General features: G+C 33.4%; 57 protein-coding genes (1 of these 57 cut by a window edge). 35 read left to right on the plus strand and 22 right to left on the minus strand.

Going from position 1 to position 57671, the window contains the following annotated elements; translation table 11 throughout:
* Positions 1-794 (plus strand): T9SS type B sorting domain-containing protein (locus ACFS5M_RS05235; protein ID WP_379898100.1); only part of this gene is annotated, 794 nt, incomplete at its 5' end.
* Positions 795-801: 7 nt separating this feature from the next.
* Here ACFS5M_RS05235 and ACFS5M_RS05240 read toward each other — a convergent pair.
* Both ACFS5M_RS05240 and gcvP read right to left on the minus strand, forming a co-directional pair.
* Positions 802-1860, minus strand: a complete 1059-nt coding sequence (locus ACFS5M_RS05240) for a 3-oxoacyl-ACP synthase III family protein (protein WP_183486499.1) — start codon at positions 1858-1860, stop codon at positions 802-804.
* 182 nt (positions 1861-2042) lie between these two features.
* Complete coding sequence (gene gcvP / locus ACFS5M_RS05245) at positions 2043-4892, minus strand: aminomethyl-transferring glycine dehydrogenase (RefSeq protein ID WP_183486501.1); 2850 nt, start codon at positions 4890-4892, stop codon at positions 2043-2045.
* Between the two features lie 119 nt (positions 4893-5011).
* Here gcvP and ACFS5M_RS05250 point away from each other — a divergent pair, with 119 nt between their 5' ends.
* Entirely contained in the window at positions 5012-5851 is an 840-nt protein-coding gene (locus ACFS5M_RS05250; RefSeq protein ID WP_183486503.1) for a hypothetical protein, read from the plus strand.
* Here the strand turns inward: ACFS5M_RS05250 and ACFS5M_RS05255 are convergent.
* The 6 genes from ACFS5M_RS05255 to ACFS5M_RS05280 all read right to left on the minus strand — a co-directional run bounded on the left by ACFS5M_RS05255 (position 5819) and on the right by ACFS5M_RS05280 (position 11616).
* Positions 5819-6085, minus strand: coding sequence for a hypothetical protein (locus ACFS5M_RS05255; RefSeq protein WP_379898103.1), 267 nt, complete (start codon positions 6083-6085; stop codon positions 5819-5821). The two genes, ACFS5M_RS05250 and ACFS5M_RS05255, sit on opposite strands and share 33 nt — an antisense overlap.
* Positions 6086-6640: a sigma-70 family RNA polymerase sigma factor gene (locus ACFS5M_RS05260; protein WP_183486505.1), complete on the minus strand. Its 555-nt coding sequence runs from the start codon at positions 6638-6640 to the stop codon at positions 6086-6088.
* 48 nt (positions 6641-6688) lie between these two features.
* On the minus strand, positions 6689-7591 hold the full coding sequence (locus ACFS5M_RS05265; RefSeq protein ID WP_183486507.1) for a TIGR01777 family oxidoreductase: 903 nt from the start codon (positions 7589-7591) through the stop codon (positions 6689-6691).
* Between the two features lie 4 nt (positions 7592-7595).
* Positions 7596-9632, minus strand: a complete 2037-nt coding sequence (locus ACFS5M_RS05270) for a M3 family metallopeptidase (protein ID WP_183486509.1) — start codon at positions 9630-9632, stop codon at positions 7596-7598.
* Between the two features lie 348 nt (positions 9633-9980).
* Entirely contained in the window at positions 9981-10460 is a 480-nt protein-coding gene (purE, locus tag ACFS5M_RS05275) for a 5-(carboxyamino)imidazole ribonucleotide mutase (protein ID WP_183486511.1), read from the minus strand.
* Position 10461: 1 nt separating this feature from the next.
* A complete protein-coding gene (locus ACFS5M_RS05280) occupies positions 10462-11616 on the minus strand; it encodes a 5-(carboxyamino)imidazole ribonucleotide synthase (protein WP_183486513.1) in 1155 nt (384 codons plus the stop codon).
* Positions 11617-11754: 138 nt separating this feature from the next.
* On the opposite strand from ACFS5M_RS05280, the gene ACFS5M_RS05285 reads away from it, so the two are divergent.
* From ACFS5M_RS05285 to ACFS5M_RS05300, 4 genes are all read left to right on the plus strand, one after another.
* Complete coding sequence (locus ACFS5M_RS05285; RefSeq protein WP_183486515.1) at positions 11755-12864, plus strand: adenylate kinase; 1110 nt, start codon at positions 11755-11757, stop codon at positions 12862-12864.
* Between the two features lie 106 nt (positions 12865-12970).
* Positions 12971-13969, plus strand: coding sequence for a GTPase ObgE (obgE, locus tag ACFS5M_RS05290; RefSeq protein ID WP_183486517.1), 999 nt, complete (start codon positions 12971-12973; stop codon positions 13967-13969).
* A gap of 14 nt (positions 13970-13983) precedes the next feature.
* Positions 13984-14688, plus strand: coding sequence for an ion transporter (locus tag ACFS5M_RS05295; protein WP_183486519.1), 705 nt, complete (start codon positions 13984-13986; stop codon positions 14686-14688).
* Between the two features lie 30 nt (positions 14689-14718).
* Positions 14719-15246: a DUF4136 domain-containing protein gene (locus tag ACFS5M_RS05300; RefSeq protein WP_183486521.1), complete on the plus strand. Its 528-nt coding sequence runs from the start codon at positions 14719-14721 to the stop codon at positions 15244-15246.
* 1 nt (position 15247) lies between these two features.
* Here the strand turns inward: ACFS5M_RS05300 and ACFS5M_RS05305 are convergent, their stop codons facing one another.
* From ACFS5M_RS05305 to ACFS5M_RS05320, 4 genes are all read right to left on the minus strand, one after another.
* The gene (locus ACFS5M_RS05305) at positions 15248-16639 is read right to left on the minus strand and encodes a T9SS type A sorting domain-containing protein (protein WP_183486523.1); all 1392 of its coding nucleotides are present in this window, start codon (positions 16637-16639) and stop codon (positions 15248-15250) included.
* Positions 16640-16641: 2 nt separating this feature from the next.
* Complete coding sequence (locus tag ACFS5M_RS05310; protein ID WP_183486525.1) at positions 16642-17133, minus strand: hypothetical protein; 492 nt, start codon at positions 17131-17133, stop codon at positions 16642-16644.
* Between the two features lie 108 nt (positions 17134-17241).
* A complete protein-coding gene (locus ACFS5M_RS05315) occupies positions 17242-17616 on the minus strand; it encodes a DoxX family membrane protein (protein WP_183486527.1) in 375 nt (124 codons plus the stop codon).
* A gap of 98 nt (positions 17617-17714) precedes the next feature.
* Positions 17715-23819 (minus strand): alpha-2-macroglobulin family protein, encoded by a 6105-nt coding sequence (locus tag ACFS5M_RS05320; protein ID WP_183486529.1) that lies wholly within the window; start codon positions 23817-23819, stop codon positions 17715-17717.
* A gap of 141 nt (positions 23820-23960) precedes the next feature.
* Between ACFS5M_RS05320 and ACFS5M_RS05325 the strand changes: the two genes are divergently transcribed.
* Positions 23961-24914 (plus strand): tetratricopeptide repeat protein, encoded by a 954-nt coding sequence (locus tag ACFS5M_RS05325; protein ID WP_183486546.1) that lies wholly within the window; start codon positions 23961-23963, stop codon positions 24912-24914.
* A gap of 269 nt (positions 24915-25183) precedes the next feature.
* Positions 25184-26539, plus strand: a complete 1356-nt coding sequence (locus tag ACFS5M_RS05330) for a UDP-N-acetylmuramate--L-alanine ligase (protein ID WP_183486548.1) — start codon at positions 25184-25186, stop codon at positions 26537-26539.
* On the opposite strand, the gene ACFS5M_RS05335 is transcribed toward ACFS5M_RS05330, so the two are convergent.
* Positions 26536-28902: a fibronectin type III domain-containing protein gene (locus ACFS5M_RS05335; RefSeq protein ID WP_183486550.1), complete on the minus strand. Its 2367-nt coding sequence runs from the start codon at positions 28900-28902 to the stop codon at positions 26536-26538. The genes ACFS5M_RS05330 and ACFS5M_RS05335 overlap by 4 nt on opposite strands.
* A gap of 152 nt (positions 28903-29054) precedes the next feature.
* On the opposite strand from ACFS5M_RS05335, the gene ACFS5M_RS05340 reads away from it, so the two are divergent.
* Positions 29055-29696 (plus strand): hypothetical protein, encoded by a 642-nt coding sequence (locus tag ACFS5M_RS05340; protein ID WP_183486552.1) that lies wholly within the window; start codon positions 29055-29057, stop codon positions 29694-29696.
* Here the strand turns inward: ACFS5M_RS05340 and ACFS5M_RS05345 are convergent.
* Positions 29693-30289, minus strand: coding sequence for an FMN-binding negative transcriptional regulator (locus ACFS5M_RS05345; protein WP_183486554.1), 597 nt, complete (start codon positions 30287-30289; stop codon positions 29693-29695). The two genes, ACFS5M_RS05340 and ACFS5M_RS05345, sit on opposite strands and share 4 nt — an antisense overlap.
* A 57-nt stretch (positions 30290-30346) precedes the next feature.
* Here ACFS5M_RS05345 and radC point away from each other — a divergent pair, with 57 nt between their 5' ends.
* The 4 genes from radC to ACFS5M_RS05365 are packed head-to-tail and all read left to right on the plus strand — an operon-like array spanning position 30347 to position 33901.
* The gene (radC, locus tag ACFS5M_RS05350) at positions 30347-31045 is read left to right on the plus strand and encodes a RadC family protein (RefSeq protein WP_183486556.1); all 699 of its coding nucleotides are present in this window, start codon (positions 30347-30349) and stop codon (positions 31043-31045) included.
* On the plus strand, positions 31046-32347 hold the full coding sequence (locus tag ACFS5M_RS05355; protein ID WP_183486558.1) for a polysaccharide deacetylase family protein: 1302 nt from the start codon (positions 31046-31048) through the stop codon (positions 32345-32347). It abuts the gene before it with no gap.
* The gene (locus tag ACFS5M_RS05360; protein WP_183486560.1) at positions 32337-33026 is read left to right on the plus strand and encodes a YjjG family noncanonical pyrimidine nucleotidase; all 690 of its coding nucleotides are present in this window, start codon (positions 32337-32339) and stop codon (positions 33024-33026) included. Before ACFS5M_RS05355 ends, ACFS5M_RS05360 begins: the two co-directional genes overlap by 11 nt.
* A 35-nt stretch (positions 33027-33061) precedes the next feature.
* Positions 33062-33901 carry a hypothetical protein gene (locus tag ACFS5M_RS05365; protein ID WP_183486562.1) on the plus strand — a complete coding sequence of 280 codons (840 nt, stop codon included), beginning with the start codon at positions 33062-33064 and terminating at the stop codon, positions 33899-33901.
* On the opposite strand, the gene ACFS5M_RS05370 is transcribed toward ACFS5M_RS05365, so the two are convergent.
* Entirely contained in the window at positions 33898-35175 is a 1278-nt protein-coding gene (locus ACFS5M_RS05370; RefSeq protein WP_183486564.1) for a replication-associated recombination protein A, read from the minus strand. The genes ACFS5M_RS05365 and ACFS5M_RS05370 overlap by 4 nt on opposite strands.
* Positions 35176-35374: 199 nt before the next feature.
* On the opposite strand from ACFS5M_RS05370, the gene ACFS5M_RS05375 reads away from it, so the two are divergent.
* Entirely contained in the window at positions 35375-36097 is a 723-nt protein-coding gene (locus ACFS5M_RS05375; protein WP_183486566.1) for a rhomboid family intramembrane serine protease, read from the plus strand.
* Here ACFS5M_RS05375 and rlmB read toward each other — a convergent pair.
* From rlmB to ACFS5M_RS05410, 7 genes are all read right to left on the minus strand, one after another.
* A complete protein-coding gene (rlmB, locus tag ACFS5M_RS05380; RefSeq protein WP_183487290.1) occupies positions 36094-36828 on the minus strand; it encodes a 23S rRNA (guanosine(2251)-2'-O)-methyltransferase RlmB in 735 nt (244 codons plus the stop codon). The two genes, ACFS5M_RS05375 and rlmB, sit on opposite strands and share 4 nt — an antisense overlap.
* 61 nt (positions 36829-36889) lie before the next feature.
* Positions 36890-38509 carry an aryl-sulfate sulfotransferase gene (locus ACFS5M_RS05385; protein WP_183486568.1) on the minus strand — a complete coding sequence of 540 codons (1620 nt, stop codon included), beginning with the start codon at positions 38507-38509 and terminating at the stop codon, positions 36890-36892.
* 57 nt (positions 38510-38566) lie between these two features.
* Positions 38567-39394: a hypothetical protein gene (locus tag ACFS5M_RS05390; RefSeq protein ID WP_183486570.1), complete on the minus strand. Its 828-nt coding sequence runs from the start codon at positions 39392-39394 to the stop codon at positions 38567-38569.
* Positions 39395-39420: 26 nt separating this feature from the next.
* Entirely contained in the window at positions 39421-40221 is an 801-nt protein-coding gene (locus ACFS5M_RS05395; RefSeq protein WP_183486572.1) for a hypothetical protein, read from the minus strand.
* A gap of 26 nt (positions 40222-40247) precedes the next feature.
* Entirely contained in the window at positions 40248-41786 is a 1539-nt protein-coding gene (locus ACFS5M_RS05400) for a SusD/RagB family nutrient-binding outer membrane lipoprotein (protein WP_183486574.1), read from the minus strand.
* A gap of 12 nt (positions 41787-41798) precedes the next feature.
* Positions 41799-44933 (minus strand): SusC/RagA family TonB-linked outer membrane protein, encoded by a 3135-nt coding sequence (locus tag ACFS5M_RS05405; protein WP_183486576.1) that lies wholly within the window; start codon positions 44931-44933, stop codon positions 41799-41801.
* Between the two features lie 120 nt (positions 44934-45053).
* On the minus strand, positions 45054-46748 hold the full coding sequence (locus ACFS5M_RS05410; RefSeq protein ID WP_183486578.1) for a hypothetical protein: 1695 nt from the start codon (positions 46746-46748) through the stop codon (positions 45054-45056).
* Between the two features lie 178 nt (positions 46749-46926).
* On the opposite strand from ACFS5M_RS05410, the gene rpsL reads away from it, so the two are divergent.
* From rpsL to rplR, 21 genes are all read left to right on the plus strand, one after another.
* Positions 46927-47301 carry a 30S ribosomal protein S12 gene (gene rpsL, locus ACFS5M_RS05415; RefSeq protein WP_042499114.1) on the plus strand — a complete coding sequence of 125 codons (375 nt, stop codon included), beginning with the start codon at positions 46927-46929 and terminating at the stop codon, positions 47299-47301.
* A 22-nt stretch (positions 47302-47323) separates the two neighbouring features.
* A complete protein-coding gene (rpsG, locus tag ACFS5M_RS05420) occupies positions 47324-47800 on the plus strand; it encodes a 30S ribosomal protein S7 (RefSeq protein ID WP_183486580.1) in 477 nt (158 codons plus the stop codon).
* Between the two features lie 6 nt (positions 47801-47806).
* Complete coding sequence (gene fusA / locus ACFS5M_RS05425) at positions 47807-49933, plus strand: elongation factor G (RefSeq protein WP_183486582.1); 2127 nt, start codon at positions 47807-47809, stop codon at positions 49931-49933.
* 11 nt (positions 49934-49944) lie between these two features.
* Positions 49945-50250 carry a 30S ribosomal protein S10 gene (rpsJ, locus tag ACFS5M_RS05430; RefSeq protein WP_010181931.1) on the plus strand — a complete coding sequence of 102 codons (306 nt, stop codon included), beginning with the start codon at positions 49945-49947 and terminating at the stop codon, positions 50248-50250.
* Between the two features lie 122 nt (positions 50251-50372).
* Positions 50373-50990 carry a 50S ribosomal protein L3 gene (rplC, locus tag ACFS5M_RS05435; protein ID WP_183486584.1) on the plus strand — a complete coding sequence of 206 codons (618 nt, stop codon included), beginning with the start codon at positions 50373-50375 and terminating at the stop codon, positions 50988-50990.
* The gene (rplD, locus tag ACFS5M_RS05440; protein WP_183486586.1) at positions 50990-51619 is read left to right on the plus strand and encodes a 50S ribosomal protein L4; all 630 of its coding nucleotides are present in this window, start codon (positions 50990-50992) and stop codon (positions 51617-51619) included. Before rplC ends, rplD begins: the two co-directional genes overlap by 1 nt.
* A gap of 8 nt (positions 51620-51627) precedes the next feature.
* The gene (gene rplW, locus ACFS5M_RS05445; protein ID WP_183486588.1) at positions 51628-51918 is read left to right on the plus strand and encodes a 50S ribosomal protein L23; all 291 of its coding nucleotides are present in this window, start codon (positions 51628-51630) and stop codon (positions 51916-51918) included.
* A 10-nt stretch (positions 51919-51928) separates the two neighbouring features.
* Positions 51929-52753 (plus strand): 50S ribosomal protein L2, encoded by an 825-nt coding sequence (gene rplB, locus ACFS5M_RS05450; protein ID WP_183486590.1) that lies wholly within the window; start codon positions 51929-51931, stop codon positions 52751-52753.
* Positions 52754-52756: 3 nt separating this feature from the next.
* Positions 52757-53035 (plus strand): 30S ribosomal protein S19, encoded by a 279-nt coding sequence (gene rpsS / locus ACFS5M_RS05455; RefSeq protein WP_183486592.1) that lies wholly within the window; start codon positions 52757-52759, stop codon positions 53033-53035.
* 6 nt (positions 53036-53041) lie between these two features.
* On the plus strand, positions 53042-53449 hold the full coding sequence (rplV, locus tag ACFS5M_RS05460) for a 50S ribosomal protein L22 (RefSeq protein WP_183486594.1): 408 nt from the start codon (positions 53042-53044) through the stop codon (positions 53447-53449).
* Positions 53450-53456: 7 nt separating this feature from the next.
* On the plus strand, positions 53457-54176 hold the full coding sequence (gene rpsC, locus ACFS5M_RS05465) for a 30S ribosomal protein S3 (RefSeq protein ID WP_183486596.1): 720 nt from the start codon (positions 53457-53459) through the stop codon (positions 54174-54176).
* Positions 54177-54196: 20 nt separating this feature from the next.
* Positions 54197-54616, plus strand: coding sequence for a 50S ribosomal protein L16 (rplP, locus tag ACFS5M_RS05470; protein ID WP_183486598.1), 420 nt, complete (start codon positions 54197-54199; stop codon positions 54614-54616).
* A 12-nt stretch (positions 54617-54628) separates the two neighbouring features.
* On the plus strand, positions 54629-54820 hold the full coding sequence (gene rpmC / locus ACFS5M_RS05475; protein ID WP_183487292.1) for a 50S ribosomal protein L29: 192 nt from the start codon (positions 54629-54631) through the stop codon (positions 54818-54820).
* A 13-nt stretch (positions 54821-54833) separates the two neighbouring features.
* Positions 54834-55091, plus strand: coding sequence for a 30S ribosomal protein S17 (rpsQ, locus tag ACFS5M_RS05480; protein WP_100996943.1), 258 nt, complete (start codon positions 54834-54836; stop codon positions 55089-55091).
* Between the two features lie 2 nt (positions 55092-55093).
* A complete protein-coding gene (gene rplN / locus ACFS5M_RS05485; RefSeq protein WP_183486600.1) occupies positions 55094-55462 on the plus strand; it encodes a 50S ribosomal protein L14 in 369 nt (122 codons plus the stop codon).
* Between the two features lie 14 nt (positions 55463-55476).
* Complete coding sequence (gene rplX / locus ACFS5M_RS05490; protein ID WP_183486602.1) at positions 55477-55788, plus strand: 50S ribosomal protein L24; 312 nt, start codon at positions 55477-55479, stop codon at positions 55786-55788.
* 2 nt (positions 55789-55790) lie between these two features.
* Positions 55791-56342, plus strand: a complete 552-nt coding sequence (rplE, locus tag ACFS5M_RS05495) for a 50S ribosomal protein L5 (protein WP_183486604.1) — start codon at positions 55791-55793, stop codon at positions 56340-56342.
* Positions 56343-56345: 3 nt separating this feature from the next.
* On the plus strand, positions 56346-56615 hold the full coding sequence (rpsN, locus tag ACFS5M_RS05500) for a 30S ribosomal protein S14 (protein ID WP_183486606.1): 270 nt from the start codon (positions 56346-56348) through the stop codon (positions 56613-56615).
* A 67-nt stretch (positions 56616-56682) separates the two neighbouring features.
* The gene (rpsH, locus tag ACFS5M_RS05505) at positions 56683-57081 is read left to right on the plus strand and encodes a 30S ribosomal protein S8 (RefSeq protein WP_183486608.1); all 399 of its coding nucleotides are present in this window, start codon (positions 56683-56685) and stop codon (positions 57079-57081) included.
* Between the two features lie 17 nt (positions 57082-57098).
* Entirely contained in the window at positions 57099-57641 is a 543-nt protein-coding gene (gene rplF, locus ACFS5M_RS05510; protein WP_183486610.1) for a 50S ribosomal protein L6, read from the plus strand.
* Positions 57642-57651: 10 nt separating this feature from the next.
* Positions 57652-57671, plus strand: the 5' end (the start) of a protein-coding gene (gene rplR, locus ACFS5M_RS05515) for a 50S ribosomal protein L18 (RefSeq protein ID WP_183486612.1). 337 nt of this gene lie beyond the right edge of the window; 20 of the gene's 357 nt are visible here — the first part of the coding sequence; its start codon is at positions 57652-57654; its stop codon lies beyond the right edge, outside the window.

Raw genomic sequence — 57671 nt, forward strand, 5'->3', positions numbered from 1 at the left:
CAAATCCTACAGATTGTTCTTTAGCTGATGGTAGTATTACCATTTCAGATTTGAATGCAAGTACAGACTACACCGTGACTTATAATTATTTAGGAACACCAGTAACAGTGATTCAAATGTCTGATGCCTCAGGTGATTTATTAATTGCAGGATTATCATCAGGCGTGTATGATACCATTGTTGTTACAGAAGATGCTACAGGCTGTACAGATAACTTAGGCGATTTAGAATTAGAAGCGCCAACTTTAGTAGCTTCAATAGTATCAACAAATCCTACAGATTGTTCTTTAGCTGATGGTAGTATTACCATTTCAGATTTGAATGCAAGTACAGACTACACCGTGACTTATAATTATTTAGGAACACCAGTAACAGTGATGCAAATGTCTGATGCCTCAGGTGATTTATTAATCGCAGGATTATCATCAGGCATGTATGATACTATTGTTGTTACAGAAGATGCTAAAGGATGTACAGATAACTTAGGTCAAGTTGAGTTATTATGCTTTGAAGAGCAATTAGGTTGTTTTAAAACGAAACTGTTCTTCACGCCTAATAATGATGGTTTTAATGATGTCTGGAGTTTAGAATTAGAGTCTAATGAATGTCAGTATATAGTTTATATTTTTGATAAATATGGGAAATTATTAAAGACATTACACAATCAAAGTAGTAAATGGGATGGAACATATAGAGGCTTGAATATGCCTTCAGATGATTATTGGTATAGGGTTGATTATAAATATTTTGGAGAAAATTTAACATTCGTTTCTCATTTTACATTGAAACGATAGACAAAGACTAATATTTATAAACAATAGCGTTGATATGCATGCCTGCACCAACACTTGCAAATATAATCACATCACCTTTTGTAAGACTTTGGTTTTCTAATTTATTGTTTTTTACCAAATCAAATAAAGTCGGTACAGTGGCTACCGAACTATTTCCTAGTTTTTGAATACTCATAGGCATGATGTCTTCGGGAATGTCTATATTATATAGTTTGTAAAAGCGCGCTAAAATAGCTTCGTCCATTTTTTCATTAGCTTGATGGATAAATATTTTTTTTACATCTTGAATGGCTACACCACTTTTATCTAAACAATTTTTCATTGCTTGAGGGACATTAGTTAAAGCAAATTCATAGATTTTTCTACCATCCATTTTAATGTATTTAGTATCTGGACAGAGCGTTTGGTTATTAGATTTTCCAAAATGGAGGTAGTATGCTTCATCATAGGTGTAGCTTGCGGTTTCATGCGCCAAAACACCATCATCGCCTTCAGTGGCCTCTATAATGGTAGCTCCAGCACCATCGCTATAAATCATAGAATCCCTGTCATGAATATCAACAACTCTTGATAAGGTTTCAGAACCTACAACTAGACACCTTTTTGCCATTCCAGCTTTAATAAAAGCTTGTGCCTGTATAACACCTTCAATCCAACCAGGACAACCAAAAAGGATGTCGTAAGCCACGCATTTAGGGTTTTTTATACGTAAACTATGCTTAACTCTTGAGGCTAAACAGGGCAAAATATCACTTTGAATGGTGTTATGTTTTACATCGCCAAAATTATGTGCAACAATAATATAATCTAATGTTTCAGGATCTATACCAGCATCTGCAATGGCTTTTTCAGCTGCAAAAAAACCAAGGTCTGAAGAGGTTAAATGCTCGCTTGCATAACGTCGTTCTCCAATTCCTGTAATGGCTTTGAACTTTTTAACAATAATTTCATTGGGATGATTTATTGAGGAGCCATCAGTATTTAAAAATTCATGCTGATGAAAATCTTCATTTTTTTCTACGACATCTGGTATATAGCTACCAGTTCCTGTGATTTTTATTGCCATGATTTTATTGTTAATACGTTAGGCTATTACGAAACTAATCAATATAATGAAAAATAAGGCATGTTTTACATTTATTAGTCGCATTTTTATCAAATTCCTAAAAATTAAGCACTTTATTTTACTAATAATAATATTAAAGCCTTCTATTAAGAAGGCTTTAATTATTTGTTTTCGAAAGAAAATTATGCGTCAATATACTCTTCAATAGGTGCACAAGTACAAATTAGGTTTCTATCACCATAAGCATCATCAACACGTCTTACACTAGGCCAGAATTTATTGTCTTGAACGTACTCTAAAGGATAAGCCGCTGTTTCCCTTGAATAAGGTAAATGCCATTCATTAGCAGTTACCATTGCTAAAGTATGTGGTGCGTTTTTAAGGACATTATTTGTATCTTCTTTAGTTGTGCTGTCAATCTCTTTCCTAATAGAAATCATAGCATCACAAAAACGATCAATTTCTTGCTTGCTCTCACTTTCTGTTGGTTCAATCATTAAGGTTCCTGCTACAGGGAATGAAACTGTTGGTGCATGGAAACCATAATCCATTAAACGTTTTGCAATATCTGTAACTTCTATACCATTGGCTTTAAATTCACGACAATCAACTATCATTTCATGTGCAGCACGACCTCTTTCACCAGAATATAAGGTATCAAAACTTCCTTGTAATCGATGTTTGATATAGTTTGCATTTAAAATAGCAATTTTCGTAGATTGAGTTAAGCCCTCTGCGCCTAGCATTTTAATATAGCCATAGGAAATTAAGCACGCTAAAGCTGAACCAAATGGTGCAGATGAAATAGCAGTAATCGCTTGTGCTCCTCCAGTCTTTACGATTGGGTTTCCAGGTAAGAAAGGGACTAATTGTTTAGCAACACAAATTGGTCCTACACCTGGTCCACCACCACCATGAGGAATAGCAAACGTTTTATGTAAATTAAGATGACAAACATCTGCACCAATGTTTCCTGGATTAGTAAGTCCTACTTGAGCATTCATATTAGCGCCATCCATATAAACCTGTCCACCATTATCATGAATAATCTTAGTGATTTCTTTAATTGATGCTTCATATACACCATGAGTAGAAGGGTAAGTAACCATTAAACAGGATAAATTATCTTTGTGTAGTAGTGCTTTTTCTCGTAAATCTTCTACGTCTATATTACCTTCTGCAGTAGATTTTGTGACCACGACTTTCATTCCTGCCATTACAGCACTAGCCGGATTTGTGCCATGTGCAGAACTTGGAATTAAGCAAACATTTCTATGATGGTCACCTCGAGATTCATGGTAAGCTTTTATTACCATTAGCCCAGCAAATTCACCTTGAGCTCCAGAGTTTGGTTGTAAAGATGTTGCAGCAAAACCAGTAATTTCAGTCAGTTGATCTTCTAGTTCTTTTAAAATAGTTGCATAGCCTCTAGCTTGTTTTAAAGGTGCAAAAGGGTGAATATTTCCCCATTTAAACCAGCTTAAAGGGAGCATTTCTGCAGCAGCATTTAATTTCATGGTACATGACCCTAAAGAAATCATCGAGTGATTTAAGGATAAGTCTTTACGTTCAAGTTTCTTAATGTATCGCATTAATTCGGTTTCCGAATGATGCGAATTAAAGATGTCAAGTGTCAAGAAATCTGTTGTTCTTTTTAGTGCTTTAGGAATATTATTTCCTTCAGTAAACGAGGATATTGAAAAAGTGTCTTTGTTGGCTACTTCAGCAAAAATAGAAATGATATAATTTATATCTCTAACCGAAGTTGTTTCGTTTAAAGCAATATAAACAGTTTCCTCATCTGGATAGAAAAAATTAACTTTCTTTTCTTTGGCTACTTTTTTTACTTTTTTCGCATCAGTTTTAATTTGAAGCGTGTCAAAGTACGATGTGTTTGCTTGCTGAAATCCTAATTTTTCTAATGCATTCGCTAATGTTGTAGCCGAATGGTGTACTTGATCTGCAATAAATTGTAATCCTTTCGGTCCATGGTAAACAGCATACATTCCTGCCATTACTGCTAATAAAACTTGTGCAGTACATATATTAGATGTTGCTCTATCCCGTTTAATATGTTGCTCACGAGTTTGTAAAGCCATACGTAATGCTCTGTTTCCATTAGTATCTTTGGTCACACCAATAATTCTACCAGGAATATCACGTTTGTAATCTTCTTTGGTTGCAAAATAAGCAGCATGTGGTCCGCCATAACCCATTGGAATCCCAAATCGTTGGGTTGTACCTACAACAACATCTGCACCAAATTTACCAGGAGCCTCTAGTTTTACTAAACTTAAAATATCTGCAGCGACAGCTACTTTAATTTGTGCTACTTTTGCTTTAGCGATAAACGATTTTATATCAGTAATTTGGCCGTTTTTTCCTGGATATTGAAGAATGGCTCCAAAGAATTCCGAAGAAAAATTAAAATCATCTTCGTTACCTATAACCAAATCAATTCCAATAGGATTAGCTCTTGTTTGTAATAAAGAAATAGTTTGTGGCAAGCAAAGTTCTGAAACAAAAAACTTATTTATACCAGCTTTTTTTTGGTCACGTTCGCGAACAGCAAAAAGCAAACTCATCGCTTCAGCAGCTGCAGTACTTTCATCTAAGAGCGAAGCATTTGCTAAGGCCATTCCAGTAAGGTCTGTAATCATAGTTTGGAAGTTTAAAAGGGCTTCTAAACGACCTTGAGCAATTTCAGCTTGATATGGTGTATAGGCTGTGTACCATCCAGGATTTTCTAAAATGTTGCGTTGAATTACTGGAGGTAAAATCGTAGGATGATAGCCTAAACCTATATATGTTTTATAAACTTTATTTTTTTTAGCAACTTCATTAAGATGTACTAAATATTCTTGTTCACTCATCGGTTCATCCAAATCCAGCCCTTTTTGTAGCCTTATATCATCTGGAACAGTTTCATATATAAGTTGGTCTAAACTATCTATACCAATGGTTTTAAGCATTTGGTTTTGGTCGTCTTCTCTAGGACCAATATGACGAAGTGCAAAAGCATTTGTGTTCATTCTTGAAAAGTTGAGTTTTTGTCACGCAAAAATAAGGAATTGTTCAAGTTATTTTAGGTCTATATCTCAAAGTTTTTAACCAAAAAGAAAGGTTATTAACAGTTTGCGTATTTTTGTATATGCGAATCTTAAAGCACATTTTAGATTTTTATACTAATGCTAGTATTCATGTGGCCTTAAGCGTCTATGCTTTAACATGGATTACCCTTTTAGAATTTGGTATTTCGTATGACGAATCTGTCTTGTATTTTAATTTTTTTGGAACTATAACTGGATATAATTTTGTGAAGTATTTTGGTTTGGCCAAGTTTCATCATAGAAGCTTAGCTAACTGGTTAAAAGTGATTCAATTATTTTCATTGATTTGCTTTGTGGCACTCTGCTATTATGCTTTTCAATTAGAAATTAAAACATGGCTCTATATTTTGGTTCTAGGCGCAATTACTTTTTTTTATGCGATTCCTTTTTTACCACGAAATGTGTTTGTAGATAAGCATCATAATTTACGTCAGATTAGTGGACTTAAAATTTACGTAATTGGTTTAGTGTGGAGTGGTGTTACTGTATTTCTTCCGATAATTGATAACGAAATACCATTAACCTTAGATGTTTTTATAACCGCTTTCCAACGGTTTGTATTGGTGTTGGTTTTAATGATTCCTTTTGAAATAAGAGATTTGAGATATGATAGTTTAAAATTATCAACAATACCACAACGAATTGGAGTTAAAAAAACGAAGATTATAGGAATATTATTAGTGATGCTTTTTTTCTTTTCGGAATTTTTTAAAGATCAAATTTATCAAGCTAACACTCTAATATTATTAGTATTTACGTTTATACTTTTACTTTTTATCGCCTTCTCAAGAGAAAATCAAGGCAAATATTATAGTGCTTTTTGGGTGGAAGGTTTACCTATTTTATGGTTAATCTTGGTGCTCTTTTATGGCTTCGGTTAAAGACTCGTTTAAAGCTTCTTTTTCTTTAGTACTCATACACTCTATTCTTGAATCTTTAACAATCTTTGTCAGTTTTTGATTGTTGTTAGTATATTTTCTGCAAGCTCTACAATAGAGTAGGTGTATCGTTAGTTTGATTTTCTCAATTAAAGACGCTTCTTTATATTGAGTTTTGTCACATACATGATTTGCTTTTTCACAAGCTTTTCTTATACTATTTTCTTTAGACATCATTTAAAACCAGTTTTTTTCCATACATGCTGCCATTGTTGTACGAGCTCTATGAATAATAACCCAAAGATTAGACGCAGTTATGTTTAGTTCATTACAAATTGTTTCAGTATCAAGACCTTCAATAGTTTTTTTTCTGAAAACAGCAGCCTGTTTTTCTGGAAGTTGGTCTAAGCAATCATAAATAGCATTGCCTAGTTCTTCATTCTCTATAGTGTCTTCAGCTGTTTTGTCAAAAGGATCTGCAACGCGTTCTTCTAACCAATCACCTTCAGTTTCAGAATCGCTATTATAACTCATTCTAACTTCAGCTTTACCTTTATTAGAATTGATTTTTCTATAATAGTCTATAATTTTTCGTTTTAAAATAGAAACCAACCAAGTGCGTTCACTGGCTTCACCTTTAAAATTTTTCATAGATTTTAAGCCAGCAAAAAAAGTGTCTTGTACCAAGTCTTTCGCCAAATCTCTATCATTGACTCGAGAAATGGTGTAATTGAATAAGTAATCTGAGTACAAATCAATCCATTTATTTGGATCTATAAAATGCTTAGGCATATTTATCTAGCTAGTTTTTTTTCAAAAGTAAGAAAATAGGATTAATAATTAATCAATCAAGTCTTTTAACGCCATATCAATAGTGTTAAAATTAAATGTAAATCCGCATTTTAATAGCTTTTTCGGAATGACATTTCGGCTCTTTAGGATAAGATCAGTTTCTGTTCGCATGAAAAATGCACCTATCTCTAATATAAATTTAGGGCTTGGAATTCCAATAGGCATATTCAGAGTCTTTCTAAAGGTTTTCATTAAAACTTTGTTAGTAACTGGGTTTGGCGCACAAAAATTAAATGGTCCTTTTGCCTTCTCATTCTGGATTAAAAAATCGATAGCTCTAGCAAAATCGTGTTTATGTATCCAGCTTACTTTTTGTTTACCATTGCCTGCGTTTCCTCCTAAACCAAATTGGGTTAATTTTTTTAGAGGAACAAATGCACCATCCTCTTCTCCTAGAACTAGTGAAGTGCGGATGACAAGTTTTCGAGTTTTAGGGTTTTCATATTTATAAAAGGCCGCTTCCCATAAAGTAGCCACTTCTTTTTCAAAATCGTCACCTATTTGATGGTTGTTTTCACTCATTTCAACATCATAAGAAGACTTATAAATTGATGTTGTAGAAGAATTCATCCAAACTTTCGGAGGGTTTTTACAGGCTTCTATGGCTTTACCTAAAACTTCTGTAGAGTTAACTCTGGACGAAATAATTAATTGTTTGTTTTTATCTGTGAATCTACAATTTATGTTTTTTCCTGTAAGATTAATTAAAGCGTCTAAGTTTTCTAATTCTTTACTCCATGAATCTTCAATATGTTTAGCATTCCAATAGATTTCATTTGCGCGTTTTGGACTTCTAGTAAGGATTTTTACTTGATAACCTTTACTGCTAAAGAAACGTTCTAAGACGCGTCCTATAAAACCCGAACCACCTGCAATTAGTATTGTTTTCATGAATTTATTTAATAAGTCCAGCTCTTTTTAATAAAGCTTCAGGTTTAGGTTCGTGACCTCTAAAACGTTTATAAAGTGTCATAGGATCTTCGATGCCACCTTTGCTTAATACATTATCCTTAAATTTATTGGCTACTGTTCTGTTGAAAATGCCTTCGGCTTTAAAATATTCAAAAGCATCTGCGTCTAGGACTTCAGCCCATTTATAGCTATAATAACCAGAAGAATAACCACCTTGAAAGATATGCGAAAAAGAAGTGCTCATGCAGTTTTCTGCAACGTCTGGATACAATTTTGTGCTATTAAAAGCTTCTGTTTCATGAGTTTTAACATCATCAATATTTGAAGGGTCTTGTCCATGCCACGACATGTCTAGTAAACCAAAGCTTAACTGACGTAAGGTTTGCATGCCTTCATGAAAAGTTGCAGATTCTTTTATTTTTTCAACCAAGGCCATTGGAATAATTTCACCAGTTTCATAATGTTTTGCAAAAAGCTCTAGAGCTTCTTTTTCGTAGCACCAATTCTCTAAAACTTGACTAGGTAATTCAACAAAATCCCAATACACGCTTGTACCAGAGAGGCTAGGGTAAGTTGTATTTGCTAGCATACCATGTAAAGCATGACCAAATTCATGAAAGAGTGTAGTGACTTCGTTAAATGTTAAAAGTGATGGTTTACTTTTTGTAGGTTTTGTAAAGTTGCAGACTATAGAAATGTGAGGTCTGTTATTTACACCATCTTTTATACTTTGTGGTTTATAACTGGTCATCCATGCACCATTGCGTTTACCTGGTCTTGGGAAAAAATCGGCATAGAATATTGAAACCAATTCACCAGATGCATCTACAACCTTATAAGTTAAAACATCTTCATGATATTTATCTATGGTATTGATTTCTTTAAATTGTAAACCGAATAATTTTTGAGCAACAGTAAATGCACCATGAATAACATTTTCTAACTTGAAATACGGCTTTAATTGTTCTTCATCTAGACTGAATAATTTTTGCTTTAATTTTTCAGAATAATAGGCAGAATCCCATTTTTGTAATTGATCAATACCATCTAATTTTTTAGCAAAGTTCTCAAGGTTTTTAAACTCGCGTAAAGCTGCAGGTTTGGCTTTTTCTAATAATTCATTTAAAAAGCGTTGAACTGTTTCAGGTGTTTTGGCCATACGCTCTTCTAAAACAAAATGAGCATGTGTTTTATAGCCTAGTAAATTTGCACGTTGATGACGAAGTTTTGCAAGTTTTAAAACAATATCTTGGTTGTCTAGATGATTACCTTTAAAAGCTTTTGCTCCAGACGCAATGGCTAATTTTTTACGCAATTCTCGGTTGTTAGCATAAGTCATAAATGGAATATAACTAGGGTAATCTAAGGTAACCATCCACCCTTTTTTTTGTTTAGATTCTGCGATTTGTTTTGCAGCTTCTTTTGCACCTTCTGGTAATCCTGACAAATCATTTTCATCAGTGATTAACATTTCAAAAGCATTTGTTTCAGCTAAAACATTTTCGCCAAATTTTAATTTTAATTGACTTAAGTTTTTATCAATGCTTCGAAGTTGTAACTTCTTCTCCTGTGATAAATTAGCTCCATTTCTTGAAAAACTTTTATATTTTTTATCAAGTAGAGTCTTTTGTTCTGTAGTTAATTCTAAATGCGATTGAGTATCATAAACTGCTTTTACGCGTTTAAATAAACCTTCATTAAGTGTGATGTCGTTACTAAATTCTGATAATAGTGGAGAAACTTCTTGGGCAATTTTTTGAATAGTTTCATTTGTTTCAGCAGAATTTAAATTAAAAAATAAACTTGATATTCTGTCTAGTTGTTCTCCAGAAAATTCTAAGGCTTCAATAGTATTTTTGAACGTTGGAGCCTCACTATTTTTTAGGATGTTATCAATTTCGGTCTTAGCAACTTTAATCGCATGTTTAAAAGCAGGTAGAAAATCGTTGTTTTTTATTTTAGAGAATGGAGCAGATTGAAATTCTGTTTTAAATGATTCTAAAAGTATATTCTTTGACATTTTTAAATTTTTGTTAAAATTCAATTTTATTATGCACGCATAATAACTATTACTTATATTTGCTTAAATTTTTTATTGAGTGTGGTTACTCATAATTAAATAGTTGGTTAGTATTTATTAAACCTCGATTGGCGTCGAGGTTTTTTCTTTCATAATAATTGAAATTTATGTGTTTCATCGATTTTGTTTACTCTTTATCAAAAAAAACAAATTCAACGCTTAATTTTAAATGAATAAACTAATTATAGTATAATTTTGAGTAATGGTTTTTTTATTTGAGATTTATCTCATATTAAGAAATTAATTGATAGCGTTTGTAACCTCAAGAGAAATCTTGAGGTTATTTTTTTATAAATTTTTTGAAGATTCGTTGACTTTAATTTTCAAACCTTCTTTATAAGCTAATATTTTATCTAAAACACAAGAATCAGATGTGCCAATAATTTGGGCTGCAAGAATTCCTGCGTTTTTTGCGCCATTTAATGCAACAGTAGCAACTGGGACACCTCCAGGCATTTGTAAAATAGATAAAACAGAATCCCAACCATCAATAGAATTACTGCTTTTAACTGGAACTCCAATAATTGGAAGAGGCGATAAAGATGCAATCATTCCTGGTAAATGTGCTGCACCTCCAGCACCAGCAATAATAACAGAAATTCCGTTTTTATGAGCATTTTTTCCATAATCGAACATCTTGTCTGGTGTGCGATGGGCCGAAACAATATCGACTTCCACTTCAATATCAAACCCTTTTAAAATATCAATAGCATCTTGCATTACTGGAAGATCGCTTTTGCTGCCCATGATTATTCCTACTTTACTCATGTTATTTACTTATTACTTTAATTGTGTTTTTAACTTTTTCAGCAATTATTCTTGCTTCATTTATATCTTCGTGTACAATAGTCACATGTCCCATTTTTCTAAATGGCCGCGTTTTTTTCTTACCATAAATATGAGGTGTAACGCCTTCCATATTCATAATTTCTTCAATGTGTTCATAAACAACATTTCCTTCGTGGCCTTCTTCACCTACCAAATTTACCATAATTCCACCAACTTTACTAGCTGTACTCCCAAAGGGTAAATTTAAAATAGCTCGTATATGCTGTTCAAATTGTGAGGTGTAATTGGCTTCAATAGTTTGATGGCCTGAGTTATGAGGTCTTGGAGCAACTTCATTGATAATTATATCATCGCTTTGCGTTAAAAATAATTCAACAGCTAATAGGCCAACATGTTTAAGTGCATCTGATGTTTTTAAAGCAATGTGTTCTGCTTTTTTTGCAATTTCTGAATCAATTCTTGCTGGGCAAATCACATATTCAACTTGGTTTGCTTCAGGGTGAAATTCCATTTCTACAACAGGAAAAGTCTTGATTTCACCTTTAATGTTTCTAGCAACAATTACAGATAACTCTTTCTTAAAAGGGATTAATTCTTCTGCAATACATTCACCTTTTGGTAAAAGCTCTAAATCATCTAGGCTTCTAACGACTTTAACTCCAGTTCCATCATAACCAAATTGAGTTGCCTTCCAAACAAACGGAAACTTTAGTCCACCATTTTCAATAGTGTCTTTTATTTCAGATTTATAGGCAAACCGCGAGAAAGGCGCTGTTGGTAAATTATGGTCTATATAAAATAGTTTTTGAGTCGCTTTATTTTGAATGATTCGTAAAGTATCGGAAGAAGGATATACTTTTACACCTTCCTTTTCTAATTTGTCCAGCGCATCAACATTAACATTTTCAATTTCAATGGTTAACACATCTACCTGTTTTCCAAATTGATAAACTGTTTCAAAATCCATTAAACTTCCAAGGTGAAACTCATGACTCCCAATTTTACAAGGAGCTTCGTTGTTAGCATCTAAAACACAAGTGTAAATATCAAACTTTCTAGTTTCGTTAAGTAACATTTTACCGAGCTGACCTCCACCAAGAATTCCAAGTTTAAAATCTGAAGAAAAATAATTCATTGTGTTGTGCAATTAATCTTGAATACAAAAGTACACTTAAATATCAAATTGTTTCTAAATTCATAAATCAAAAAATCGTAAAAGCTTAATCAAATCATTATCTTTGCTAAGTATTAATAAAAAACAAGGGTGTCCTAAATGATTAAGCTTCACGATTTATATTTTAAACCGTTTATATCTGCTGAAGAGATTGATGCTGCAGTTCAAAAAATGGCTGATCAAATCGCTTTAGATTTAGGAGATGAAGTTCCTGTATTTGTAGGAATTTTAAATGGCTCGTTTATGTTAGTAAGCGATTTTGTAAAAAAATACCCTAAGCCATGCGAAGTCACTTTTATAAAGTTAGCGTCTTATGAAGGTTTAAAATCTTCTGACGATATTCAACGACTTATTGGTTTAACTCAGGACTTAACTGGAAGAAGTGTAGTGATTTTAGAAGATATAATAGATTCTGGAAAAACACTTTCTGAAGTGCATAGAATTTTTAAAAATGAACAGGTCAAAACTCTAAAAATAGCCACTTTATTTTACAAACCTGAAGCCTATAAAAAAGATTATAAATTACATTACATTGGTATTGAAATACCTGATAAATTCATAGTTGGTTACGGACTAGATTATGATGGGTTAGGTCGTGATTTACCTGAAGTTTATCAAATAAAAACAACACAACACATGACAAATTTAGTCCTATTTGGACCTCCTGGAGCAGGAAAAGGAACACAAGCAAATTTTTTAAAAGAGCAATACAATTTAGTACATATTTCTACAGGTGATGTTTTTCGTTTTAATATTAAAAATGAAACCGCTTTAGGCATGTTGGCTAAATCTTATATGGATAAAGGCGAGTTGGTTCCAGATCAAGTGACTATTGATATGTTAGAAGCTGAAGTAGAAAAAAATGCTGATGCACAAGGGTTTATTTTTGATGGTTTTCCAAGAACAAATGCTCAAGCTGATGCTTTAGATCAATTAATGCAGCGTAAAGATTCGCAAATTAATGCCATGATTGCTCTTGAAGTAGATGATGAAGTACTTGTACAGCGTTTATTGGAACGCGGAAAAACAAGTGGTAGAGCAGATGATGCAGACGAAAGCATTATAAGAAATAGAATAAAAGAATACTATACTAAAACAGCAATTCTTAAAGATTACTATACTGCCCAAGACAAGTATTTTGGTGTCGATGGTATTGGTAGTATTGAAGAAATAACAGTTCGATTAAGTAAGGTTATAGACCAACTATAAACTTCCATAAATTTAAACCCTTTTTATGACTAACGATTTGAAATTTAAAGGTAAACAATTAGTAGTTCTTAAGTATTTTTCAAACGAAGTTTTAAACTAAATAATTATGACTGAAGGTAACTTTGTCGACTATGTGAAAATGCACGTTTCTTCAGGAAAAGGTGGTAAAGGTTCTGTACACTTACATCGTGAGAAATTTATTACCAAAGGTGGTCCAGATGGTGGCGATGGTGGTCGTGGAGGTCATGTTATTATTAAAGGGAACGCTAACTTATGGACACTTTTACACCTTAAGTTTAAACGCCATATTAAAGCAGGTCATGGTGGACATGGGAGTAAGAGTAGAAGTAGTGGTTCTGATGGAGAAGATGTTTATATAGAAGTGCCTCTAGGGACAGTTGTAAGAGATACAGAAACGAACGATGTTATTTTTGAAATCACTAAAGATGGTGAAGAAAGAATTATTGCTGAAGGAGGAAAAGGTGGTCGTGGAAACTGGCACTTTAAGTCTTCAACCAATCAAACACCACGTTATGCTCAACCTGGAATGCCACTTGAAGAAAGTGACATTACTCTAGAGCTTAAAGTTCTTGCTGATGTTGGTTTGGTTGGATTTCCAAATGCTGGAAAATCGACGCTATTATCTGTAGTCACTTCTGCAAAACCAAAGATAGCCGATTATGAATTCACAACACTTAAACCCAATTTGGGTATTGTTAAGCATCGTGAGTTCCAAACTTTTGTTATGGCAGATATTCCTGGAATTATTGAAGGTGCAGCAGAAGGAAAAGGACTTGGTTATTACTTTTTACGTCATATTGAACGAAATTCTATTTTACTATTTTTAATTCCTGCTGATGCAGATGATATTAAAAAACAATATGATATTCTATTAGATGAGTTAAGACGATATAATCCTGAAATGCTTGATAAAGACCGAATGATTGCGATATCTAAATGCGATATGCTTGATGATGAATTAAAGGCAGAACTCAAAGAGGAATTAGATAATCACTTGCCTATAGAATATATGTTTATCTCGTCTGTAGCGCAACAAGGTTTAACAGAATTAAAAGACAAACTCTGGAATATGTTAAATGATTAAATTTTAGCACAATTATGAAGGCTTACATTAAAAGTATAGTTGAAATAAATGATAACAAGCTTAGCAAATACTTTGCTTTTTTTATTCAAGCTTTAATTTTACTTTCTATAATTACGTTTTCAATTGAAACGATACCTCATCTCAAACCACAAACTAAAACCATTTTAAGATCTATTGAACTGTTTTGTGTGATTGTATTTACTGCTGAATATCTTTTGCGCATTTATGTGACTGATAACAAGCTAAAATTCATTTTTAGTTTTTTTGGAATCATTGATTTTTTAGCCATACTGCCCTTTTATTTATCTTTTGGAGTCGATTTACGTTCCTTAAGAGCCTTACGTTTTTTACGTTTGTTTCGTATTCTCAAATTGGTACGTTATAACAACGCAATGAATCATTTTACACGAGCGATTAAATCGGCAAAAGAAGAAATCTTCCTCTTTATTTTTATAACACTAATACTTATATACTTTGCCGCTGTTGGGATTTACTATTTTGAAAATCAAGCACAACCAGAACACTTCTCTTCTATTTTTGATAGTCTCTGGTGGGCAATTATTACATTAACCACTGTAGGTTATGGCGATGTTTATCCTATTACTGTTGGTGGAAAAATATTTACTTTTATTATTTTAATGATCGGTTTAGGTATTGTTGCTATACCTACAGGAATCATTTCTTCAGCTTTAACAAAATCTATAGATAAAAAGGAATAATTTTTGATTAACTTTAATCAAAATGTGACTATGAAAGCTTTAAAAGTGTGTGTGATAGCATTACTCTTGGTGGCATGTGCGCCAATACATGTAACTCAAGATTATGAAAAGGGAACAGACTTTTCTAAATATAAGACGTATAATTATTACCAAGATATAGATACTGGCTTAAGTGCATTTGATACGAAGCGGCTGTTTTCTCTCTTAGATGAACAATTGCAGTTACAAGGTTTGGTACGTTCAGATACACCAGATTTTTATATTAATATTCAAAGTGAAGAATATCAAAACGAACAACGTAATACTGTAGGAGTAGGTGTAGGAGGAAGTGGTAGGAGTGTTGGTGGTGGTGTTTCTGTAGGAATTCCTATTGGTCAGACTCAGATTACACGACAAATTATTTTTGAATTTGTAGACGAAAATGAGGTTGGACTATTTTGGGAAGCTGTAAGTGAGAGTCGCTATAATCCAAAAGCATCACCTGAAAAACGCGAAGAACGTCTAAGAGTGCTCATAGAAAAAGTATTTAAAAAGTATCCTCTAAAAACAAAAAAGTAAACTAGTTTTTAATCAGTTTTTTGCTTGTAATTAAAACATCATTAGCATAAAAGTTAGCAATGTATAAGCCTTGACTTAAGGCGCTAATATTTATTTGCGATCTTTCATTATTAGAAATATCTATTGTTTTTACCTGTTTTCCATCCATACTAATAATATCAACCACAACAGTTTGACCTAAAGTGTTTTCAGATTTAATAGTGATATAATGCTTTGAAGGATTTGGATACATGGTTATATTGAATTTATTTGCTTCAACATCTTGAATCCCTAAAGTATTATCTATACTCCAGGATACAGTAGAAAAATGGAGAGATTCATGACCATCAATATCTATTAAAGTTGTCGCATCATTCACAACGACGGTTAAATTATTTAAGCCAGCATTTAAATCACTTTCTTGAACTTGTACAGCGTCCATATTGGTTGCAAAAGGACTGCCATTAAGTGTCCATGAACTTTCTAAAGTATTCGGAATAGGAGCAACGACAGTTAATTGAAAATCTATAGGAAAAGTAGGATTGTTAATCGTTGCACTAGCAGGATTATAGGAATCAATAGGAGAGGTTAAGCTGTGAATTTTTTCAATAATACCTTCTTTGCAAACAGCGCAAAAATCAAACCCTAAATATCTCATTTTACAGGTCTCGTGAGGTCTAAACCAATTTGATTCTGGTTCTGAAGCACCATAAGGGAATATGCCAACAGCATTAATTCCAACCCAATTTTTCCATTTTACAGTCAACGGATTGTTATCTTGAGTCATATTAATAGCTTCTTCAGCAAGAAGATCGCCAGGATAATATTCGTCTTTTAAGTCTACAAAAGAATGCCCTAATTCATGAATAGCAATTTCACTAGCATCAGTTCCAGTAGAAGCTACAGGAAACTCACCTCCACTTCCACCATAATAAGGTGAGTTTACTAAGATAAGCGCTTGGTCATACATTGGAAAGTTGTTAGCTAAAACAGTACTAACTAATCCTGAGTTAGGTGTATAAAGCAATCTGTGAATATTAAAACTATCGTAAGCAGTGCCAAAATAATTATCTACTGAAAGTACAGGAACAACAGGATCTGGAGGTCCAGGTTCATCAGGTGCAGTGCCAGGATGTGAAGCGCCACTTTCATTTGAAATAACTTTTATAATATATACGTTAAAATAATTTTCGTAGGACGCAAAAGGTTCTTGGCTAAACAGGTCATCCATAAACAAAGTTGCATCAGTTTCAAATTGAGTGAGTTCACCTACAGTATAACCATCCGCTAGAATAACAAGGTTAATACGCTTTTCATCAAGGCCAGAAGTTTTTATAGCTTCTACATCAAAAACTTGAGTATAAGTTAATTGAACACTAAAAAATAAAACGATTAAAAGTAAAAGTTGCTTCATGATTAATTAATTTTAGTGGTGATGTGTCTTTTTACGCCTAACGGAGTTAATTCATTAATAACTATATGTTTGGCTTTTGGTTTCAATTGTAATCTTATTGAGAATTGTGCTGAGTCTAAATCTAAAATTCGTTTTTCAAAGTTACCTAAATCGTTGACAAATTCCACTATTTTTAATAACGGATTTTGTATTGATATTTTTTCTAATTCATTAAAATCCTTATCTAGAATTAAGCATTCTAAATCTTCAATGCTTGTTTTTTCTTCGGTTTTCGACTTGTTTTTTAATTTGCCATCAGTAATTATTTGATTCATTAAAACGATAGTTTTTTCATCGCTAGCATTCTTACTAATACTATAATTTAAAAATAGAAGCTGAGGTTTTGAAATTACTTTAAGATCTTCTGAAGAAACTTGTTGTTTTGAAGCACAGGACATGACTACAAACAGAATGAAGAGTAGTGTAGTGATTTTTGTTAATTTAAAAATAGACATGGTTGTGCTTTAACTAAAAAAATGTCTTCAAAGTTAATGATTAAAGCCAGTGGAATGAAATTATATGAGAAAAAAAAAAGAGGCTTATTAAGCCTCTTTTTCTTGCTATTAACCTGCAAGTAAATCTTTATACTTGTCTTTATAACCATAAAGTGCGATACAGTTTAAGACTAATAATACTGCAGCACCTCCAATACCACCTGGATCTAATACCGCATGAAATAATACGGCATTTATTGAAATACTCATTAATATAAGTCCCATAAGAGCACCATATTTATTAAAAATTAAAGCTAAACCAGCTACAATTTCAACAATACCTACAAGAACCATTGTTTTTGCTGAGGCTAAAGCTCCAAAATAAGCGCCTGCCTCTGCTGATAATTCTGGCATTGGCATAAAATCTAAAAATTTGTTTAGTCCAAAGACTAGCACGAAGACTCCAAGTAAAATTCTTAGAACCATTAAAACTTTTGAATTCATAATGTTATTATTTGTTAGTTAGATTGTAAGTTATAAAATAGCATCATCACTATTTCTATGCATTCGTCGTATTATTAACGAGTTACTAACAAATGGTTTTATTCTACTGTAATTTTAACGCCTTCACTATGGCTACTAAATTCTGGAGCATACATACTTTGAATCGTGGTAATGCCATTACTCATGTGTCCAGAATTATTGATGCGTAAATCGTATTCAAAGACAAAAACGCCTTTTGGTAAATAATCAAAAAAGAAATTTGTTGATGCATCTTTAGTGCTTTCGTAATACCCTAAACCATCTTGCCATTTGTATTGAGATAATACGTTTACAGGTTCTAATCCAGCAGCTCTCATATCTTTCATGTGTACAAATTCCATTGGCCTATCAACGCTTAACTCTATACGAACTCTAACTAAATCACCAACATTTAACTTTGTGTCTAAAGTGATTTCTGAAATTTTTTCACCTACATCAGTATTGGTTTTAAGGAATAATTTTTTCTTCAATTTTAAAGGTGTTTCTGCTGAAGTAATTTTATCTAAATCTTCAAAATATTGCCAATACAAACTTCCCCAAGCAATGCCTTTTCCTTTTTTGGTAATTTTTACATCTGCCATTTCTGGTTTGATGTCGTCACCTTTCCAAGAGGTTTTATAATAGCCTGTTCCAGCTTCCACTTTAACCGTTTCTAACTGTTTTGGATTGATAGGTTGATGTCCAATAACCACATCAACCATATCTGTAACACTTAGCCAATCGCTACCTTGTAATAGCAAAGCATAAACAGCTTCAGTAGTTGCTTTGGTGGTTTTCCAACGATTGGTTTGCTTATTCTTTAATAACCAGATTTTAAGATTGTCAATAGTTTCAATATCATTTTCTATCTCAGCAAACGCTTCTATTAAAAGGGCTTGTGTTTCAATTGGAGCTTGATACCAATACCAAGAATTTGTGTTTTCTTTCCAATACATGCCTAGTTCTTCAGAAGTGATACTCGTTTCTTTCAATGATCTTAAAATGGCTTTTGCTGTCTTATTATCATCTAATCGCTCAGAAATTAAAGCCATCATACCTTTAGCGTATAAAGATCGTGATAACCAATATTTTGAAATTTGACTTAGGTAATAGCTGGTAATTTCTTGTACTTCGTTTGATTTTTCAATATCAGGATAAAAACTTCGCATATATAAATAATGCAATTGTGTATAACTTAAATGGTCTTTAGTTAAATCAACATTAGCATTATATTTTCTGATGTCTTTGTATTCCTGAACAAATTCGGCATCTAAATAGCGTATTGCTTTTTGAATCATTGATGACGTTTCGACTGCGCTCGACGAAACACCAAGTTGGTCTAGATGCCCAAAACCAGTAATGATGTGCTGCGTGATGTATCTACTAGGTCTCCCTCCTGCAAACCAAGGCCAAGCTCCATTTGACATTTGATTGTTTTCTAATTTGCGTTTAGCCGACTGTAATTCATTATTCATTTTGTTTAAATCGAATAACAGCGCAATTCGTTTTTTTTGCTCAGATTCACTTTGTGCATCACGTAACCAAGGGGTTTCTTGAATTAACAACGATTTCAATTCTTGGTTTTTTTCAAGATTGCTTAATAAAGCATCTGTATTTTTCCACTGATTAAAGACTTCTTGAATTCTAGGATTACTATTCGCAATATGACTTGCTAAGGCGTTAGCATAATATCTGCTAAAGGTTTGCTCATTACAATCATAAGGATATTCCATTAAATATGGCAATGCTTGAACAGCATACCACGCAGGATTGCTCGTCATTTCTAAAGCCAAATTATGATGTTTAAGTGTCGTTGAAGACACGTTTTTTAGCTTGTCTAAAGTGAACGTTTTTGTTTCATTTGAGCGTATCCACATGGGTAAGGTTTCAGTGACTAACATTCTGTTTGTTAATACAGGAAGGGCATTTTGCTCGCCATCACTATAGTCGCCAGATTGTGCAATAACTTTATATTGAACTGCTTGCACATCGTCTGGAATATAAAGCAACCAAGCCACTTGTGTGTTGCCTTTGGCATCTACAGTAAAAGATCTATTTCCATAAGCACCAGAATATTTAGGGCTTGGAATTTCAGCTTCTGTATATAGCTTTTTGTCTATACGTTCGCCTGTTACAGCATCAAAAAGTTGTAAAACAGCTTCGCCAGAAAGTGATTTTTCCGTAAGATTTACAATTTTTGAACTAATAACAATTTCATCACCTTCACGTAAAAAACGTGGTGCATTAGGAATGACCATCAATTCTTTTTGAGTCACTGTTTCTAAATTTGTGGTTGCATGATTCAGCGTTTTTGTATGCGCCAAGAGTTGTAATTTCCATTGGGTTAAAGCTTCTGGTGTTGTAAAACTGAAACTCACATGACCTTCTGCATCGGTTTGTAACTGTGGAAAGAAAAAAGCCGTTTCTTGTAGGTTTTTACGAATCGTTACGCCTGAAAAGTCTGATTCTTCTTTTTTAGTTATTTCAGAAGTGAAATGTCCACCGCTTTGTTCTGTTCTATGATTATATATTAAAGCTTTTTCACTTTTGAATCCATATGAAATTTCATTTGTTGCATCAGCTTCAGCTTCCTCAAGTGGCGCTGCTGCAACTTGCACTTCTTGAATGTTTTCACTGCGGACCATCATATTTGTATCTCTGTACATGTAATGACCTTGTCCAAAATAAAATCCAAACCAGTTGAGTTGGTCATAACTTTGATACGCATAATATGCCGTATTTTTATGCGGATTATACACTCTGAAGCCTTTAGTGCCATAACTACGTCCAGCATTCCTGCGATTATTAGAATAATAATGGGGTTGCTGAATAGGGTTAAAATTCCAACCAGGAGATGTAAATTGATCTAATGAGGCATCATACATACTTGCTAATAGTTCTGCACTAACTTTTTCGCCTTGAGGGCCTTTAATTTTAAAACGCCAGGTTTCATCTGTTCCTGGTTGAAGCTCGTCTCTAAACGTCAACGTTTCTATCTCCAATTCGGTTTTAGGATAAGGAACCGCAATATTTAAAGAGGAAGCTTGATAACTGTTAAATGCCGAAAGGCTATAATGCACCGAAAAGCCTCCAACATCGTTTTGAGTGACTGGAATACTGATGGTTTTTTTGTTGGCGTTTAGATGAACGATATCTTGTTTAATAATTTTGTGATCTTTTTCAATATCTACTGTGACGTATAAATCTTGTGCTGCAGAAGCTAAAGTTATTTCTACCAAATCCCCAACGTTATATTGGTCTTTATTTGTGGTGATGCTAAACAGTTGTTGGTCGGCTAAAGTCTCATCTTTGTCACTATATAAAGTGGTTTTAATTTCATCTTTAACGACTTGTCCATACTGGTCTTTACTTTCTAAAACAATACTATAAGCACCAGAGCTCCATTTTTTAATATTCCCTAATTCAAGCTCGTTAGATTTAGAGGTGTCAAATTTTTCATCAAAAACCAGTTTGCCTTTTTTCCAAGTAGCGCTATTGTCTTCATCTTTATAGGCATCATGTGGAAACTTGTTTTTAAATTCAGATTCAGGAATGTCTTGGTAATCTGGAGCAGCCCAAGGTCTTGCTCTTAAGACAGTATTTGGCGCAATTAATTTGAATATTTTTACTGTGCCACTTGCTGGAGCAAATTCACCATTAAGGTTTTTTGTATCAATAGTGATTTTATGCTCTTTATTGGTCTTATCTAGTTTATTATTAATAGATAGGTTGGCCAATAATGCATGATAGCCAACACTTATAGTGGTCCTTGAGCTACGTGTTTCGCCGTTTAAATCAGTAACATCTGCAGTCACTTCATAATAAAAAATAGGCAAGCTTTTTTGGTCTACACTTTCATCAGGTAGTGCATTGAATTTTATTTCGAAATTTCCTGAGGCATCTGTAATGGTTTCACCATGAGTGATTTCTTGAGGTTCACTAATAAATGCAGGTCGATACCAATAATACCATTCAGGATATTTTACTTTTCTGTGCACACGATATACTACTTTTGCATCAGTAATGTTTGATCCAGCATAAGCTAAGGCTTGTCCGTTAACAGTAATATTGTCATTAACTTTATATGTTTCAGTAATTGGAAGAAAGCTAGTTTCAAATTTCGGACGTTTATACTCTTCAACAGAAATATTAGCATTGCCATCTAAATGTACTTTTTTACTAGAAATATTTAAATTGAAACGACCTGTTAACCCAGAGTTTGGCAAAACAAATTCACCTTGAAAAGAACCAAAATCATTTGTCACAAACGCTAAAGTTTTTAACTCCTGATGATTGGCATCTCTGAGAGTAACAGTTAATTTTTCGTCAGGATATACTTCAGAATGACCATCTTTTGTTTTCATGGCAATTCCTTTAAAATAAACCGTTTGTCCTGGTCTATAAATGCTTCGATCTGTAAACAAAAACCCTTTGTAAGTCGTTTTGTTTTTATCGTTATTATTGGTATTGCGTTGGTATATATAATAATCACCAAAATAGGCTTTTTCCCCATTATGAGTAACTTCAATTTTGACATTGGTATAACGAATAATCGTTTTGGTAATACTGACTTCTCCTTTATGATTAGAGGTTAAATTTTCGGTGATTAACTTCCCGTTATTATTCTTTTGATAGGTGACTTTTACATGTGCTTCAGGAATGGGTTTTCCATGATGTCTATTAATGACTTGAAAAACCGACTTGTTATCTACTGTGCTTTCAATAACAGCCATATTGGTTGCTTGTAGCGTTGTAAACGCAAACGTACTAGAGTTGTTATTTGGTGTCGCGTAAATAAGGTAACGTCCATTATTAAGTTTTGGTAGAAGTACTTCAGTAGTGTGTGTTTGGAAATCACTCTCGTCACGTAATGTGCTTTCCCAATTTGTTAGAGGTTTTAATCTCTGAATAAATTGTTGTTGTTCGTCTTGCCTATAGGTTTTATTTAAGGTTTCAAATTGAGATTCAGATAATTGGTAAACAATAAATGAGAGCGCTTCTATGTTTTTATAACGTATTAAAAATCGACTATCTTGCTGAATTGGTATATGAGTTTCAGCTTGAATTTGTAAAGTTTGTTGCATGATTTGAGACCGCAGAACCTCACATTTCTGTGCAGCAATACTTTTAGGAAATTTAGATGAAACAGCATCACAAAGGGCTAATGCTTTTTTTATTTCCCAACGAAATGTTTCATTGTTTTTTGGCTGGTATGTATGACCTTGTTGATAGTATAGACGTGCGATTTCATAATTATACAAACCAGAAACAGCATGCGATTTATGATGTACACTTTCGGCTTGTAAGGCTTTTAAATATATGGAATCTTTATTGTTAAACGTGGCGTGTTGTCTTACAAAATTGAGACGCTCAATATTGACATCTGTTAAGGCTTCTGGCGAATTATCTTTCGCATGAAATTGCAATAAATTTTGATAAATCTTTAAGGCGTGTAATTGTAAAGATGTTGAATCTTTTGATGACAGTTTTAAACTATTAAATTTTGCCACATCACTTAAATAACTCGGTTGATCAATTTCAAATTTATAGGCAGGTTTTGTGATGCTGTTTTCATCAGTTTTATAAAACTCTAAAGCATTATGATTCAGTAAATCAAATAGAGTAGGTCTGAAGGTTCTAGAGTTTTTTTGAACATTTAAAAGCACATTATATTGCTCTAATGGTGTTTGTTGCAATAACAGTCCATTTTCTAAAGAGCGTTGGTAATGATTATGAATTTCAGCAAAAAGCGTCTGTAAGTCCCAAGTTCTAAAATCCTCAGTATCTATTTTTTCTTCAGTTTTTGTTCGATTATAAAACAGATAACGATTCTGATTAAAATACTGCCAATACAAATTGGCGAGCATATTCTCTAATAAGTTTTTGGTAGGAGCAGCATTTTGGGTGATTTCAGTTTTAAAGTCGTTAATAATACTAAGTTGCGCATCCTCCTCAAGTGTTAAAGCATATTTGCTTTTATAGACAAGAGTTTTCACTATTTGAGCAGAATTCTTTTCAGTGCTTGCTTTGATGCTAATCGCTTCAACAGCTTTTAAGGCCGATTGCGTAAGCCCTTTACTTTCTAGGTGTCCAATGTTTTTCCAAAGCGTGTCATAATCATTTGATTGGGCTTGAGAAAAATGAGCGAAAAGGATAATCATAAATAGTGTGATGGCTTTTTTCATATTAATAGTTTTTCGTAAAACTAACTTCAAAATGTGTTCCAAAAATTCGCATAATGAGTAAAGTCTGCGTTTGGGTTAGTGAAGTTAGTATTTTTATGTGTAAACAAGAAAGGTTACTTTTGAAATATCGACCATTAGTTTATGAAAACTTTTTTTGCTTTTTTATTATTTCCTATGTTATGCTTGAGTCAGACTCCTCTTGATCAAGCAGAGCAATTACTTCAGCAAAAAAAATATGTAGAAGCAGAGCAGTTATTATCATCGTATGTTACCGATAATCCTAATAATTTAAAAGCTTTAGAGTTTTATGGAGATGCTTTTGGTTATCAAGAAAAATGGGATTTTGCAATTGTTCAGTATAAAAAATTGGTCAAAGCGAGTCCTAAAGAAGCGAATTACCATTATAAATATGGAGGTGCTTTAGCAATGAAAACTTTGCAAGTCAATAAATTAAAAGCATTAACTTTAATTGGCGATGTAAAGGAAGCCTTTTTAACTGCTGCACAATTAGACAAAAATCATATTAATACACGTTGGGCTTTGGTCGAATTGTACATGCAATTGCCAGGAATTATTGGAGGTAGTCAAAGCACTTCTTTAAAATATGCTAACGAGTTAGAAGCCTTGTCTAAAGTCGATGGCTATTTGGCAAAAGGTTATATTTATGAATATGATGATGAGCCAGAACTTGCAGAAATTTATTATAAAAAGGCCATAACAGAAGGTGGTTCTATTACTTGTTTTGAAAAGCTGTCTAATTTTTATGAAAACACAAATGCACCAGAAAAAGCCTTAGCGACTATTGAAGCTTCTCAGGCTAAACACCAGCGTAATGCCTTGCACTACCAAATAGGAAAAATAGCTGCAGAGTATAATATACAACTGGCAAAAGGCACCAAGTGTTTAATAACTTATATCAAGAATTATTCTGCCGAAGATGGTGTTCCCATTGCTTGGGCACATTACCGATTGGCTCAAATTTACAAGCACCAAAACCATAAAGCTAAGGCCTTAAAACATATCAATTTGGCGCTTTCAGAACGCCCTCAAATCACTGTGTTTAAAACCGAAAAAGAGCGTATTCTTAGCCTTTAATTTTGGGCGTTCCCTTACAGGTCGCGCTTTCACTACTCGCTTTTTTATTTTTGTTATTCCTTAACTAACCGTATCGAATCGCGTATAAAAAATAAAAAGAGCTCAAACACACCGTTCAATCCCTAACGCTATTTACTAGTCATTTCAAACCACGTTAAAAATCCCATAATTTGTGTTTTAATTTCTTCTAAGATTTTAAAAACTTTACCCTTTAGACTTCTAACTTCCAACTTCAATTCCTATCTTTGAGACTTCTTCAAAGCAAGTTTATGAACGTACATTTTATAGCTATTGGTGGTTCAGCCATGCACAATCTAGCATTAGCCTTACATAATAAAGGATATCAAGTTACAGGAAGCGACGACACTATTTTCGAGCCTTCAAAATCACGACTCGATGCTAAAGGCTTATTACCAGAAAAATTTGGCTGGTTTCCAGAAAAAATCACTTCAAATCTAGATGCTATTGTTTTAGGGATGCACGCCAAAGCCGATAATCCTGAACTATTAAAAGCCCAAGATTTAGGATTGAAAATTTATAGCTACCCAGAATTTTTATACGAACAATCAAAGCATAAAACGAGAGTAGTTATTGGAGGAAGCCATGGGAAAACAACAATAACGTCTATGATTTTACATGTTATGCATTATCATAATCGTGATGTAGATTATATGGTTGGTGCTCAGTTGGAAGGTTTCGATGTTATGGTCAAGCTAACTGAAGATAACGACTTTATTGTTCTTGAAGGCGATGAATATTTAAGTTCACCAATAGACCGACGACCAAAATTTCATTTATATAAACCCAATATTGCCCTACTTAGTGGTATTGCTTGGGATCATATTAATGTGTTTCCAACTTATGAGGGCTACGTTGAACAGTTCAGCATCTTTATCGATAGTATTGTCAAAGGTGGAAGTATAAGTTATAATGAAGAAGATTCTGAAGTAAAGCGTGTTGTTGAAGCCAGTGAAAATACTATTAGAAAGCTAGCCTATCATACGCCAGAATATAGTGTAAAGCATGGGCAAACACTTTTAATGACTCCTGAAGGGGAGTTGCCTATTGAAGTTTTTGGAAAACATAATCTTAACAATTTAGCAGGAGCAAAGTGGATTTGCCAACACATGGGCATTGATGAAGACGATTTTTATGAAGCCATTGCCACTTTTTCTGGAGCTAGTAAACGACTAGAAAAAATAGCCGAAACTGCAACTAGTGTGGCTTATAAAGATTTTGCCCATTCACCATCTAAAGTAGAAGCAACAACTAATGCTGTGAAAGAGCAGTACGAAAATAGAACTCTTGTGGCTTGCTTAGAACTGCACACTTATTCGAGTTTAAATGCAGAGTTTTTGAAAGAATATAAAGGTGCTTTAGCTGCAGCAGATGTTGCAGTTGTATTTTACTCACCTCATGCTGTTGAAATTAAAAAGTTAAAAGAAGTAACGCATGAGCAAATAGCCTCTGCCTTTGAACGTGATGACCTTATTATTTTCACTAATCCATACGATTTTAAAGACTTTTTATTTTCGCAAAATTTTGACAATAAAGCTTTGCTGCTCATGAGTTCTGGTAACTATGGAGGCTTAGATTTTGATGCGGTTGAAAGTTTAATAGCTTAATCAATCTTTACAAATTTAAAACTATGCTTACTTGTGGCATTGGTAAACGAAATAATATATAATCCAGTGTTAAAGGAAGAAGTATCAATATAACTATCCTGAGATTTAAAGCGGGTATTATAAATTACACGCCCTAAAGCATCAGTAATTTCAATATTCTTAAAGGCTATAGACGATTTATAAAATAGCTTATCTTTCGTTGGGTTAGGATAAATCTTAATGGTGCTTTTTGGAGTTGCATCTACTGTACTTAAGGTCGGACAATTGGCTTCCATTAGGCGCAAATTTAAATTATCAAAATAAGAGTCATTATCTGTTCCTGATAATCGATTGCCTTTAAGGACGAATCTTAGTATTCGAGTTCCAGAAGGTATTGTTTGATAACCAATTCTTAATAACCATTCAGGAGTTGTATTAGAGAGTGTGGGTGTGTTTCCTATAAACGAAGCAGTACCATCTAAAAAATCAACATACAATTCTGGTAAGTCGTTGTTACCTGCCCAAGCTCTTAAATAGCCAGAAAACTCAACTTGATAACTGCCAGCGTCTATTTGTGAAGCGTAAGTACTTACATCGATATCTTGATAGGCTAAGCCAGTAGTTTGCTCATTGGCACAAACACCACCAACGGCAAAAAAATGAGTGCCTTCATAGGTAGGTACTGAACCACATTCGTCGCTAATTAAAGACTCAATATCTCCTGTCCAATTAGTAATCCCGGATTCAGCATTAGGGTTTAATAAAAGGTTTGATGTGATGTAATTGCCTTCAACCGTATTTATGCTTACTGGTGTTGACCAAGCACTCCAAGTTAAATTTTCATTTCTGTAGCGTACACGCCAACAATATGATGTGTTTCCGGCTAAAGAAAAACTGTTTTCATCTGTTAAATCATCACTAGCTTGAGTATTTATTTCGTTATACCAATTAGTAGATTGTTTCCATATGTCTTGAACACTTGGGTCTGAAAAATCACAGCCTTCTACAATTTGCCAATGTGAGGCTTGGTGTGTATTAGCTCCATTATTAAATGATGAAGCTTTTAGATTTACACAAGTAACAGCGATATCACCAATTGGAGATAGGCCAATTGGTGTTTCTGGAGCAGTATCAAAACGCTTAATAGTTATTTCATCACTTAATGTATTATTTTCAAAAGTATCTTGATCACCTTGAGAGTATCGTTTTAATACGAATTTAGGATCTGTTCCAGCTTCAACTTCTAGCATGACAAATCCATATTCATCTTCACTTAATACAAATTCTTCATAATCTGCATTTGGAAATTCGCCCCAATTATCAATTGCTCCGCCAGCAGTAGCAACATTGACCCATAGGTGATTATGATCTCTTGACTGTCCTCTAGAATAGGCGTGCGTATGTCCAAAAAAGTGAATAGAAGGTTTATTATATGATGTTGAAAAATTTTCTAATAGGCCAATCACATCACCAGTGAAATCTAATTCTCCTGGTGTCCATAATTCAGATTTATAAGGATGATGGAGTTGAGCAAAAACAAAATCGATAGTCGAGTCTCCTCCAGCATCATCAAGAACGGTCTGTAACCAGTTTAATTGGGTTAATAAATCACCTGAAGGACTATTAGAATTTAAGCCAATAACTCTAACATTAGATAAGTCTTTATACCACCATTCTTCTGGGTTAGAAGGAGAACCGTTTAAGGGTAAAGTTATATAATCAAGAAATAATGAAATTCCAGTGCCATAATACTCATGATTTCCAGGCACAGGATACATAGGAACATAAGGTGTAATACCATCTGCTGGTTCTAAAAATGAATCCCTCCAAGATGCATATGTACCAGTAGCAACTAAATCACCAGGAATAAGAATTGCTTCAATATCTTCCATGCCATTTGTGTAATTGGCATTGGCTACTGGAATTACACCAGCATCAATAATGGTTTCAAAAACGTTAGGTCTTGAACTATCACGTTGCATATCCGACATCGCAACTAAATTTAAGGCTTTTTCCGAGTTTTTTGTTGGATGTGTTTTAAAGGTATATAGTGATGATATTATTCCTGTGCTTGTTCTAACTTTGTAGTAGTATTTTGTGTCTGCAGTTAAACCAGATACTGTAGCTGTATGTATTCTATTTGAACCTTCACCAGCAATAGAAATACTAGTAACTGTGTTTGTTAATGTAAATGCATCAATTCCCCAATCCAGAAACCCATCATTAGCTGAATCGGTTTCCCACATAATAGACATATTATTTGGACTTCCATTTTGAAGATATGGCGTAACTATAATATTTTGAGCGTTAAGGATAAAAGAATATCCTATTAAAATTAAGAAGGTATAAACTTTCTTTAAATGCGTAAAGCGAGGGATGAACATTGTTTAGAGAATTAAAGAATAAACAATATACAATATTTTTTACGCTTAATACTATTTTAAAAGAAGTAGCGTTAACTAATTAAACCAAACCAAAACAACTACATTTTATAAAGCACCATTACGTTTTAATTATAACTAAACCTTAAATTTATATGAAACGTATTCTTTTTTCAGTATGCTTTTTTGCCCTTTTCTTTTCTTGTAATTCTAGCGATGATAACCCTTTAAACCAAGAACCTGAGGCTAATTTTTATGCCTTAGCCGTGGGTAATGCTTGGGTATATAAAAACTATAAATACAATACGACCACTGAAGCTTATGATGATACAGGCGTTATAGATTCCGTAAGTATTGTAGGAACAGAAATCATTTCAGATCACACCTATTTTAAGTTTAGACGATGGACAACAGGTAACGAAGCTAATATCACATTTTGTAACCCTAATGGAGAACATTTTGAATGGCTCAGAGATTCTTTAGGAAATTTGATTGATCATAATGGTGCTGTTAAGTTTACCAACAGTGATTTTTCTGAACGCTTAGTTTTAGAAAATACTTGGGGAAATATTTATGAAACCTTAACCACTGAAACTACTTCTTTAAGTGTTGAAGCGGGAGAGTTTAGTTGTATTAATTCTGAGCGTTTTGCAAGAAATGAAGATGGCGAACAATTGCCTGGTTTAGATCGATTTTATTATGCCGATGGTATTGGTTTAATTCATGATACATCGTCATTCGTGACTTCCGATAGACCTTCAATAAAAAGGCGTTTAGATTCTTATATTATCAACTAAAAAACTTTATCTAAAAATGTTTTAATACGGTCTTGATTCGCACGAATCAATTCCGCTCTAGCATTTGCTGTATCCTTAGTTTTTTTGTCTTGAGAGAGTTTAAATTTACCTTCCCAAGCATGAATTGTAATTTCAAACATTTTGATATAATCCAAATTGGCCTCCATTCTTGGGTTATCAACCTCTAGTTTATACTTGTGATTTGGTGCTTCTAAAAATTCGGTCATACTAATAAGCGATGCTTTTAAGGCTTCCTTACTTTCTATAGCTTTAACAGTACAGTTTAAGTGGACTTTAATATAGTTCCAAGTTGGTAATTGTGTTGTCGTATACACACTTGGTGAAATATAACACTGTGGACCAGAAAATATAATATCAAGCGGATTATTATTGCACATCAATTTAGTTTGAGGGTTATAAATATCAATATGGCCAATGAGTTTACCATCAGTTTCCCTGTAAATTAAAGGTAAATGTGTAATTAAAGGTTGATTGTTTTCAATAGAAATAACCGTCGCTAAAGGATAAGTTTTTATCACTTCAATCATATGTTCCTTAGTGTTGTCTTGGTGATATTTTGGAGGATAATTCATATTGTAGAAAATAATCTATATATTTAATAACTATAAAAATACTAATTAATTAGAAGTATGTCTATTAAACCGTCTTCATTTTCAATAAAACAATGGAACCAAGACGATCAACCTCGAGAAAAATTACGCGACAAAGGAAAGTCGGCTTTAAGTGATGCTGAATTAGTCGCAATTTTAATTGGCTCTGGAAATAGAAACGAAAGTGCAGTTACTTTATGTCAGCGAATCTTACTAGAAGTCGATCATAATTTAAATGCATTAGGTAAATTATCAATACAACAATTAACTCAATTTAAAGGCATAGGAGAAGCAAAAGCCATAAGTATTATAGCTGCTTTAGAATTAGGACGACGAAGGCGAAAAGAAAAAGCTTTAAAGCATAACAAGATTAGTTCAAGTGTATCAGTATTTGAATTCATGCAACCACTTATTGGCGAATTACCGCACGAAGAGTTCTGGATCGTATTTTTGAATAATTCTAATGTTGTAATTCAGAAAGATCAATTGAGTAAAGGTGGTATTACAGGAACTTTAGTTGATATACGTTTAGCGCTTAAACGCGCACTAGAAGTAGGAGCAACAGGTATAATTTTAGTGCATAACCATCCCTCAGGAACTTTAAAGCCAAGCGAAGCAGATAAACAACTTACTAGAAAATTAAAAACGGCTGCAGAAAGTTTAGATATAAAAGTATTAGACCATGTGATTATAACCGAAAAATCATATTTTAGCTTTGCTGATGATAATTTGTTGTAAATGCTATTAGTTTATACTCATAAAATAACACCTCGAGTAAAGTATGTTTTTAAACATATTGTAGCTAGAATACTAGGTGTACCTGTCTCATTTACTACAACTATTGAAACGTTTATTGCTCACGATAGTTTAAAAATATCGTATACAAAGCAGCCTTTAAGTCATGAGATTTTTATTCGTAGTCATGATTTATTATTTGAGCAAGGTCTGAGTGATTTAGATATTCATGTGCATGATTGGGAAGACACTAAAGGATTCTTTCCTGCTGGCGATAAAAGTGTTTTGCAGTATGATATTTTTGCAGCTTCTTTTTATTTATTATCTAGATTTGAAGAGTATTTACCTCATGTAAAAGATGAATATGGACGCTTTACTGCAGAAGAAAGCTTAGCGTTTAAAAACGGATTTTTACAACAACCTATAGTAGATATTTGGGCATATAAATTTAAAAAAGTCCTTCAAGATCACTATCCAGGATTTACTTTTCCTAAGCGCAACTATCATGTTAAACCAGTTATAGATGTGCCTATGGCTTACGACTTTAAGCAAAAAGGAATTATGCGAAGTATAGGAGGCACACTTGGAGATTTATTTACATTTAAATTTAAAAAATTATATCACAGATATCTTGTTTTATTTGGATTAAAAAGAGATCCTTACGATACGTTTAAATATATTTTAAACAAACAGAAACAATCTCAATTTAAGTTCATATTTTTCTTTTTAATTGGCGATTATTCGACTTATGATAAAAACATAAATATTAATAAAGCCAGTTTTGTGTCATTAATAAAACACGTTTCAGATTATAGCATTGTAGGCTTAAAAGCATCCTTTTTTTCTTTGACTAACTTTAAGGTTTTAAAGAAAGAAAAAGAAAAAATAGAAACTGTGATTAACACCTCATTAATCGCTTCAAGAAACTCATTTTCTAAATTAAATCTTCCAGAATCTTATAGAAATCTAGTAGAGCTTGAAATTCCTGAAGATTATACCATGGGATTTGTAAATCATATTGGTTTTAGAGCAGGAACATGTACTCCTTTTTTCTTTTATGATCTTGATTATGAAGTACAAACACCTCTAAAAGTGTTTTCTTATAATCTGCTAGATTATTCGTTACTTAAAGTCAATTCTTTATTAGATAAAAAGAAAGTGCTCCTTGAAATTATTCATCAAATTAAAAGCGTTAATGGACTTTTTGTTCCTGTTTTTCATAACTATACTTTTAGCGATATAGAACGATGGCAAGGGTTTAAAGAATTGTTTAACCTCATTATTGAATCGCCAAATGAAACTTAATCATATCACAGATATATTTTTTGACCTTGATCATACATTATGGGATTTTGACAAAAATTCGGCATTGACTTTTGAGAAGATTTTTAAAATGAATCAAGTACAGATTTCAATAACAGACTTTTTAGCACATTACGAACCTATTAATCTTAATTATTGGAAATTATACAGAGAAGAAAGAATTGATAAAGCCTCTTTGCGCTACGGAAGACTATTCGACACTTTTAAAGCTATTAATGTAGACATTCATGACGATTTAATCCATCAGCTTTCTGAAGATTATATTGCGCACTTAACTAGCTATAATCATTTATTCGATGGTACAATTGAAATTTTAGACTACTTAGATTCTAAATATAATTTGCATATCATCACTAATGGTTTTGAAGAAGTTCAACATGGGAAACTTAAAAAATCAAACATTCAAGCCTACTTTAAAACCGTTACTAATTCTGAAATGGTTGGTGTTAAAAAACCTAACCCTTTAATTTTTAATCATGCTTTAAGGCTTGCTAAAGCAACTAAGGAAAATAGTATTATGATTGGAGACAATTATGAAGCAGATGTTTTAGGGGCTTTAAATATAGACTTAGACGCGATATGTTTTAATTACCATAAAGTGAAATTAGATCAAAACATTAAAAGCATCAATCACTTATTAGAATTAAAAAATTATTTTTAATACTTAACGTATATTTGCTCAAATAAAATCATGATATGTTTAAAAAAGTAACTTCCATAATCGTTTTAATTTTCATCACGTACACTTCATTTTCACAAAATAATGTCAATGACTACAAGTACGTTATTGTTCCAAATACATTTGAGTTTTTAAAAGAAGCCGATAAATACAGATTAAACACTTTAACGAAACTACTTTTTGAAAAATATGGGTTTATAGCACTAAAAGAAGATGAAACCTTACCAGATGATATTATCTCTAATTCATGCTTGGCTTTAAAGTCTGATGTACTAAAAGAGAGTGGTGTGTTTAACACCAAACTTAAGGTCCAGCTTAAAAACTGTAAAGGCGATATTATTTTCACATCACAATTAGGACAATCAAGAGAAAAAAAATATCAGGTGGCTTATACACTAGCCTTAAGAGAAGCTTTTAACTCCTTTGAAGTACTTAATTACTCCTATAAAGAAAACCCAGCAATATTGGCTTATGGCGCTTCAAATACCCAAGCGAATAATGATGAAATCGAAAAGTTAAAAGAAGAGATTTCACAATTAAAAGAAGAAAAAGAAAAGGCAACAACAGAAGTCAAAGTTTTACCAAAAGAAGACGTGCATGAACCTGTAGAAGTTGCTGTGACGACTTCAGAAATAGATGATACTCCAAGCATATTATATGCACAAGAAATTACAAATGGTTTTCAATTGGTTGATAGAACGCCCAAAGTGATTTATAGAATTAAAAAAACAGGAATGAATAATGTTTTTCTAGTAGAAGGGAAACAAGCTATTATTTATCAGTTAGATGCGAATTGGATTTTAGAATATTATGAAAATCAAAAACTAAAAACCAAAATGTTAAATATTAAATTCTAATACTCATATTTATCTTTCCAGCGTTGTTTTAAAAACTCACGTTGTGCATGTTCTCTTGTATTATTTCCTGGGTCGTAAAGTTTGGTGTTTTTAATACTGTCTGGTAAGAATTCTTGCTCGGCAAAATTATTATCGTAGTTATGAGCATATTTGTAGTGGTCTCCATAACCTAACTCTTTCATTAGTTTTGTTGGTGCATTTCTTATTTCTAAAGGCACACTTAAGTCACCAGTATCTTTAACAAGTTGTTGTGCTTTACCAATAGCTTTATATGCGGCATTACTTTTAGGAGAGCAAGCTAAATATGTGGCACACTGACTTAAAATAATTCTCGATTCCGGATAACCAATAGTAGATACTGCTTGAAAAGTATTATTAGCAATAACCAATGCTGTAGGGTTGGCATTACCAATATCTTCACTTGCAGAAATTAATAATCGACGCGCAATAAATTTTACATCTTCACCACCTTCAATCATTCTTGCTAACCAATATACTGCTGCATTAGGATCACTACCACGAATAGATTTTATAAACGCCGAAATAATATCATAATGCTGTTCACCAGTTTTGTCATAACGAACCGTATTGTTTTGCACTTTCTCTAAAACACGTTCATTGGTAATAATAATCTCATTGCTATCTTCAGCATTGACAATTAACTCAAAAATATTCAACAGTTTTCTAGCATCACCTCCAGAAAGCTTCATTATAGCCTCGGTTTCTTCGAGTTTTATATTTTTTTTAGACAAATACTCATCTTCATTAATTGCACGCTTTAAAAGCTGCTCTAAATCGTTTTTATTAAAGGCATTTAAAATATAGACTTGACAACGCGACAAAAGTGCAGAAATCACTTCAAAACTCGGATTTTCAGTAGTGGCTCCAATTAAAGTAACCCAACCTTTCTCTACAGCTTGTAATAGCGAATCTTGTTGCGATTTGCTAAATCTATGAATTTCATCAATAAACAAAATAGGATTTTTAGTCGTAAATAATCCACCACTTTGTTTGGCTTTTTCAATAACCTCACGTACATCCTTCACACCAGAATTTATAGCGCTTAATGTATAAAATGGCCTGCCAGATTCATTAGCTATAATATTGGCAAGTGTAGTTTTACCAATTCCAGGAGGTCCCCAAAGTATCATAGAAGGTATTAATCCTTGCTTAATCTGTTGGGTTAAAGCACCATGCTCACCAACCAAATGCGATTGGCTAATATAATCGTCTAAAGACTTTGGGCGTAAGCGTTCTGCTAATGGTGCATTCATAAATGTAAAATTACTTTATTTTTTATGTTATGGCGTGCCTTTTTTATGAGAATTTATAAAAAAGTCGTGCTTTCACTACTCAATCTTTTTGTTGTACAAAAAGGATTTCAAACAAACGTTCAATCACTCACGCAAGCTAACGCTGACAATTTAGCACCTACCAAACAATTGGACACTTATTTGCTATATTTAAGTATATATGCAAGAACAATTTAAATTTTCAACAGGAGTAATTGCTTATCCAATAGCATTTGTAATGTTATTATGGATTATCTTTTGGTTTGAAATACGATTTAATGTCAATCTTAATAAGCATGGCATTTATCCCAAAACGTTATCAGGATTGCAAGGTGTAGTGTTTAGTCCCTTTATACATTCAGGAATAAAACATTTGTATTCTAATACCATTCCTTTATTTGTATTATCTACAGCACTTTTTTATTTCTACCGTCCAATAGCCTGGAAAGTTTTAGGCTATGGTATCTTGTTGTCTGGTTTGCTAACCTGGAGTATCGGACGACCTTCTTATCATATAGGAGCAAGCGGACTTATTTACGTATTGGTGAGTTTTACTTTCTTTAAAGGTATTTTTGCCAAACATTATAGATTGATAGCTTTGTCATTATTAGTTATATTTCTTTATGGTAGTATGGTTTGGCACATTCTACCAATACAAGAAGGAATTTCTTGGGAAGGTCACCTTTCTGGATTATTAACAGGATTATTGTTTGCCTTAATTTTTAGAAAAGAAATAGCAAAGCCTAAAAAGTATGTCTGGGAACAAGAAGACTATAATGAAGATAATGATGCTTTCTTAAAACATTTTGACGAAAACGGTAATTTTATAGAACATATAGAACCAAAAATAGAAGAGGAGCAGACTCCAACAATAAAATATACCTTTAAAGAAAATAAAGATTAACGACGTTGTCTTATTGCTTCATATAAAAAAGCGCCACAGGCTACAGATACATTTAAGGATTCTATATCGCCAAGTAAAGGAAGTTTCGCTTTAGCATCAACTAATTTTAAAACCGAAGGATTTATACCACGACCTTCACTTCCCATAATAATAGCACAAGGTTCTGCAAAAGAGACATCATAAATAGTATCTTCCGTTTTTTCAGTGGCCGCAATAACTTTTATACCTGAAGCTTGTAAATGAAACATAGCATCTTTAATATGATCTACTTTACAAATTGGGACTTTAAACACCGCACCAGCACTTGTTTTAATCGTATCACCATTTACTGGAGCACTTCCACTTTTCTGAATAATAATTCCGTCAACACCAGTACATTCTGCAGTTCTAATTATAGCACCAAAATTGCGAACATCACTAAGTTGATCAAGTAATAAAAATAGTGGTGTTTTATTAGACTCTAATACACGTTCTACTAATACTTCTAAATCATGAAAGTTAACAGGAGATATTTGAGCAACAACACCTTGATGATTATTTTTAGTAAGTCTGTTAAGCTTTTCAATAGGAACATAAGAGGTATTTATACGTTCCTTTCTTAGAACAGTTTCTAATTCTTGAGACAACTCACCTCTTAATCCTTTTTGAACAAAAACTTTATCAATGGCCTTTTTAGCATTAATAGCTTCTATTACTGCACGAATGCCAAATATTTGAGTACTGTTTTCCATTGGCACAAATGTATAAAAAAACCACTTCAATTGAAGTGGTTTTCTTGAACTTAAAACAGAATTAGTTTTTAATTATTTTTTTAGTTATCGAATGGTTACCAGAAATGATTCTAGTTAAATACAAGCCATTTGATAAATGACTAATATCTATTTGTTTATTAGCCTTTACACTTAAAACAAGGTGACCAACAAGATCATATAATTCAATTTTATCGATTGTATTGTTGGTTTTAATATTTAAAATGTGAGAAGAAGGATTTGGGTGAATTATTAATTCATCAAATACAAATTCAGGAGTGCTTAAAATTGTACATTCACTTAAGTCAGGGTTTAATTCTATAGGATCTCCAGGTGTTAGATCACGTCCGAAAAATGCGGGATAATCTTCAGAAAATTTTTTAGCTCTAAATGTTAAATTCGCAGTAGGAGTATCTCCTTGTGTTAGAATACCACTTGCGGCATCAGGATTCACGTATTCCCAAACAATTGTATTATTAGTGTCAATTTCAAAAAAATAGCCAGAATCACCATCACAAATTAAAGTATTTCCGTTTGGTAAACGTTCACCACTAGATAGAATAGATGAAAATAAATCCGTAGGTTCAGGATCGGTATAAATCCATTCAGCAGCGGTAGGACCATAGCCAGTGGTTTCATCATAAATGTAGACTCCAGGCGCACTAACAGGAGGATTTATAATATCAACCGAGGAGTAAGCTCTTGAATTTCCATTATTAAAAAGTATTATTTTTCCTGCATCAGTAAACCCATCAGGTATCCAATGTGGGTAATGTTGGCTAAAGAGTGTTCTGTCTGTACTCGTTCCTTTACCATAAGCTTCTGGGTTGCCCCAACGGTAAAGGAAGTCACCACCTTTACCATAAATGCCACCAGAATTTGTAGCCGCTTGTTCAGTAGTCGTAGAGTGATCTATAATGTAAATCTCACTTAATATACGACTGCTAAGTACAATTTGATCTAGGGTTTCATTATACTGTATTGAATTAATGTGTAGCCAATTTGCTATAGGGTTTGCGTCATTCAGGTAGTTTATATCTAAAAGCTGAGGGTTTTCTGCAACAACACCAAAGTTATCTTTAGAAGCATCAATATCTTGAATAAGGTGATTTTTAATGTTCCATTCCCAAACCACATTAGCTTGATTCATTCCAACAGGTTCTAATTCAAGTATTTGCTCATTAAAAAGTTTTCCTTCCGAAAGCATAAAAGGATCTCGACCCGCTTGAATGGCTTCAGCCTCAGTCATGGTTGACACAGCTAGCATTAAAATATTTCCATTAGGCAATGGAAATATGTCATGATGTTGAGATACTGTTGCTGAAGAGTAAGTATACTCCCATAATAATGTATTATTCCAATCAAATAATTCAATTTTACCACCTACACCACCAAAGGTGATATCAGAATTCGAAATCTTGCCTGTTCTTAATAGATTACCGTTTTCTAGAAGATAAGCAGAAGCAGCTGGCGTATATGTACTAGTCCATTGGTGTATGACTTCACCACAGTTATTGATAAGATAGGTTTCAGTTGAATTTGCTGGATATAGTAGGGTATAACCATTATAAGAACCAGAATCATTACGTATTGTTCCAACTGTATTTTGACTTAGCAATGTTAAGCAAAAGAAAAAGTTAAGTAATAATAATAGTTTTTTCATATGAGTATAAATAAAAAAACCACCTCTATAGAGGTGGTTTTAAATATATTAACGATACTAGTTACAGCCGTTAGCTCCACTAGTAACATTTCCTTCAGTAGGAACTGGTCCATCAGAATATACAGTTCCATCAGCAGCAGTGATAACATAAGTGTTTTCACTCTCCCAACCTGGAGCATCACCAGTTCCTCCACCAGATACATAATCTATAGAGAAAGGAACATCCTTTTGAACTAGTACATCTATTGTTTGTGTTTCAGATACACCTAAAACACCATCAAGATCTTCATTGAAATAGTCTGTAGTTACACCATCAACAGTTAATGATAAGTAACCACCGTTCCAGCCATCTCCGTATGCATCTGTCATTTCAAAAGTCCAGATACAGTATTCGAAATCTTCTAGAGTTATATCAATAGAAACTTGAGCTGGACTAGTAAGAACTGTTCTATTTGCCGCAGCGCTAATATTTACAGTAACACTCTCAGCACCTTCAGTTTGATCTAAGTCTAAGATTGCTTGTACAGGAATATCAAAAGAAGTTACTCCAGCATCTACTCTCATTTCAAAACCATCACCAATATTTCCAGTATCAGGTCTTAAGTCATGAGTACCTGCAATAAAGTCATCATCTTCAGTCGCTGAACCACCTTCTACAGTTTGTATTTTAAAGTAAGATACTTTAGTGGTTGCACGATCTAGTGTGAAAGGAATTACACCAGTTTGTCCTTCAGCCACTACTAAACTATTAATAGTTGTTGTAGCGATTGGCTTTTGGTTAGAAGGATCTTGACCAGGAGTGTCATCATCATTACATGAAACAAACACCATACCTACTAACAATAAAGCAAAAGTTTTTAATTTTAAGTTATATATTATTTTCATTTTATTTTATTTAAAGTTAATTTAAATTATAGAGGTGTGTAAGTTGTAGCTCCAAGGTCAAACCATACTCCAGTACTAGGGTCTCCACCGTTGTAAAGAATAATTCCATCAAAAGTAATGGCACCAGATTCGCTTACAGAACCAGTACTAGTTGCTAAAGAACCTAATTGCCATCCGCTTACATTAATTTCTCCACAAACATTTGTGAAATCAAACCAAACAGGGTCTGTTCCACCAAAACCAATACCAGGTAAGGCACTAATTCTGTATGTATTAGGAGCTAACTCGGTAATTGTAGCTTGACCTGCAGCACCAGAAGGTAAATCAGGACAGCTGTAAACACCAGCATGATCAGATTGACAACCAACAAATGTAATTGTATAAGTACTATTTGGACTAGATACTGTACCTCCTTCAGAAGCAGTAGTTAATTTAAGTACTAAAGTCGTAGGTGTATCAGGATCTAAACCTCCTGTATTTACTTGAATTGGTAAAATACCAAACTCAGTATTTGCAGCAATATTAAAAGAACTACCAGTTAGAGTAAATTCATTACCTTCTGTTGCAGTTGAACTAGGGTCAACTACATAGTTTACTGTTAAATCATTAGATAACAATAACCCAGAATTACCTCCTAAAACATTAACAGGTATGTCTACATTAATAGGACCTACGTCAACAAAATGACTTTCAAGAGTTGAACTACTTGCGAACCCAACAATGTATGGGCTGTTTGAAAAATCCGTGTCTACTTCATCATCTACTAAACAAGATACACTTGTTAAAGAGATTGCAAGAAGAACTAATATTAATTTTATTTTTTTCATTTTTAAATATTTTTTTAGTTAGAATTCTAGTTTACGTCCCAGAATATTTTTGTTGTAAAAGCATCTCCAGTTGATTGATCTGGTACATTAGCTGAATTTGTTGAATATTCAGATGCTGGGTATAATAACCTGTTTGGACGACTAGATTCACTAGCAGTTATAGCTAAAGGTAAATCAGGGAAACCTGTTCTTGTATATTCTATCCAAGATTCAATACCATTAATTCCCATATTGGCAATCCATTTTTGAGTCATTATAGCTTCTAACTTATTTGTAGAACCATCCCAACCGATTAGGTTAGTTCCAGAACTTGCAGCGATATACGCACTTGCTCCAGTTGCACCTAATAAGTTAAATGATGCAGTAATTCCTGCCTCAAATAATGCTTTTGCATCTCCAGACATATAAGTTCTATAAACAGCTTCAGATTGTAAGAAATAACTATCTGCAGCAGTGAAAAAATAACTCACTTGGTCAGAGCCTTTAACAATACCATCTCCTAAATTTGATAAGTTTGGTGGAGCAGTAGTATTATCAGCACCTTGTTGTACACCAACAACGGTACCAGCCATAGGACCACTAGTTAAAGGTTCAAATAAACGTGTTAATCTATTATCTGGAACTCCAGTAGCAGTTCCGTCTTCTGTTACAGCTCCTTTTAAAAACTCAGCAGCATATTCAGAAGGTGTAATAAAATCTCTATCAAATGTATTTACACCATTTACGTCAGTTCCGTAATTAGCGTAAAAAGGGTTTTGCTTTCCTACAGAATTTTCATAAGGAGGATTTATAACGACATCACTAGTGATAAAATCTCTATTTAAAGCAGCAAATTCAGTAGCTAAATAAGTAGCAGTTTCTCCATCAACGTCAGCTAATTCAGATTGACGCATTAATAATTTTAATATTAATGTGTTAGCAAATTTATTCCAACCTGACATATCACCACCAAATACAACATCTTCCATACCAACTGTAGCATCAAACTCATCAGCATTAGCCATCCAGCTAATTGCACGTTTAGCATCTTCTACTAAACCTCTATAAATGGCTTGATCATCATCATAAGCTGGTGTTAGATTGCTGCCAAACTGAAGTGCTTCAGTATAAGGTGCATCACCATATAAATCAACTATGTATTGGAAGTAATACGTTTTGATTAATTGCGCTATAGCCTTATGATTATCATAATCCTCACTAGGATTATTTATAATCGCTTGAGCTGTACCACAATTTTGGTATAATGTTTCCCAAATTCTTGGGTGGAAGTTTTGAGTTAAGTTTAAAGAAAACTCATCTAAAAACCCACCAGTTACATTATTAACATCACCTGCCCATGAATTCATCATGATGTTACCAAGTTCGTTAATTTCTACCTCATAACTTCTAGAGTTCACAGAAGTTAAACGATGAGATGTTAAAGCACCAGCCAAAAGAAGGTCAGGATTTACAACATCTGAGGTAGGATCTACTTCAGACTCATTAACGTCTAAAACATTTTCACAAGAACTAAATACAACACTTAATGCTGTAAGTAGTAATAAATTTTTTATATATTTTTTCATTTTCAATTTTTATTAAAAAGTTAAATTAAGACCTAAACCGTATGATCTTGTCGCTGGATAAGCAGTACCATTTGTAGTAATACCTTGCGCGTTACCCGTTGAAAAACCTTGTTCTGGATCATTATAACCTCTGTTCTCTGTTGGTAGAACAGTTAATACGTTTCTTGCAACAGCACTAAGACTTACTGCAGTAAGGAATGTTCTGTCTAAGAATTTTTTATTAAGATCATAACGTAATGATAATTCTCTTAATTTAAATGCAGTAGCATCTAGCACATGGTTTTCACCAACGTTTCTATAGTTATTAAAGAACGTAATGAATGCACCAGCAGTAGTACCACCACTAGGAACAGATGTATTAGCTTCATAAACTCCTGGAGATGTTTCAATAGCAGAATTTGGCCAAATAAATGCACCTCTACCAGACTGTGCTGTTTCTACAGCATGTCCACTCCATGTCATGTTAGCTTTAGTATCAGAATAGAATACATGACCTGTTCTGTAATCCATAGTTGCAGATAGTGTAAAATCTTTATATCTAAAAGATGTGTTAAGATTTACAATATGCTTAGGTGTTGTTCTACCGGCAATTTTAAGACCTGTAGCTTCAATAGGATCACCACTATTAGGGTTGATTAATACACGACCTTGATCATCTCTTTCATAAGCATTAGTTACAATTACTGGGAAGTTTTCACCTTCAATTGCCATAACTTCAGCATATCCTAAGAATCCACCAAGACTAACTCTATCAGCTTGATCACTTACACTTACTACTTCATTTTCAGTAGTTGAGTAACCTAAGTTAATATTCCAGTCCATGTTTTCAGATTTAAGAACTTTAAGACCTAAATCTACTTCAAAACTAGTTCCTTTTGTTTCTGCTAAGTTAATAGTTGCACCACCAAAAGTAGCTAAACCAGAAGAAGCAGAAGCACCAACATTTGTAATTTGGTCAGTTGTGTTAAACATCGCAAAATTAGTATCAAGTGTTATTCTGTCTTTTAAGAACCCTAAGTTAAGTCCAATTTCTTGAGACGTTGTAAACTCTGGAGTTAATAAAGGATCTGTTACACTAGTTGGAGAAGTAAAAGAGTTTTGACCTCCTAATGAGAAACCTTGTGCTTGGTTGTAAACTTGTTGAATTGCATAAGGACTGATTCCTCCATCATTACCAACTTTTACATAACTCGCACTAAGTTTAGCATAGTTTAAAATATCTCCTTTTATTTGAGGGAAAGCTTTTGTTGCAATAAATGCTAAACCAACACTTGGATAAAAATATGAGTTGTTAGATTTAGATAAAACTGAAGACCAGTCATTTCTACCTGTAATATTTAAAAATAAGAAATCTTTATATCCTAAATCTATTTGCCCATAAGCACCAATCTTAGATTCTCTCTCTCTTCTTGCGCCTGCACCAAAGTTATCACCTGTAATAGTTTCATCTAATCCAGCATTTAAGTTTCCTGAAGTATATAAACCAGGAATAGTTAAATCAGACCCACCAACACGTAAAAAGCTTCTTTTAATAATTCTATTACTTAAACCTAAATTGGCTTTGAAAGTAATATCATCAGTAAGTAAATAATCAAAATTTAATAATAAGTCAGTGATATACTGTTTAAAGTTACTACTTGATTGGTTATAACTAGAAGCTACACCTCTACCTGCACCACTACCAAAATAGTTAGTAATATAGTCAGCTGGCTCAACATATTCATTTTGCCAGTTTAGACTAGTAATGTTAGTAAATAAACCATTACTTCTTACTAATGCATTAATATTATCGTTAAAAGCATAGGTCATTTCTCCAGTAACACTATAACGCTCAGCGTCAGTCGCATTTCTAGCATTATCTCTTACCCAGTATGGACTGTTAAAGTAAACATTCCAGTGACCTTCTTGACCTGAATTTTCAAATTGTTCAACATCTACATTTGAAGGCGTTTGAATAAGGTCATTATATAATGTACCATTAGTTCTTCCTAATTTAGTATTAGTGTAAGTCACATTTCCAGTGAATCCCCATTTTCCTAAATTTTTACCTCCTTTAAAGTTAAAGGCTGTTTTTCTTCTTTTATCATCTTGGATAACGAATTCAGTTTCCTCTAACTGTCCTGAGATATATAAATATCCATCAGCATCACCTGTAGATAAGCTTACAGAGTTTTGAGTTGTGATACCAGTACTAAAGAATTCTTTTATATTGTCTGAACCTTGAGTGCTATATGGCGCCATAATATATGAACCATCAGCTTGAGGTAATCCTACAGGTACTATTTGACCATCAAATTCTGGACCCCAACCACCGTTTTCATAAACAATGTTTTCAAAACCATCACCTAAATCCCATCCTTGACCATATCTAGTTTGTCTTTCTGGAACATAATCAACAGTTTCAAAATCAACAGAACTTCTAACTGCAACAGTTATTTTTTCAGTTTCATTATTTCCTTTTTTGGTTGTAACTATAATCGCTCCATTTGAACCGTCAGAACCGTAAAGAGCGGCTCCGTTAGCACCTTTAATTACATTCACAGACTCAATTGAGTTTGGATCTAAAGATTGTAATAAAGAGGCCGTAGAAATAGTACCATCAATAACAATCAGCGCTTGATTGTTTCCAGAGATAGAACGGTTACCACGTAAAACAATTCTAGTTCTGTCGTTTACACCATTACCATTGGCAATTACTTGTAAACCACTAACTTTACCAGATAATCCTTTTACTACGTTTGGATTGTTTGCTTTAACAAGTTCATCAGCTTTTACTACTTGATTAGCTGTTGTTATCTCATCTTGCTTTCTTTTAATACCAAGAGCAGTTACAACAACTTCATCTAAAGTGTTGTCTGGTTGTAAAGTTACATCTATTGTATTAGATGCACCTACTGTTTGAGATTGTGTAGCATAACCTACATAACTAAAATCTAAGACATCACCTACATTGGCATTAATTGAATAATTACCATCAAAATCGGTTGATGTTCCAGTAGTAGTATTCTGGATGATTACTGTAGCCGTTGGTAAAGGCAGTCCGTTTTCATCAGAAACTGTTCCTGAAATTGTTTTTTCTTGTGCAAACGTAAATTGCACAACAAACGCCAGTAATAGCGTTAAAATTCCACTAAACTTTGTTTTCATTTTATATTTTATTTGAATTAGTCTGCCCCAAAAATCATAATAAAAAGTTAATTAAACAATAATTATTGGTTAAAATTTTCATTTTTTTTTCAAACTCATGCTTTTAAACTTATTATTATGTTAAAAAACAGCTGTTAAACTTAAATGTATTTTCGAGTTTGAAAACTTAAATTTCTGATTTTCAGTTTTTCCATTTGCATAGTTGAACTTTAATAATCCAGCCTTGGTTAATAAACCAAAACCAAAGCCAAAACCATAAAGCTTTTCTTTTTGAACCAACAGTTTGTTTTCTAAATAGGCAAAATCTATTATAGAGTGTATATATATTGAGTTGCTAAGCTGGTATCTATATTCAGTATTTAATAAACCGTAAAGCGATGCAATAATACTGTTTTCTTCAAACCCTCTTATAGTATTTATACCACCAAAACGGTATAATTCATTTTCTAAATATGTATCAGAAAATATACCCGAACCATTAAGTCTTAGGTATGCACTATTTTTCGGATTGAGATTGAAAATTTTAAAGGCATTAAATAGGAAGAGTGTTTGGTTTTCAGACTGACTTAAAAAATCACGTTTACCAGCGCCTACTTCAATGTCGAATAACAAGTTTTTACTAAAAAGTCTACTATTTTGTCGTTTACTATAAATAAACCTTACATTATATGTGTTTGAATTATAATCTTGTATTTCTAATGGAGAAGTATCTTCTTCTAGTAAATTGTTAGATTTAGTATTGCTGATTCCAAAATAGACATTAGTTTGTGGATTGATTTGATAAAATAATTTAGCTTTTTGATTTACTGTAGTGAATGATGAATCTTTTTTGAAAATATTTAAGCCAACTTCTACGCCTAATGGGGAATTGAATAAATAGGGCAAACTTAAATTAGCATTAAATGTTTTTAATTCGTTTTCATCACTTTTATAAATCAAACTAAAAGACTCACCATAATTAAGGTTGTTATTTAAGTCTAAGTTTAAATAGCCTGTTAAATCAACTTTCTTAGTTTCTTCGTTGGTGCCAAAACCAAGAAAGCCATCAAAGCTATTACTTTTTGATTTTTCTAAATAAAGATATAGAATGGTAGAGTCTTTGGTAAATAAAACTTCAGGCTCTTTTATTTGATTAGCAAACTTTAGTTCGTTTAATGTTTCGGTTTTACTTTTTACTTGCGAAAGATTAAAAATGGTTTTTGGTTTAATCTTTAAATAATGTTTTAAGTACGATTTAGGAAACTTTTCATAACCTTTCAAAATTATTTTATCAATGGTTCTTTTTTCTAAAACATCTTTAGTCTCTAATTTAGCTTGTAATGTATTTTGATCTTTTGCTGAAATATCCTGAAGCCGAATTTCACTAAAGGGAAAGCCTAGATCACTAATTTTCGAGTTAATTGTATAAAGCGCAGCTTCAATAGTATGAAAAGGTAAAATGAAATAATTTTCATACACTTGGTTTGAAACCAGTTGAATGATGTCTTTAGCGACAATAGCTTCATTGTAATAAATGTGAATATCTTGGTATTTGTTTTTTAAATTAAAAACAACTTGAAACGTAGAATCATTTTTGGGTGTTAAAGGTTGGTGTTCACTTTCAACATACCCAATATGAAATAATTTTTTTTGAAGCGTATTTACTTCTTGCGTAATAGCATTTATGTCTGGGTGGAATTTTTTATATGAAATTGAATCTATGACTGCTGTTTCAATGAGATTTTCACCTTTAATGTCAAGTTGAAGATTTTGGCAAATTCCTTCAGAAGAAAATAGTATATATATAATAAGGTATAAGAGGAAAAGTTTTTGCACTGCTTTTTTAGCTTTTTTATGTTGTAAATCTAACGGAAAAACTGCACTAATAATATAGTTTAAAACCCAAATTTTAAATTCTGTAAAAAATTAATGTTTTGGCGTTTGATTTTTTCAAATTAATTCCTACATTTGCAGCCCTCTAAGAAGAGGATTTAAAAAATTATATATAACATATATGCCAACAATTTCACAATTAGTACGAAAAGGAAGAGCCAAAATAACCAAGAAGAGTAAATCGGCTGCTTTAAATTCGTGTCCACAAAGACGTGGTGTGTGTACTCGTGTTTATACAACGACACCTAAAAAACCTAACTCAGCAATGCGTAAGGTGGCAAGGGTTCGTTTAACAAACGGAAACGAGGTTAATGCATACATTGGTGGAGAAGGACACAACTTGCAAGAGCACTCGATAGTATTGGTTAGAGGTGGAAGGGTTAAAGATTTACCAGGAGTTAGATATCACATCGTTCGTGGTGCCTTAGACACAGCAGGTGTTGCAGGTAGAACACAACGTAGATCTAAGTATGGTGCAAAACGCCCTAAGAAGTAATTTAAAACTTTAAGAAGAAGACATGAGAAAAAGAGCAGCGAAAAAAAGACCGCTTTTACCAGATCCAAAATTTAACGATCAGTTAGTAACGCGTTTCGTTAATATGATGATGTGGGATGGTAAAAAGTCAGTAGCTTTTAAAGTATTTTATGATGCTATTGCCATTGTAGAAGAAAAGAAAACAGACGACGAAAAAACAGCTTTAGAAACTTGGAAAGATGCCTTGTCTAACGTTATGCCTCACGTAGAAGTACGTAGTCGTAGAGTTGGTGGAGCGACATTTCAAATTCCTATGCAAATCCGCCCAGATAGAAAAGTATCTACAGCAATGAAATGGTTAATTAGCTATTCTCGTAAAAGAAACGAGAAATCAATGGCTCAACGTTTAGCTTCAGAAATTTTAGCTGCTGCTAAAGAAGAAGGAGCTGCTGTAAAGAAAAGAGTAGATACGCATAAAATGGCAGAAGCAAATAAAGCATTCTCTCACTTTAGATTTTAATAAGACATGGCAAGAGATTTAAAATTCACAAGAAATATAGGTATTGCTGCTCATATTGATGCAGGAAAAACCACAACTACAGAGCGTATTCTTTATTATACTGGAGTTTCTCATAAAATTGGTGAAGTACATGATGGTGCTGCAACAATGGATTGGATGGAGCAAGAGCAAGAAAGAGGTATTACAATTACTTCGGCAGCGACGACTTGTACATGGCAATTTCCAATTGAAAATGGAAACCCAACACCAGATACTAAAGGATATCATTTCAATATTATTGATACTCCTGGTCACGTAGATTTTACAGTTGAAGTTAACCGTTCATTACGTGTACTTGATGGTTTAGTGTTCTTGTTTAGTGCTGTTGATGGTGTTGAGCCACAATCAGAAACTAACTGGAGATTAGCAGATAACTATAAAGTACCTAGAATCGGTTTTGTTAACAAAATGGACCGTCAAGGATCTAACTTTTTAGGTGTTTGCCAACAGGTAAAAGATATGTTAAAGTCTAATGCAGTACCGATTGTTTTAAATATTGGTGATGAGGCTGACTTTAAAGGAATTATTGATTTAGTAAAGAATAGAGCTATCGTTTGGCATGATGAAACACAAGGGGCAACTTTTGATGTTATTGACATTCCAGAAGAACTGAAAGCTGAAGCTAAAAAATATAGAGCATTACTTATTGAAGAAGTAGCCACTTACGATGAAAATCTTTTAGAAAAATTCATGGAAGATGAAGATTCTATTACAGAAGACGAAGTGCATGCTGCACTTAGAGCTGCTGTAATGGATATGGCTATTATTCCAATGATTTGCGGTTCTGCATTCAAAAATAAAGGTGTACAATTCTTGTTAGATGCAGTATGTCGTTATTTACCATCTCCTACTGATAAAGAGGGTATTGTTGGTGTGAATCCAGAAACTGAAAAAGAAGAAATTCGTAAGCCAGATGTTAAGGAGCCGTTTTCGGCCTTGGCATTTAAAATTGCAACAGACCCATTTGTAGGACGTTTAGCATTTTTCCGTGCTTATTCTGGACGTTTAGATGCTGGATCTTATATTTTGAACAATCGTTCAGGTAAAAAAGAACGTATCTCACGTATCTATCAAATGCATTCTAATAAACAAAATGCTATCGATTATATCGAAGCAGGAGATATTGGAGCAGCAGTAGGATTTAAAGACATTAAGACAGGTGATACCATGTCTGATGAAAAACATCCTATTGTTTTAGAATCTATGGATTTTCCAGATCCAGTAATTGGTATAGCTGTAGAGCCTAAGACTAAAGCTGATGTTGATAAACTAGGTATGTCTTTAGCAAAATTAGCTGAAGAGGACCCAACATTTACAGTAAGAACAGATGAAGCTTCAGGACAGACTATCATTTCTGGAATGGGAGAGCTTCACTTAGATATTATTGTTGACCGTTTACGTCGCGAGTTTAAAGTTGAAGTGAACCAAGGACAGCCACAAGTAGAGTACAAGGAAGCTATTACTCAAGCTGCTGACCATAGAGAGGTTTACAAGAAACAATCTGGTGGTCGTGGTAAGTTTGCGGATATCGTATTTACTATTGAACCAGCTGATGAAGGTGTTGTAGGACTACAATTTGAATCTACAATTAAAGGTGGTAACGTTCCTAAAGAATTTATCCCTTCAATTGAAAAAGGATTTAAAATGGCAATGGTTAATGGTCCATTAGCAGGTTACGAAGTTGATTCTATGAAAGTGACATTAAAAGATGGATCTTACCATGATGTGGATTCAGATCAACTATCTTTCGAATTAGCTGCTAAACTTGGATTTAAAAACTCAGCAAAAGCTGCAAAGGCAGTAATTATGGAACCTATTATGAAACTTGAGGTAATTACTCCTGAAGAAAATATGGGTGATATCGTTGGGGATTTAAATAGAAGAAGAGGTCAAGTAAGTGATATGGGAGATAGAGCAGGTGCAAAAACAGTGAAAGCTACTGTGCCATTATCTGAAATGTTTGGATATGTAACGACTTTAAGAACGTTATCTTCTGGTCGTGCAACATCAACTATGGAGTTTTCACATTATGCAGAAACACCTTCAAATATATCTGAAGAAGTAATTAAAGCTGCTAAAGGCGTTGAATCGTAAATCTTAATAAAATGAGTCAAAAAATCAGAATAAAATTAAAATCTTACGATCACAATTTAGTAGATAAGTCTGCTGAAAAGATTGTAAAAACAGTAAAAAGTACAGGTGCTGTAGTCACTGGACCAATTCCATTACCAACACACAAGAAAATTTTCACTGTATTACGTTCACCACACGTAAATAAGAAGTCAAGAGAACAATTTCAATTAAGCTCTTATAAGAGATTATTAGATATTTACTCTTCATCTTCTAAAACAATTGATGCTCTAATGAAATTAGAGTTGCCAAGTGGTGTAGAAGTAGAGATCAAAGTTTAATTTTTAAACTTACATGTCCTAAGCTGCGAGCGAAGGAAAAACGGTAAAAAATACAATTCAAGGCTGAAACGTATTTTCAGCCTTGAATTTTAATAAATAGTAACAATAAATAAATAATAATTATGTCTGGGTTAATTGGAAAAAAAATCGGTATGACCAGCATCTTTGATGAAAATGGAAAGAATATTCCATGTACAGTAATCGAAGCTGGACCATGTATCGTTACCCAAGTCAGAACTGAAGAAGTAGATGGTTATGAAGCCATTCAATTAGGTTTCGATGACGCGACAGAGAAAAGTGCTACTAAAGCTGACTTAGGTCATGCTAAAAAAGCAGGTACTTCTGTAAAACGCAAAGTTGTTGAGTTTAAAGGTTTTGATGAGGAGTACAAATTAGGAGATGCTATTACAGTAGAACACTTTACTGAAGGTGAATTTGTTGATGTAGCAGGAACTTCAAAAGGAAAAGGATTTCAAGGTGTTGTAAAACGTCATGGATTTGGTGGAGTTGGTCAAGCAACGCATGGTCAACATAACCGTTTAAGAGCTCCAGGTTCTATTGGTGCTGCTTCATATCCTGCGAGAGTATTCAAAGGAATGAAAATGGCAGGTAGAATGGGTGGAGACACAGTAAAAGTTCAAAATTTAAGAGTTTTAAAAGTAGTTGCTGAAAAGAATCTACTTGTGGTAAAAGGATGTGTTCCTGGCCATAAAAACGCTTATGTAATTATTAGAAAATAATGAAAGTAGCAGTTGTAGATATTAACGGAAAAGACACAGGTAGAAAGGTAGACCTTTCTAAAGATGTGTTTGCTATTGAGCCTAATAATCATGCTGTGTATTTGGATGTTAAACAATATTTAGCAAACCAAAGACAAGGTACTCATAAAGCTAAAGAAAGAGCTGAGATTGCTGGAAGTACACGTAAGATTAAAAAACAAAAAGGAACTGGTACAGCTAGAGCTGGATCAATTAAGTCTGGTGTATTTAAAGGTGGTGGACGTATGTTCGGGCCAAGACCAAGAAACTACAGTTTTAAATTGAATAAAAACCTTAAGCGTTTAGCACGTAAATCTGCTTTAAGTATTAAGGCAAGTGAAAAGTCAATTGTTGTATTAGAAGATTTAAATTTTGATACACCAAAGACTAAAAACTTCACATCAGTTTTAAAAGCTTTAGGGCTAGAAAACAAAAAATCTCTCTTTGTGTTGGGGGCTTCAAATAATAATGTATATTTGTCGTCACGCAATTTAAAAGGCTCTGAAGTTGTAATGAACTCAGAATTAAGTACTTACAAGATTTTAAATGCAAATCAAGTAGTGCTTTTAGAGAGCTCTTTAGAAGGAATTGAAACGAATTTAAGTAAATAAGAAACAGAATGAATATCTTAATTAAACCGATAATCACAGAAAAAGCGACAGCTAGTAGCGAGTTAAATAACTGCTATACTTTTCAAGTGAATACAAAGGCGAACAAGGTAGAAATCAAAAAAGCAGTTGAAGCTGCTTATGGCGTTTCTGTTGAAAAAGTTCGTACTATAAATGTCCGTCCAGATCGTAGTACTAAGTTTACAAAAACTGGTATTCAACATGGTAAAACAAATGCTGTTAAAAAAGCAATTGTACAACTGGCGGAAGGTGAAATGATTGATTTATACAGTAACATGTAATTAGACTAAAATGTCAGTAAGAAAATTAAAACCAATCACACCAGGACAGCGATTTAGAGTAGTAAATGGTTACGATGCCATAACTACTGATAAGCCGGAGAAAAGTTTATTAGCTCCGAAAAAAAGGTCTGGTGGTAGAAACAATCGAGGAAAAATGACCATGCGCTATATTGGTGGAGGTCATAAGAAAAAGTATCGTATTATCGATTTTAAACGTAACAAAACTGGAATTCCAGCAGAAGTTAAGTCTATTGAGTATGATCCAAACAGAACTGCTTTTATCGCTTTATTGAATTATCAAGATGGCGAAAAAAGATACATCATTGCACAAAATGGCTTACAAGTAGGTCAAACAGTTGTCTCTGGTGAAACTGCAGGTCCAGAAATTGGAAATGCAATGCCTTTAAGTCAAATTCCATTAGGAACTATTATTTCTTGTGTAGAATTACGACCAGGACAAGGAGCTGTAATGGCTCGTAGTGCTGGTGCTTTTGCACAATTAATGGCAAGAGACGGTAAGTTTGCAACTATTAAATTGCCTTCAGGTGAAACGCGTCTAGTGTTAGTAACGTGTATGGCAACTATAGGAGTTGTATCTAATTCAGATCATCAATTGTTAGTGTCAGGAAAAGCTGGTAGAACAAGATGGTTAGGAAGACGTCCTCGTACTAGACCAGTAGTAATGAATCCTGTAGATCACCCAATGGGAGGTGGTGAAGGAAAATCAGCTGGTGGTCACCCACGTTCTAGAAATGGTATACCTGCTAAAGGTTATAGAACCCGTTCTAAAACAAAAGCGAGTAATAAATATATTGTAGAACGTAGAAAGAAATAAGACATGGCAAGATCATTAAAAAAAGGACCTTACGTTCATTATAAATTAGAGAAAAAAGTAGCTGCAAATGTTGAAGCTAATAAAAAAGCAGTAATTAAAACTTGGTCAAGAGCAAGTATGATTACTCCAGATTTTGTTGGGCAAACTATAGCAGTACATAACGGACGTCAATTTGTACCAGTTTACGTTACAGAAAACATGGTAGGACATAAATTAGGCGAATTTTCACCAACACGATCTTTTAGAGGTCATGCAGGTGCTAAAAATAAAGGTAAAAAGTAGTAAGCTATGGGAAGTCGTAAAAAACAAATGGCAGACGCTATTAAGGAAGCAAAGAAGGAAGTTGCTTTTGCAAAACTTAATAACTGTCCTACATCACCAAGAAAAATGCGTTTAGTAGCTGATTTAGTAAGAGGCGAACGCGTAGAAAAAGCTTTAAATATCTTAAAATTCAATCAGAAGGAAGCTTCTAATCGTTTAGAGAAATTATTGTTGTCTGCAATCGCAAACTGGCAAGCTAAAAACGAAGATGCAAGCATTGAAGAGGCTGAATTATTTATTAAGGAAATTAGAGTCGATGGCGGATCTATGTTAAAAAGATTACGTCCTGCACCACAAGGTCGTGCACACAGAATTAGAAAACGTTCTAACCATGTAACATTAGTGGTTGGAGCTAACAATAACACACAAAGCTAAGATAGATATGGGACAAAAAACAAATCCAATCGGAAATCGCTTAGGAATTATCAGAGGATGGGAGTCTAACTGGTATGGAGGAAACGATTATGGTGATAAACTTGCCGAAGACGATAAGATTAGAAAATACGTTCATGCACGTTTATCTAAGGCTAGTGTTTCAAGAGTAATCATTGAGAGAACTTTAAAACTTGTAACCGTTACTATCACTACTGCTAGACCTGGTATTATTATCGGAAAAGGTGGACAAGAGGTAGACAAGTTAAAAGAAGAACTTAAAAAGATTACAGGTAAAGAGGTTCAAATCAACATATTTGAAATCAAAAGACCAGAACTTGACGCATTTTTAGTAGGATCAAGTATTGCTCGTCAAATTGAAAACCGTATTTCATACAGACGTGCAATCAAGATGGCTATTGCTGCTACTATGCGAATGAATGCAGAAGGAATTAAAATCCAAATTAGTGGTCGTTTAAATGGAGCTGAAATGGCACGTTCAGAACACTACAAAGAAGGACGTATTCCTTTATCAACCTTTAGAGCTGATATTGACTATGCTTTAGTTGAAGCACATACTACATATGGTAGATTAGGTGTGAAAGTATGGATCATGAAAGGCGAAGTATATGGTAAAAGAGAACTTTCTCCGCTTGTTGGTTTATCTAAGAAGCAAGGAAAAGGTGGACGTGGTGGAAATAATAAGAACCAATCTCGTCGTAGAAAGTAATTTTTTAAAGAACAGAAAAAATGTTACAGCCTAAAAGAACAAAATTTAGAAAAATGCAAAAAGGACGTATGAAGGGGAACTCTGGTAGAGGTCACCAATTATCGTACGGAACTTTTGGAATAAAATCACTCGATTCAAACTTTTTAACGTCACGTCAAATTGAAGCTGCTCGTATTGCTGCTACGCGTTACATGAAAAGAGAAGGGTCTTTATGGATTAAAATCTTTCCAGATAAACCAATCACAAAGAAACCTCTTGAAGTACGTATGGGTAAAGGAAAAGGAGCTGTAGAATATTGGGCAGCTGTTGTTAAACCAGGAAGAATCTTGTTTGAAGTAGGAGGTGTGCCATTAGACGTAGCTAAAGAAGCATTACGTTTGGCTGCACAAAAACTACCTGTTAAAACTAAGTTTGTAATTGCTAGAGATTATCAAGCATAATAATTTAAGATGATGAAACAATCAGAAATTAAAGAATTATCTACTGCTGAGTTACAAGAAAAACTTAGTGAGACAAGAAAAAGTTATTCAGACCTTAAAATGGCTCATGTAATTTCTCCTTTAGAGAATCCAATTCAATTACGTTCTGTAAGAAGAACAGTAGCTAGAATTGCGACTGAATTAACAAAAAGAGAATTACAATAATTCGGCTTAAAAGATGGAAAAAAGAAACTTAAGAAAAGAACGTATAGGAATCGTTACTAGTAACAAAATGATGAAATCAATTGTTGTTGCTGAAGTAAAAAAAGTTAAACATCCTATGTATGGAAAGTTCGTGTTGAAAACTAAAAAATATGTTGCACACGATGAAACAAACGATTGTAACATTGGAGATACTGTAAAGATCATGGAAACAAGACCTTTAAGTAAATCTAAATGTTGGAGATTAGTTGAAATAATTGAAAGAGCTAAGTAATTATGGTACAAACAGAATCAAGATTAAAAGTAGCTGATAACACTGGAGCAAAAGAGGTTTTAACCATTCGTGTTCTAGGTGGTACAAAAAGAAGATACGCTTCTGTAGGTGACAAAATTGTTGTGACCGTAAAAGATGCAACACCTAATGGAAACATTAAAAAAGGTGCTGTTTCTACAGCAGTTGTTGTGCGTACTAAAAAAGAAGTAAGAAGACCAGACGGATCTTATATTAGATTTGATGATAATGCTTGCGTATTATTGAACCCAACGGGTGAAATGAGAGGTACACGTGTATTTGGTCCTGTTGCTAGAGAACTTCGTGATAAACAATTCATGAAAATTGTATCATTAGCACCAGAAGTGCTTTAATACATTTATAAAAGATGACAAAGCTTAAAATAAAATCAGGAGATACAGTAAAAGTTATTGCTGGAGATCATAAAGGATCAGAAGGTAAAGTACTACAGGTATTAATAGATAAGAACAAAGCGATCGTTGAAGGCGTGAACATGGTAAAGAAACATACTAAACCAAGTGCACAAAACCCTCAAGGTGGAATCGTAGAAAAGGAAGCTTCAATTCAAATATCAAACTTATCATTGTTAACTTCTAAAGGAGAAACAACAAGAGTTGGATATAGAATGGAAGGTGATAAGAAAGTAAGGTTTTCAAAAAAATCTAATGAAGTAATATAGTTATGGCATATTCACCTAGACTTAAAGAAGAGTATAAAAGCAAAGTAATTGCAGCTCTTACAGAAGAATTCGGTTATAAAAATGTAATGCAAGTACCTAAACTTAAAAAGATAGTATTATCTAAAGGTGTTGGTGCAGCTGTTGCAGATAAAAAACTAATTGACTACGCAGTAGAAGAATTAGCAACAATAACTGGACAAAAAGCTATAGCAACTATGTCTAAAAAAGATGTTGCTACATTTAAATTACGTAAAGGAATGCCAATTGGCGCTAAAGTAACTTTACGTGGAGAAAGAATGTATGAGTTTTTAGATCGTTTAATTACAACAGCCTTACCTCGTGTAAGAGATTTTAACGGAATTAAAGCTACAGGATTTGATGGAAGAGGTAACTACAATTTAGGTGTTACTGAACAAATTATTTTTCCAGAGATTGATATTGATAAGGTAAACAAAATATCAGGAATGGATATTACATTTGTAACTTCTGCAGAAACTGACAAAGAAGCAAAATCATTATTAACAGAACTAGGGTTACCTTTTCAAAAGAACTAAGTTATGGCTAAAGAATCAATGAAAGCCCGCGAGGTTAAAAGAGCAAAAACAGTAGCAAAATATGCTGAAAAACGTAAGGCTTTAAAAGAAGCTGGAGATTATGAAGCATTACAAAAGCTGCCAAAAAATGCTTCACCTGTGCGTATGCATAATAGATGTAAATTAACAGGAAGACCTAAAGGATACATGCGTACCTTTGGAATTTCACGTGTTACATTTCGTGAAATGGCAAACCAAGGTTTAATCCCTGGTGTTAAAAAAGCAAGTTGGTAAAATTATTATAATCAGATTTCAGGTTCAACACCAACGTTGAAAACCAAAATCACAAAATCAATTAGTTATGTACACAGATCCAATAGCGGATTATTTAACTAGAGTTAGAAATGCAGTAAGAGCCAATCATAGAGTGGTTGAGATTCCTGCATCTAACTTGAAAAAAGAAATCACTAAAATATTATTCGATCAAGGATATATTTTAAGTTACAAGTTTGAAGATGATTCTGTACAAGGAACAATTAAAATTGCTCTTAAGTACAACAAGGAAACTAAAGAACCTGTAATTAAGAAAATTCAAAGAATAAGTAAACCAGGTTTACGTAAGTATGCAAGTTCAAAAGAACTACCTAGAATATTAAATGGTCTTGGTATTGCCATAGTTTCAACTTCTCATGGAGTTATGACTGGTAAACAAGCTCAAAGAGATAATGTAGGTGGTGAAGTACTTTGTTACGTTTACTAATTTAAAGCCCAAAAGAAATGTCAAGAATAGGAAATAATCCAGTAGCCATTCCAGAAGGCGTAACAGTAGACATTAAAGATAATGTTGTTACTGTAAAAGGTAAATTAGGAGAATTAACACAAAACTTTGATACTATTGAAATCAAAGTAGAAGATGGTAATGTTATGGTTACTCGTTCTTCTGACTCTAAAGATCAAAAAGCAAAACATGGTTTATACAGATCATTAATGCATAACATGATTGAAGGTGTATCTAAAGGATGGACTAAAGAATTAGAGTTAGTTGGTGTAGGATATAGAGCGTCAAACCAAGGGCAAAAATTAGATTTAGCTTTAGGTTTTTCTCATAATATAATATTGGATGTTGCTCCTGAAGTGAAAATTGAAACCATTTCAGAAAAAGGAAAAAATCCAATTGTAAAATTAACCTCTTTCGACAAACAATTAGTTGGTCAAGTTGCAGCGAAAATTCGTGGCTTCCGTAAACCAGAACCTTACAAAGGTAAAGGTGTTAAGTTTGTTGGTGAAGAAATAAGAAGAAAAGCAGGTAAATCAGCTTAATAAATAAGTTATGGCACTATCAAAGTACGA

The organism is Lacinutrix iliipiscaria (assembly GCF_042686125.1).
GTDB classification, from domain to species: Bacteria; Bacteroidota; Bacteroidia; order Flavobacteriales; family Flavobacteriaceae; genus Oceanihabitans; species Oceanihabitans iliipiscarium.

Excerpts from the sequence above, each read along its gene's own strand:
- ACFS5M_RS05295 (WP_183486519.1), top strand. The coding sequence starts at position 13,984 with ATGAAGGCTTACATTAAAAGTATAGTTGAAATAAATGATAACAAGCTT.
- ACFS5M_RS05345 (WP_183486554.1), bottom strand. The coding sequence starts at position 30,289 with ATGAATTATCCTCCAAAATATCACCAAGACAACACTAAGGAACATATG.
- ACFS5M_RS05315 (WP_183486527.1), bottom strand. The coding sequence starts at position 17,616 with ATGAATTCAAAAGTTTTAATGGTTCTAAGAATTTTACTTGGAGTCTTC.
- ACFS5M_RS05390 (WP_183486570.1), bottom strand. The coding sequence starts at position 39,394 with ATGAAAATAATATATAACTTAAAATTAAAAACTTTTGCTTTATTGTTA.
- ACFS5M_RS05385 (WP_183486568.1), bottom strand. The coding sequence starts at position 38,509 with ATGAAAAAACTATTATTATTACTTAACTTTTTCTTTTGCTTAACATTG.
- rplN (WP_183486600.1), top strand. The coding sequence starts at position 55,094 with ATGGTACAAACAGAATCAAGATTAAAAGTAGCTGATAACACTGGAGCA.
- ACFS5M_RS05400 (WP_183486574.1), bottom strand. The coding sequence starts at position 41,786 with ATGAAAAAATATATAAAAAATTTATTACTACTTACAGCATTAAGTGTT.
- ACFS5M_RS05285 (WP_183486515.1), top strand. The coding sequence starts at position 11,755 with ATGATTAAGCTTCACGATTTATATTTTAAACCGTTTATATCTGCTGAA.
- ACFS5M_RS05280 (WP_183486513.1), bottom strand. The coding sequence starts at position 11,616 with ATGAATTATTTTTCTTCAGATTTTAAACTTGGAATTCTTGGTGGAGGT.
- ACFS5M_RS05265 (WP_183486507.1), bottom strand. The coding sequence starts at position 7,591 with ATGAAAACAATACTAATTGCAGGTGGTTCGGGTTTTATAGGACGCGTC.
- gcvP (WP_183486501.1), bottom strand. The coding sequence starts at position 4,892 with ATGAACACAAATGCTTTTGCACTTCGTCATATTGGTCCTAGAGAAGAC.
- ACFS5M_RS05330 (WP_183486548.1), top strand. The coding sequence starts at position 25,184 with ATGAACGTACATTTTATAGCTATTGGTGGTTCAGCCATGCACAATCTA.
- ACFS5M_RS05335 (WP_183486550.1), bottom strand. The coding sequence starts at position 28,902 with ATGTTCATCCCTCGCTTTACGCATTTAAAGAAAGTTTATACCTTCTTA.
- ACFS5M_RS05340 (WP_183486552.1), top strand. The coding sequence starts at position 29,055 with ATGAAACGTATTCTTTTTTCAGTATGCTTTTTTGCCCTTTTCTTTTCT.
- ACFS5M_RS05270 (WP_183486509.1), bottom strand. The coding sequence starts at position 9,632 with ATGTCAAAGAATATACTTTTAGAATCATTTAAAACAGAATTTCAATCT.
- rplW (WP_183486588.1), top strand. The coding sequence starts at position 51,628 with ATGAATATCTTAATTAAACCGATAATCACAGAAAAAGCGACAGCTAGT.
- rpsL (WP_042499114.1), top strand. The coding sequence starts at position 46,927 with ATGCCAACAATTTCACAATTAGTACGAAAAGGAAGAGCCAAAATAACC.
- ACFS5M_RS05260 (WP_183486505.1), bottom strand. The coding sequence starts at position 6,640 with ATGCCTAAGCATTTTATAGATCCAAATAAATGGATTGATTTGTACTCA.
- rpsS (WP_183486592.1), top strand. The coding sequence starts at position 52,757 with ATGGCAAGATCATTAAAAAAAGGACCTTACGTTCATTATAAATTAGAG.
- rplF (WP_183486610.1), top strand. The coding sequence starts at position 57,099 with ATGTCAAGAATAGGAAATAATCCAGTAGCCATTCCAGAAGGCGTAACA.
- rplD (WP_183486586.1), top strand. The coding sequence starts at position 50,990 with ATGAAAGTAGCAGTTGTAGATATTAACGGAAAAGACACAGGTAGAAAG.
- rpsC (WP_183486596.1), top strand. The coding sequence starts at position 53,457 with ATGGGACAAAAAACAAATCCAATCGGAAATCGCTTAGGAATTATCAGA.
- rpsG (WP_183486580.1), top strand. The coding sequence starts at position 47,324 with ATGAGAAAAAGAGCAGCGAAAAAAAGACCGCTTTTACCAGATCCAAAA.
- ACFS5M_RS05320 (WP_183486529.1), bottom strand. The coding sequence starts at position 23,819 with ATGAAAAAAGCCATCACACTATTTATGATTATCCTTTTCGCTCATTTT.
- rplB (WP_183486590.1), top strand. The coding sequence starts at position 51,929 with ATGTCAGTAAGAAAATTAAAACCAATCACACCAGGACAGCGATTTAGA.
- rpmC (WP_183487292.1), top strand. The coding sequence starts at position 54,629 with ATGAAACAATCAGAAATTAAAGAATTATCTACTGCTGAGTTACAAGAA.
- rplX (WP_183486602.1), top strand. The coding sequence starts at position 55,477 with ATGACAAAGCTTAAAATAAAATCAGGAGATACAGTAAAAGTTATTGCT.
- ACFS5M_RS05395 (WP_183486572.1), bottom strand. The coding sequence starts at position 40,221 with ATGAAAAAAATAAAATTAATATTAGTTCTTCTTGCAATCTCTTTAACA.
- radC (WP_183486556.1), top strand. The coding sequence starts at position 30,347 with ATGTCTATTAAACCGTCTTCATTTTCAATAAAACAATGGAACCAAGAC.
- obgE (WP_183486517.1), top strand. The coding sequence starts at position 12,971 with ATGACTGAAGGTAACTTTGTCGACTATGTGAAAATGCACGTTTCTTCA.
- rplE (WP_183486604.1), top strand. The coding sequence starts at position 55,791 with ATGGCATATTCACCTAGACTTAAAGAAGAGTATAAAAGCAAAGTAATT.
- ACFS5M_RS05360 (WP_183486560.1), top strand. The coding sequence starts at position 32,337 with ATGAAACTTAATCATATCACAGATATATTTTTTGACCTTGATCATACA.
- ACFS5M_RS05405 (WP_183486576.1), bottom strand. The coding sequence starts at position 44,933 with ATGAAAACAAAGTTTAGTGGAATTTTAACGCTATTACTGGCGTTTGTT.
- ACFS5M_RS05375 (WP_183486566.1), top strand. The coding sequence starts at position 35,375 with ATGCAAGAACAATTTAAATTTTCAACAGGAGTAATTGCTTATCCAATA.
- purE (WP_183486511.1), bottom strand. The coding sequence starts at position 10,460 with ATGAGTAAAGTAGGAATAATCATGGGCAGCAAAAGCGATCTTCCAGTA.
- ACFS5M_RS05250 (WP_183486503.1), top strand. The coding sequence starts at position 5,012 with ATGCGAATCTTAAAGCACATTTTAGATTTTTATACTAATGCTAGTATT.
- rplC (WP_183486584.1), top strand. The coding sequence starts at position 50,373 with ATGTCTGGGTTAATTGGAAAAAAAATCGGTATGACCAGCATCTTTGAT.
- rpsJ (WP_010181931.1), top strand. The coding sequence starts at position 49,945 with ATGAGTCAAAAAATCAGAATAAAATTAAAATCTTACGATCACAATTTA.
- ACFS5M_RS05365 (WP_183486562.1), top strand. The coding sequence starts at position 33,062 with ATGTTTAAAAAAGTAACTTCCATAATCGTTTTAATTTTCATCACGTAC.
- rplV (WP_183486594.1), top strand. The coding sequence starts at position 53,042 with ATGGGAAGTCGTAAAAAACAAATGGCAGACGCTATTAAGGAAGCAAAG.
- ACFS5M_RS05355 (WP_183486558.1), top strand. The coding sequence starts at position 31,046 with ATGCTATTAGTTTATACTCATAAAATAACACCTCGAGTAAAGTATGTT.
- ACFS5M_RS05370 (WP_183486564.1), bottom strand. The coding sequence starts at position 35,175 with ATGAATGCACCATTAGCAGAACGCTTACGCCCAAAGTCTTTAGACGAT.
- fusA (WP_183486582.1), top strand. The coding sequence starts at position 47,807 with ATGGCAAGAGATTTAAAATTCACAAGAAATATAGGTATTGCTGCTCAT.
- ACFS5M_RS05300 (WP_183486521.1), top strand. The coding sequence starts at position 14,719 with ATGAAAGCTTTAAAAGTGTGTGTGATAGCATTACTCTTGGTGGCATGT.
- rlmB (WP_183487290.1), bottom strand. The coding sequence starts at position 36,828 with ATGGAAAACAGTACTCAAATATTTGGCATTCGTGCAGTAATAGAAGCT.
- ACFS5M_RS05240 (WP_183486499.1), bottom strand. The coding sequence starts at position 1,860 with ATGGCAATAAAAATCACAGGAACTGGTAGCTATATACCAGATGTCGTA.
- ACFS5M_RS05255 (WP_379898103.1), bottom strand. The coding sequence starts at position 6,085 with ATGATGTCTAAAGAAAATAGTATAAGAAAAGCTTGTGAAAAAGCAAAT.
- rpsH (WP_183486608.1), top strand. The coding sequence starts at position 56,683 with ATGTACACAGATCCAATAGCGGATTATTTAACTAGAGTTAGAAATGCA.
- ACFS5M_RS05310 (WP_183486525.1), bottom strand. The coding sequence starts at position 17,133 with ATGTCTATTTTTAAATTAACAAAAATCACTACACTACTCTTCATTCTG.
- rpsN (WP_183486606.1), top strand. The coding sequence starts at position 56,346 with ATGGCTAAAGAATCAATGAAAGCCCGCGAGGTTAAAAGAGCAAAAACA.
- ACFS5M_RS05325 (WP_183486546.1), top strand. The coding sequence starts at position 23,961 with ATGAAAACTTTTTTTGCTTTTTTATTATTTCCTATGTTATGCTTGAGT.
- rpsQ (WP_100996943.1), top strand. The coding sequence starts at position 54,834 with ATGGAAAAAAGAAACTTAAGAAAAGAACGTATAGGAATCGTTACTAGT.
- ACFS5M_RS05305 (WP_183486523.1), bottom strand. The coding sequence starts at position 16,639 with ATGAAGCAACTTTTACTTTTAATCGTTTTATTTTTTAGTGTTCAATTA.
- rplP (WP_183486598.1), top strand. The coding sequence starts at position 54,197 with ATGTTACAGCCTAAAAGAACAAAATTTAGAAAAATGCAAAAAGGACGT.